Origin of the sequence: Haloarcula sp. R1-2 (assembly GCF_011627385.1) — an archaeon.
Taxonomy (GTDB): Archaea; Halobacteriota; Halobacteria; order Halobacteriales; family Haloarculaceae; genus Haloarcula; species Haloarcula marismortui.
In genome coordinates this window covers 1,060,913-1,115,220 of sequence record NZ_JAANTG010000001.1, presented here as the reverse complement: position 1 = coordinate 1,115,220, position 54,308 = coordinate 1,060,913, and the positions used below count along the sequence as shown (strand labels likewise).

The 54,308-nt window shown below is 63.3% G+C and carries 58 protein-coding genes and 1 tRNA gene (2 of these 59 running past the window's edge); 19 read left to right on the top strand and 40 right to left on the bottom strand.

Annotation, left to right across the window (positions count from 1 at the left end; all coding sequences use genetic code 11):
• Window positions 1-33, top strand: partial view of a hypothetical protein gene (locus tag G9C82_RS05625; RefSeq protein WP_004593663.1) — the final stretch only. Its footprint begins 123 nt before the window's first position; the window shows 33 of its 156 coding nt (coding positions 124-156); its start codon lies beyond the left edge, outside the window; its stop codon occupies window positions 31-33.
• A gap of 38 nt (window positions 34-71) precedes the next feature.
• Here the strand turns inward: G9C82_RS05625 and G9C82_RS05620 are convergent, their stop codons facing one another.
• A complete protein-coding gene (locus tag G9C82_RS05620; RefSeq protein WP_164734740.1) occupies window positions 72-1,325 on the bottom strand; it encodes an NAD(P)/FAD-dependent oxidoreductase in 1,254 nt (417 codons plus the stop codon).
• Between the two features lie 83 nt (window positions 1,326-1,408).
• On the opposite strand from G9C82_RS05620, the gene G9C82_RS05615 reads away from it, so the two are divergent.
• Both G9C82_RS05615 and G9C82_RS05610 read left to right on the top strand, forming a co-directional pair.
• Window positions 1,409-2,581 carry a pyridoxal-phosphate dependent enzyme gene (locus G9C82_RS05615; protein ID WP_004963607.1) on the top strand — a complete coding sequence of 391 codons (1,173 nt, stop codon included), beginning with the start codon at window positions 1,409-1,411 and terminating at the stop codon, window positions 2,579-2,581.
• A 105-nt stretch (window positions 2,582-2,686) separates the two neighbouring features.
• Window positions 2,687-3,700 (top strand): alcohol dehydrogenase catalytic domain-containing protein, encoded by a 1,014-nt coding sequence (locus G9C82_RS05610; protein WP_007189002.1) that lies wholly within the window; start codon window positions 2,687-2,689, stop codon window positions 3,698-3,700.
• 48 nt (window positions 3,701-3,748) lie between these two features.
• Here G9C82_RS05610 and G9C82_RS05605 read toward each other — a convergent pair whose 3' ends face one another.
• The gene (locus G9C82_RS05605; RefSeq protein WP_007189001.1) at window positions 3,749-4,168 is read right to left on the bottom strand and encodes a universal stress protein; all 420 of its coding nucleotides are present in this window, start codon (window positions 4,166-4,168) and stop codon (window positions 3,749-3,751) included.
• Between the two features lie 238 nt (window positions 4,169-4,406).
• On the opposite strand from G9C82_RS05605, the gene G9C82_RS05600 reads away from it, so the two are divergent.
• The gene (locus G9C82_RS05600) at window positions 4,407-5,297 is read left to right on the top strand and encodes a universal stress protein (protein ID WP_127013572.1); all 891 of its coding nucleotides are present in this window, start codon (window positions 4,407-4,409) and stop codon (window positions 5,295-5,297) included.
• An 18-nt stretch (window positions 5,298-5,315) separates the two neighbouring features.
• Here G9C82_RS05600 and G9C82_RS05595 read toward each other — a convergent pair whose 3' ends face one another.
• The 7 genes from G9C82_RS05595 to G9C82_RS05565 all read right to left on the bottom strand — a co-directional run bounded on the left by G9C82_RS05595 (window position 5,316) and on the right by G9C82_RS05565 (window position 8,718).
• Complete coding sequence (locus G9C82_RS05595) at window positions 5,316-5,939, bottom strand: J domain-containing protein (protein ID WP_005535760.1); 624 nt, start codon at window positions 5,937-5,939, stop codon at window positions 5,316-5,318.
• Between the two features lie 142 nt (window positions 5,940-6,081).
• Entirely contained in the window at window positions 6,082-6,840 is a 759-nt protein-coding gene (locus tag G9C82_RS05590; RefSeq protein ID WP_127013571.1) for a proteasome assembly chaperone family protein, read from the bottom strand.
• A gap of 5 nt (window positions 6,841-6,845) precedes the next feature.
• The gene (locus G9C82_RS05585; RefSeq protein WP_004963595.1) at window positions 6,846-7,028 is read right to left on the bottom strand and encodes an RNA-protein complex protein Nop10; all 183 of its coding nucleotides are present in this window, start codon (window positions 7,026-7,028) and stop codon (window positions 6,846-6,848) included.
• 30 nt (window positions 7,029-7,058) lie between these two features.
• A complete protein-coding gene (locus G9C82_RS05580) occupies window positions 7,059-7,859 on the bottom strand; it encodes a translation initiation factor IF-2 subunit alpha (protein WP_004963592.1) in 801 nt (266 codons plus the stop codon).
• Window position 7,860: 1 nt separating this feature from the next.
• Window positions 7,861-8,034 carry a 30S ribosomal protein S27e gene (locus G9C82_RS05575; RefSeq protein WP_004963588.1) on the bottom strand — a complete coding sequence of 58 codons (174 nt, stop codon included), beginning with the start codon at window positions 8,032-8,034 and terminating at the stop codon, window positions 7,861-7,863.
• A gap of 2 nt (window positions 8,035-8,036) precedes the next feature.
• Window positions 8,037-8,315, bottom strand: coding sequence for a 50S ribosomal protein L44e (locus tag G9C82_RS05570; RefSeq protein ID WP_004593654.1), 279 nt, complete (start codon window positions 8,313-8,315; stop codon window positions 8,037-8,039).
• A 139-nt stretch (window positions 8,316-8,454) separates the two neighbouring features.
• Window positions 8,455-8,718: a hypothetical protein gene (locus tag G9C82_RS05565; protein WP_004963586.1), complete on the bottom strand. Its 264-nt coding sequence runs from the start codon at window positions 8,716-8,718 to the stop codon at window positions 8,455-8,457.
• Between the two features lie 185 nt (window positions 8,719-8,903).
• Here G9C82_RS05565 and G9C82_RS05560 point away from each other — a divergent pair, with 185 nt between their 5' ends.
• Window positions 8,904-9,176: an HAH_0734 family protein gene (locus G9C82_RS05560; protein WP_004963583.1), complete on the top strand. Its 273-nt coding sequence runs from the start codon at window positions 8,904-8,906 to the stop codon at window positions 9,174-9,176.
• A 57-nt stretch (window positions 9,177-9,233) separates the two neighbouring features.
• On the opposite strand, the gene G9C82_RS05555 is transcribed toward G9C82_RS05560, so the two are convergent.
• The gene (locus G9C82_RS05555) at window positions 9,234-11,552 is read right to left on the bottom strand and encodes a DUF2298 domain-containing protein (protein ID WP_127013570.1); all 2,319 of its coding nucleotides are present in this window, start codon (window positions 11,550-11,552) and stop codon (window positions 9,234-9,236) included.
• Window positions 11,553-11,669: 117 nt separating this feature from the next.
• Here G9C82_RS05555 and G9C82_RS05550 point away from each other — a divergent pair, with 117 nt between their 5' ends.
• The 3 genes from G9C82_RS05550 (at window position 11,670) to G9C82_RS05540 (ending at window position 13,068) form a co-directional block, all read left to right on the top strand.
• Window positions 11,670-12,437, top strand: a complete 768-nt coding sequence (locus G9C82_RS05550) for a glycosyltransferase (RefSeq protein ID WP_127013569.1) — start codon at window positions 11,670-11,672, stop codon at window positions 12,435-12,437.
• A complete protein-coding gene (locus G9C82_RS05545; RefSeq protein WP_004963574.1) occupies window positions 12,437-12,919 on the top strand; it encodes a GtrA family protein in 483 nt (160 codons plus the stop codon). The genes G9C82_RS05550 and G9C82_RS05545 overlap by 1 nt, the downstream gene beginning before the upstream one ends.
• A 74-nt stretch (window positions 12,920-12,993) precedes the next feature.
• A tRNA-Met gene (locus G9C82_RS05540) sits at window positions 12,994-13,068 on the top strand.
• Window positions 13,069-13,339: 271 nt separating this feature from the next.
• On the opposite strand, the gene G9C82_RS05535 is transcribed toward G9C82_RS05540, so the two are convergent.
• The 21 genes from G9C82_RS05535 to G9C82_RS05435 all read right to left on the bottom strand — a co-directional run bounded on the left by G9C82_RS05535 (window position 13,340) and on the right by G9C82_RS05435 (window position 33,235).
• Window positions 13,340-13,816, bottom strand: coding sequence for a hypothetical protein (locus tag G9C82_RS05535; protein WP_241244083.1), 477 nt, complete (start codon window positions 13,814-13,816; stop codon window positions 13,340-13,342).
• A gap of 93 nt (window positions 13,817-13,909) precedes the next feature.
• Entirely contained in the window at window positions 13,910-14,479 is a 570-nt protein-coding gene (hpt, locus tag G9C82_RS05530; protein WP_004518711.1) for a hypoxanthine/guanine phosphoribosyltransferase, read from the bottom strand.
• 44 nt (window positions 14,480-14,523) lie between these two features.
• Window positions 14,524-16,437 (bottom strand): hypothetical protein, encoded by a 1,914-nt coding sequence (locus G9C82_RS05525; protein ID WP_127013568.1) that lies wholly within the window; start codon window positions 16,435-16,437, stop codon window positions 14,524-14,526.
• Window positions 16,434-16,922, bottom strand: coding sequence for a hypothetical protein (locus tag G9C82_RS05520; RefSeq protein ID WP_127013567.1), 489 nt, complete (start codon window positions 16,920-16,922; stop codon window positions 16,434-16,436). Before G9C82_RS05520 ends, G9C82_RS05525 begins: the two co-directional genes overlap by 4 nt.
• A 151-nt stretch (window positions 16,923-17,073) precedes the next feature.
• Entirely contained in the window at window positions 17,074-17,565 is a 492-nt protein-coding gene (locus G9C82_RS05515) for a type IV pilin (RefSeq protein WP_127013566.1), read from the bottom strand.
• Between the two features lie 262 nt (window positions 17,566-17,827).
• Window positions 17,828-18,406: a hypothetical protein gene (locus G9C82_RS05510; protein ID WP_127013565.1), complete on the bottom strand. Its 579-nt coding sequence runs from the start codon at window positions 18,404-18,406 to the stop codon at window positions 17,828-17,830.
• Window positions 18,407-18,518: 112 nt separating this feature from the next.
• Window positions 18,519-18,980 carry a type IV pilin gene (locus tag G9C82_RS05505; RefSeq protein WP_127013564.1) on the bottom strand — a complete coding sequence of 154 codons (462 nt, stop codon included), beginning with the start codon at window positions 18,978-18,980 and terminating at the stop codon, window positions 18,519-18,521.
• Between the two features lie 194 nt (window positions 18,981-19,174).
• On the bottom strand, window positions 19,175-20,956 hold the full coding sequence (locus G9C82_RS05500; RefSeq protein WP_127013563.1) for a Na(+)/H(+) antiporter subunit D: 1,782 nt from the start codon (window positions 20,954-20,956) through the stop codon (window positions 19,175-19,177).
• Complete coding sequence (locus G9C82_RS05495) at window positions 20,956-22,653, bottom strand: cation:proton antiporter (RefSeq protein WP_127013562.1); 1,698 nt, start codon at window positions 22,651-22,653, stop codon at window positions 20,956-20,958. The genes G9C82_RS05500 and G9C82_RS05495 overlap by 1 nt, the downstream gene beginning before the upstream one ends.
• Window positions 22,650-24,143 (bottom strand): monovalent cation/H+ antiporter subunit D family protein, encoded by a 1,494-nt coding sequence (locus G9C82_RS05490; RefSeq protein WP_004963546.1) that lies wholly within the window; start codon window positions 24,141-24,143, stop codon window positions 22,650-22,652. The genes G9C82_RS05495 and G9C82_RS05490 overlap by 4 nt, the downstream gene beginning before the upstream one ends.
• The gene (locus tag G9C82_RS05485) at window positions 24,136-24,492 is read right to left on the bottom strand and encodes a cation:proton antiporter subunit C (protein ID WP_007188191.1); all 357 of its coding nucleotides are present in this window, start codon (window positions 24,490-24,492) and stop codon (window positions 24,136-24,138) included. Before G9C82_RS05485 ends, G9C82_RS05490 begins: the two co-directional genes overlap by 8 nt.
• Window positions 24,492-24,965, bottom strand: a complete 474-nt coding sequence (locus tag G9C82_RS05480; RefSeq protein WP_004963542.1) for a Na(+)/H(+) antiporter subunit B — start codon at window positions 24,963-24,965, stop codon at window positions 24,492-24,494. Before G9C82_RS05480 ends, G9C82_RS05485 begins: the two co-directional genes overlap by 1 nt.
• Window positions 24,962-25,507: a DUF4040 domain-containing protein gene (locus G9C82_RS05475; protein WP_004963540.1), complete on the bottom strand. Its 546-nt coding sequence runs from the start codon at window positions 25,505-25,507 to the stop codon at window positions 24,962-24,964. Before G9C82_RS05475 ends, G9C82_RS05480 begins: the two co-directional genes overlap by 4 nt.
• Window positions 25,504-25,824 (bottom strand): monovalent cation/H(+) antiporter subunit G, encoded by a 321-nt coding sequence (gene mnhG, locus G9C82_RS05470; protein ID WP_127013561.1) that lies wholly within the window; start codon window positions 25,822-25,824, stop codon window positions 25,504-25,506. Before mnhG ends, G9C82_RS05475 begins: the two co-directional genes overlap by 4 nt.
• Window positions 25,821-26,096 (bottom strand): cation:proton antiporter, encoded by a 276-nt coding sequence (locus tag G9C82_RS05465; RefSeq protein ID WP_004963535.1) that lies wholly within the window; start codon window positions 26,094-26,096, stop codon window positions 25,821-25,823. The genes mnhG and G9C82_RS05465 overlap by 4 nt, the downstream gene beginning before the upstream one ends.
• Window positions 26,089-27,129, bottom strand: a complete 1,041-nt coding sequence (locus tag G9C82_RS05460) for a monovalent cation/H+ antiporter subunit E (RefSeq protein WP_241244091.1) — start codon at window positions 27,127-27,129, stop codon at window positions 26,089-26,091. The genes G9C82_RS05465 and G9C82_RS05460 overlap by 8 nt, the downstream gene beginning before the upstream one ends.
• Window positions 27,130-27,281: 152 nt before the next feature.
• Complete coding sequence (coaBC, locus tag G9C82_RS05455; RefSeq protein WP_127013560.1) at window positions 27,282-28,448, bottom strand: bifunctional phosphopantothenoylcysteine decarboxylase/phosphopantothenate--cysteine ligase CoaBC; 1,167 nt, start codon at window positions 28,446-28,448, stop codon at window positions 27,282-27,284.
• Window positions 28,449-28,498: 50 nt separating this feature from the next.
• Window positions 28,499-30,064: a hypothetical protein gene (locus tag G9C82_RS05450; RefSeq protein ID WP_127013559.1), complete on the bottom strand. Its 1,566-nt coding sequence runs from the start codon at window positions 30,062-30,064 to the stop codon at window positions 28,499-28,501.
• Complete coding sequence (locus G9C82_RS05445) at window positions 30,061-31,386, bottom strand: DUF58 domain-containing protein (protein WP_127013558.1); 1,326 nt, start codon at window positions 31,384-31,386, stop codon at window positions 30,061-30,063. The genes G9C82_RS05450 and G9C82_RS05445 overlap by 4 nt, the downstream gene beginning before the upstream one ends.
• Window positions 31,383-32,126 carry a hypothetical protein gene (locus G9C82_RS05440; protein ID WP_014039697.1) on the bottom strand — a complete coding sequence of 248 codons (744 nt, stop codon included), beginning with the start codon at window positions 32,124-32,126 and terminating at the stop codon, window positions 31,383-31,385. Before G9C82_RS05440 ends, G9C82_RS05445 begins: the two co-directional genes overlap by 4 nt.
• Complete coding sequence (locus G9C82_RS05435) at window positions 32,126-33,235, bottom strand: DUF4129 domain-containing protein (RefSeq protein WP_127013557.1); 1,110 nt, start codon at window positions 33,233-33,235, stop codon at window positions 32,126-32,128. The genes G9C82_RS05440 and G9C82_RS05435 overlap by 1 nt, the downstream gene beginning before the upstream one ends.
• A gap of 101 nt (window positions 33,236-33,336) precedes the next feature.
• Between G9C82_RS05435 and G9C82_RS05430 the strand changes: the two genes are divergently transcribed.
• Window positions 33,337-34,398: a M48 family metalloprotease gene (locus tag G9C82_RS05430; protein ID WP_011224864.1), complete on the top strand. Its 1,062-nt coding sequence runs from the start codon at window positions 33,337-33,339 to the stop codon at window positions 34,396-34,398.
• Here the strand turns inward: G9C82_RS05430 and G9C82_RS05425 are convergent.
• Window positions 34,390-35,130, bottom strand: a complete 741-nt coding sequence (locus tag G9C82_RS05425; protein WP_004963511.1) for an NAD(P)/FAD-dependent oxidoreductase — start codon at window positions 35,128-35,130, stop codon at window positions 34,390-34,392. The genes G9C82_RS05430 and G9C82_RS05425 overlap by 9 nt on opposite strands.
• A gap of 155 nt (window positions 35,131-35,285) precedes the next feature.
• On the opposite strand from G9C82_RS05425, the gene G9C82_RS05420 reads away from it, so the two are divergent.
• From G9C82_RS05420 to G9C82_RS05395, 6 genes are all read left to right on the top strand, one after another.
• Complete coding sequence (locus tag G9C82_RS05420; RefSeq protein WP_127013556.1) at window positions 35,286-36,500, top strand: proteasome-activating nucleotidase; 1,215 nt, start codon at window positions 35,286-35,288, stop codon at window positions 36,498-36,500.
• Between the two features lie 128 nt (window positions 36,501-36,628).
• Window positions 36,629-37,210 (top strand): DUF420 domain-containing protein, encoded by a 582-nt coding sequence (locus tag G9C82_RS05415; protein WP_127013555.1) that lies wholly within the window; start codon window positions 36,629-36,631, stop codon window positions 37,208-37,210.
• Between the two features lie 63 nt (window positions 37,211-37,273).
• The gene (locus tag G9C82_RS05410; RefSeq protein WP_004963505.1) at window positions 37,274-38,497 is read left to right on the top strand and encodes an HD domain-containing protein; all 1,224 of its coding nucleotides are present in this window, start codon (window positions 37,274-37,276) and stop codon (window positions 38,495-38,497) included.
• Between the two features lie 21 nt (window positions 38,498-38,518).
• Complete coding sequence (locus tag G9C82_RS05405; RefSeq protein WP_127013554.1) at window positions 38,519-39,544, top strand: amidohydrolase family protein; 1,026 nt, start codon at window positions 38,519-38,521, stop codon at window positions 39,542-39,544.
• A 33-nt stretch (window positions 39,545-39,577) separates the two neighbouring features.
• On the top strand, window positions 39,578-40,030 hold the full coding sequence (locus tag G9C82_RS05400; RefSeq protein WP_004963500.1) for an SHOCT domain-containing protein: 453 nt from the start codon (window positions 39,578-39,580) through the stop codon (window positions 40,028-40,030).
• A gap of 72 nt (window positions 40,031-40,102) precedes the next feature.
• Entirely contained in the window at window positions 40,103-40,582 is a 480-nt protein-coding gene (locus G9C82_RS05395) for a universal stress protein (protein WP_127013553.1), read from the top strand.
• A gap of 20 nt (window positions 40,583-40,602) precedes the next feature.
• On the opposite strand, the gene G9C82_RS05390 is transcribed toward G9C82_RS05395, so the two are convergent.
• The 4 genes from G9C82_RS05390 to G9C82_RS05375 form a co-directional block, all read right to left on the bottom strand.
• Window positions 40,603-41,550: a biotin--[acetyl-CoA-carboxylase] ligase gene (locus tag G9C82_RS05390; protein ID WP_127013552.1), complete on the bottom strand. Its 948-nt coding sequence runs from the start codon at window positions 41,548-41,550 to the stop codon at window positions 40,603-40,605.
• A 63-nt stretch (window positions 41,551-41,613) separates the two neighbouring features.
• Complete coding sequence (locus G9C82_RS05385; RefSeq protein ID WP_127013551.1) at window positions 41,614-43,464, bottom strand: acetyl-CoA carboxylase biotin carboxylase subunit; 1,851 nt, start codon at window positions 43,462-43,464, stop codon at window positions 41,614-41,616.
• 223 nt (window positions 43,465-43,687) lie between these two features.
• Entirely contained in the window at window positions 43,688-43,993 is a 306-nt protein-coding gene (locus G9C82_RS05380) for a hypothetical protein (RefSeq protein WP_050007831.1), read from the bottom strand.
• Between the two features lie 2 nt (window positions 43,994-43,995).
• Entirely contained in the window at window positions 43,996-45,546 is a 1,551-nt protein-coding gene (locus G9C82_RS05375) for an acyl-CoA carboxylase subunit beta (protein WP_127013550.1), read from the bottom strand.
• A 141-nt stretch (window positions 45,547-45,687) separates the two neighbouring features.
• Here G9C82_RS05375 and G9C82_RS05370 point away from each other — a divergent pair, with 141 nt between their 5' ends.
• Window positions 45,688-46,311: a uracil-DNA glycosylase family protein gene (locus G9C82_RS05370; RefSeq protein WP_127013549.1), complete on the top strand. Its 624-nt coding sequence runs from the start codon at window positions 45,688-45,690 to the stop codon at window positions 46,309-46,311.
• A 53-nt stretch (window positions 46,312-46,364) separates the two neighbouring features.
• Here the strand turns inward: G9C82_RS05370 and G9C82_RS05365 are convergent, their stop codons facing one another.
• On the bottom strand, window positions 46,365-47,156 hold the full coding sequence (locus G9C82_RS05365) for a winged helix-turn-helix domain-containing protein (RefSeq protein ID WP_127013548.1): 792 nt from the start codon (window positions 47,154-47,156) through the stop codon (window positions 46,365-46,367).
• Window positions 47,157-47,380: 224 nt separating this feature from the next.
• On the opposite strand from G9C82_RS05365, the gene G9C82_RS05360 reads away from it, so the two are divergent.
• Together G9C82_RS05360 and G9C82_RS05355 are read left to right on the top strand one after the other, a co-directional pair.
• The gene (locus tag G9C82_RS05360) at window positions 47,381-48,361 is read left to right on the top strand and encodes a DMT family transporter (RefSeq protein WP_127013547.1); all 981 of its coding nucleotides are present in this window, start codon (window positions 47,381-47,383) and stop codon (window positions 48,359-48,361) included.
• A gap of 122 nt (window positions 48,362-48,483) precedes the next feature.
• Window positions 48,484-48,699, top strand: coding sequence for a hypothetical protein (locus G9C82_RS05355; RefSeq protein WP_011222774.1), 216 nt, complete (start codon window positions 48,484-48,486; stop codon window positions 48,697-48,699).
• A gap of 133 nt (window positions 48,700-48,832) precedes the next feature.
• Here G9C82_RS05355 and G9C82_RS05350 read toward each other — a convergent pair whose 3' ends face one another.
• From G9C82_RS05350 to G9C82_RS05340, 3 genes are all read right to left on the bottom strand, one after another.
• Window positions 48,833-50,170, bottom strand: a complete 1,338-nt coding sequence (locus tag G9C82_RS05350) for a sodium-dependent transporter (protein WP_004963472.1) — start codon at window positions 50,168-50,170, stop codon at window positions 48,833-48,835.
• 223 nt (window positions 50,171-50,393) lie between these two features.
• Window positions 50,394-51,104: an SDR family oxidoreductase gene (locus G9C82_RS05345; protein WP_127013546.1), complete on the bottom strand. Its 711-nt coding sequence runs from the start codon at window positions 51,102-51,104 to the stop codon at window positions 50,394-50,396.
• 95 nt (window positions 51,105-51,199) lie between these two features.
• Window positions 51,200-52,156: an NADPH:quinone reductase gene (locus G9C82_RS05340; protein WP_127013545.1), complete on the bottom strand. Its 957-nt coding sequence runs from the start codon at window positions 52,154-52,156 to the stop codon at window positions 51,200-51,202.
• 397 nt (window positions 52,157-52,553) lie between these two features.
• Here G9C82_RS05340 and G9C82_RS05335 point away from each other — a divergent pair, with 397 nt between their 5' ends.
• Window positions 52,554-54,308, top strand: the 5' portion of a protein-coding gene (locus G9C82_RS05335; RefSeq protein ID WP_127013832.1) for a methyl-accepting chemotaxis protein. The gene runs 447 nt beyond the window's last position; the window shows 1,755 of its 2,202 coding nt (coding positions 1-1,755); the start codon lies at window positions 52,554-52,556; the stop codon falls past the right edge of the window.

Sequence of the window (54,308 nt, the reverse complement as noted above, 5' to 3'; positions counted from 1 at the left end):
GGAAACACGAATAGCGGCGGTCCGGCCGCATAGGCCGCCGGTCCTCTTTTGCAGTCGTATCGGCGTTTCTCTTATCGAAGCAGATCGGCGGCGACCTTGCCGCTTTCCAGCGCACCCTGTATCGCCGACCAGCGGGTGTAGTCGCCCGCCAGGACGGCGTTGCCCTCTGGCGCTGTCGGGTCCGGGAGCGCGTCCCGATACCCCGGCAGCTGAGCGAACTGTGAGAGCGGGACGCGGTCGGTCCGGAGCAGTTCCAGCGCCTCGAAGCTCGCGTTCGGATACCACGACTGCAGCGCCGCCCGGACTTCAGCGGCCAGTTCCGCGTCGTCTTCTTCCGGCGTTCCGAGGAACGTGGCGCTGTATAGCTCCATGCCAGCGGGCGCGTACTCGCTGGCGACCGCCGACAGCGGCGCGACGGTGTTCGGTCGGTCGTCCGCCGCGTTGAGGATGATGCGCTGTCCGGTGGCCGGAGCGCGGTTCGTCGGGAGTGCGAAGTACTGGGTGACACAGCCGACGGGCTCGGTCGGAATCGCATCGATATCCGTCAGCTCCGCCGCCGTCTGCGGGTCCGTCGCGACGACGGCACTTTCGGCCGTCACTGTTTCGCTGCCTACCTCGGCAGTAACCTCTCCCTCGTGGGTCTCCAGCTCTGTCACGGGCGCGTCGGTTTCGATGGTCGCGCCCGCCGAGCGAGCGCGGTCGGCGAGCTGTCGCGGCATCGCCTGCATCCCGTCGGCGGGGACGAATATCTCGCCTTCGCTCAGCATCTTGTAGGTGTACTCGAAGATGCTGCTATCCGTGCCCAGTGAGCGGTTGAGCGTGATGCCGCCATAAAAGGGTGCGGCGAACCGCTCGACGAACCGCTTTGAAAATCCGTAGTCAGCGAGGTATTCCCGGATGGTCGTTCCGCCCCGAGAGAGCAATTCGACCGGTTCGACGCCGGCCAGTTCGCGCTGGAGCCGGAACAGCCGGAGCTTGTCGGCCGTGCGCACGTCGGTATTGAGCAGCGTCTGCGGTGCGGCGGAGGGATTCCGGAGCGGGTCCGACAGCACCGAGCGGTGGTTCGGGCTAGCGATAGTGGCCCCCGGCGTGAACGTCCGCGGAGCCAGCGCCTCGATGTCGAGTTCCCGCTTCGCCGCGGGATAGGCGGTGAACATGACCTGAAACCCACGGTCGAACGTGTAGCCGTCCTCGTGGACTGTCCGGACGCGACCGCCCACGTCCGAGCGCTGCTCGAACACTGTCACGTCCCGACCCGACTCCGCCAGGTGGCGGGCGGCGACCAGCCCGGCGAGTCCCCCGCCGGCGACGACGACATCTGTCATACTCTCCAATTCGAGCGCCCGGGACAAGAGGGTGCTGAAGCGGGACCGGACCACACTTGGTTGTCCCGTCCACAGAGAAAGACATGGAGACGACTGCGGCGTTTCGCGGCCTCATCTGCACGGCGTGTGGCGCGGAAACCGACAGCACGGCCGACCGCTGTCCCGACTGTGGCGGGGTTCTCGTCGGTGACTACGACGTTCCGGACCTGACGCCCGAGGCGCTGCCCGATGTGACAGGGCCAGGCCGGTACGAGCCGCTTCGGCCGTTCTCGGGTGACGCAACGGTGACGCTCGACGAAGGGGCGACACCGCTGGTTCCGGTGCCGGAGCTGGCCGACGAACTCGGCGTCGACTCGGTGTATGTCAAAGACGAGGGGCGCAATCCGACGGCGTCGCTGGGCGACCGCAAACTTTCGCTCGCCGTCACCGCTGCCGCTCAGCGCGGAGCTGAGCGCGTCGCGACACCGTCGACGGGGAACGGCGCACAGGCCAACGCCGCCTACGCGGCCCGCGCCGGCATCGAGTCGAAGGGCTTTGTCCCCTCACGCTGTCCGTTCCTCAACAAGGCGATGGTGAACGTCCACGGCGGCGATATGCGCGTCGTCGAGGGCCGGTATGACGACGCCGTCTCGGTGTCTGACGAGGAACTTGCCGACGCGTCCGACGGCTGGGTCTCAGTCGCGCCCGGCCACCCGTTCCGCATCGAGGGTGCCAAATCCGTCGCGTTCGAGACGGCCGACGACCTCGACTGGACGGCCCCCGACGCGGTGGTCCACCCCACCGGCCACGGCGAGACGCTCGTCGGTCTCGAACACGGCTTCCAGGCGGCAGCCGAGAGCGGCCTCACGGACTCGACGCCGCGAATCTACGCCGCACAGCCCGACTCGACGGCCGCCATCGCGGATGCCGCAAACGAAGGTGCGAGCGAACCGGCGACTATCGAGCACCCCGACACCATCGTCGGCCCGCTTGAAGTCCCCGACCCTGCCGCCGGCGCTGCGGCGCTCGACTCGCTCGACCGCTCGGGCGGCGACGGCGTCGCCGTCTCAGATAAGGACATTCTGGCTGGCGCGGTCGACGGCTGCGAGATGGGGCCGGAAACCGGTGCGACCGGCGGGACCGCGATCGCCGGTGCGCGGGCACTGGCTGACGATGGGGCCTTCGACGACGACGATGTCGTCGTTCTAGTGAACCCTGTCGCCGGGAGCAAGGAGGCGGACCTGCTGCGCAGCCACCTCATGAGCCAGGGCATCTGAGAATTCGGGCGGCTGCCCGGGAGAGCGGGTCCGATATTGCCGTCAAGCAGGCAGTATCCCACACTTCGATGTTGTTTATACGGCTCTGACCCATTCACGAACCTAATGCGCGTTGCAGCGTTCAGCGAACTCACCGGCCCGGACGGCGTCTCGGTTATCGACCAAGCAACCCCAGAGCCCGAACACGGCGAGGCAGTGGTCTCCGTCGAAGCGTGTGCGATCAACCGCCACGACCTCTGGGTTCTCGAAGGGGATTCCGCGATGGTCGACACGGATGATTTACCGTTTGTCAGCGGCCTCGATGTCGCCGGGACCGTCGATGCCGTCGGCGACGGGGTTACCGCTGTCGAACCCGGGGACCGCGTGGTCCTCTGTCCGAACGAGACCTGCGGGACGTGTCGCTACTGTCGTGAGGGGCCGGAGAACCTCTGTGAGAACTTCTCGCTGTACCACGGTGGCCTCGCCGAGGCGGCCCGTGTGCAGGCCGACCGCCTCGTCAGACTTCCCGACGGCGTGGAACCGGTCGACGCGGCCGCGCTTCCGACGGCCTACATGACGGCCTTCCACATGCTCCGTCGGGTCGACGCCGGACCGGGCGATCTGGTGTTTATCCCGGGCGTCACCGGCGGTGTCGGCGTCGCAGGCGTGCAACTCGCGTCCGTTCTCGGCGCTCACAGCGTCGGGACCTCGTCTTCAGCGGCGAAGCTAACCCGCGTCGAATCGCTCGGTCTGGACTACGCCATCGAGAGCACCGATCCGGACGAGATTCGGGCAGCGGTCACCGAGATCGGGACGGTTGATGGCGTCCTCAATCATCTCGGTGGTGAGTACACGCAGGTCGGTCTGGATGTTCTCCGTCGCGGTGGCCGGATGGCCGTCTGTGGTCGGACCGCCGGCGGCACATCCGAGATCAATATTCCCGACCTGTTCCTCGGTCACAAGCGCGTTATCGGGAGTACGATGGGGACGCAGGGCGATTTGGAACGACTTGTCGACCTCGTCGCTGACGGCGAACTCACCCCGGAGATAGAGGCGACGTACTCCCTGGAGGAGACCGGTGCGGCGTTTGCGGCGATGCAGGACCGCGATAGCGTTGGAAAGCTCGTCGTGACGCCGTAGTCACTCCTAAGCCCGCGAAGGGTGTTTCTTGCCCTTAGCGACCGCCACTCACCGTGCGATGATGACTGGAACAGGCGAGTTACGGAACACTTTCTGGGCGACGTTCCCGACGACCAGCCGATCGGCCAACGAGCCGCCGTGAGTTCCGAGCACGACCGCATCGAAGTCGCCGGCTCTATTCAGAACCGCTCGCGACGGGTGGCCCAGTTGCACCTCGGTGGTTATTTCGGTATCGTACTCGGCAGCGAGTTCGCGAGCGTCGTCGAACACCTTCTCCGCACGCTCCTCAGCGGCCGCTTCGATGTCATCTGCAAGAGCAAGTGCGGTGGCTGCTCCCCCCAACGGTGAGGGTCCGCCCACGACGTGTAAGACAGTAATCTCCGCGTCGGGATGGTTTTCAAGGGTGTACTTGAGCGCTTGTTGGGCCATCTCCGAGTCGTCCATCGGGACGAGAATCTGTGCGATCATACCGCGACTACGGGCAGACTGTGGATAAAATGGTGGTGCGCTTGCTTCAATAACCCAGTACCACCGGCTGTGAACGACCTTCTATCTCGCCGGCAGTTGCTGGCGGGTACGACATCCGTTGAACGAGGCATGCAAGATACAGTACACGTACGCAGCGCAGGCTGGCCCAAATTCACTCTATAACAGTGTGGTGGGAATCGAACGTAGTGTTAAATCAATAGCCTGTCAAACCGTGACTATGAGTCAAACGATTAACTCGATTCTCGTGCCGACCGATGGCAGTGACGGGGCACGGATAGGGGCCCGGCGAGGCATTGACCTCGCTGCCACAATCGGTGCCGACCTCCACGTACTGTCAGCGGTTGACGCCCGTGACATCGAACCGGATCTGAACGCTGATGGACAGACAGAGCGGGAGCGGCTCCTCGAAACGGAGGCCGAACGAGCGGTGGACTCCATCGCGAGACTCGCCCGGACGCATCTCTCCGGACAGATCATTACCGCTGTCGAGTCGGGGATCCCGTTTCAGGCGATCAACGACTACGTCGATACCCACGATATCGATCTCATCGTTATGGGGACGCAAGGGCAGACAGGGTTCGAACGGGTTGTCCTCGGGAGTGTTGCAGAAAAGACGCTCCGGACTGCAGCTGTCCCGGTCGTCACGGTCACTCCGGATGGGGACATCGTCGAAATCGGCGATCAACGGTACGAAAACATTCTCCTCCCGACTGACGGCAGCGAGGGGGCAGGCCTCGCAATTGAATGGGGGATCACGCTAGCGGAGATGTATGACGCAACCGTACACACGCTCTATTCTGCCGACACGAGCCGATTTGGCGGCGTCGAGGGATCAGCAGAGATTCACGATGCGCTTGAGGAAACCGGACAGGAGGCACTCGAAACGGTCCATGAGCGTGCCAGAGACGCAGACGTCAGCATCGCAGGCAACATCGCAAGCGGCCCGGCTGCACGCGCGATTCTCTCCTACAGCGAGGAACACGATATCGACCTCATCGCGATGGGAACACACGGCCGCTCCGGCCTCACGCGATACCTGACCGGAAGCGTCACCGAGACAGTTGTTCGTAATGCGGCTGTCCCGGTCTGTTGTGTCCCGATGCAGTGACAGGTGTTCAGTCTCTCCCTACGATGCGCGCTGTCTCGACGCACCAGACGCGTGCTGTTTTGCAGTGGTGTACGCTTCCCGGACACGCTTGAACTCGTCCTCGTTGCCACCGTGGTCCGGGTGGACCTCCTTGACGCGCTCGCGGTAGGCCGATTTCACGTCGTCCAGCGACGCGCTCTGGGTCAGGCCCAGTTCGCTGAACGCCTGCACCGTCGGGTGTGGTTCCTCCTCAGGGTCCGGGCCGAGGTCGACTTCGGGCGTCTCGAAGGGCAGGCGCGCGCCGAGGTAGACGCCGGGCATCTCGTGTTCGACCAGTACGGGGATAGTCGGCGACCGCTCGATACGGTAGTACGCCCGGGCGTCAAACGTGATTGCCACGTCCCGCTTGGGGAGATAGAAGGCGACGTGTTGCCCCTCGACGAAGTGGTTCTCGGCGAACTGCTCGTCGATGGCTGTGAGATACTCTCGGAGTTCCGCCCGGCGTCGCATCTCCCCGCCGTCTGTCGCCTGCCGGTTCGGCCGCTTGGCCGGAAACACACGGTTCGCGAGGACGAACAGACCGGCGACGACGAGGCTCCCGACGACACCTAAAACGAGCCCGAGGACCAGCCACTCCGGTAGGACGCCCGGTTGTGTCTGCACGACCCTCCATTAGGCCCCAGTGGTAAAGAAATTCCCGCTCTCCGGTAACACGTGACTGCTCTGGGCGGACTGCTGTCTGTCGCTTCTGGCTGACACAACTCCGTAGTCAGCGAGTACTGTGACCGAGGAATAACAATCCGTCTTAACCGATGTATCTGAGGTCTTCGTCGGCGGGCGACGGGGAGTTTTGCTGCTCCATCTCCTGGATCTTCCGGACGACTTCCTCCATCTCGTCAGCACGGTCCTCCAGCGAACTGTAGTCGACCTCGAACCCGATGACGTCCTGCAGGATTTCGAGGACGGCCTGCGCGCTCTTGGGGTCGACCAGATAGCCCGACGTTTCGCCCATGAGGCAACTGGCCGGCACGTCCCGTCGCCTGCTCAGGCCCAGCAGTAGGCCGGAGACGCCGACAATGCCGCCCGCGGGCTCGTCCTCGCGGAAGGCTACGCCAGACTCCTCCAGCGTCTCCTTGAACTCCTCGGTCGTCGTCGCACCGAGCACGTCGTACTCCTCAATGAGTTCGCCGGTCGGGACGCCGCCGAGAGCGAACACCCGCTGGACGCCAAACTCGTCGGCGATGTCGAGGAACGTATCGGTCAGGCCGTAGTGGCCCTGATTGTTCTGGGCCTGGTGGTCTCCAGAGAGCACGAGCAGGTCCTGTCCCTCTTCGGGGGTGACAGCGTGGAACTCGGCGCAGGCGAGTTGTGCCTGGCCGTCATCGATGCTGACCTGCGGTGGGAAATGTGTCGAGTAGACGCGGCGGACGAGCTCGCTTTCGAGCTCCTCCAGCAGATGCTCTGCGGCGAGCTTCCCGACGTGGCCGACGCCGGGTAAGCCCTCGACCAGTACCGGTTCGTCGAGGTCGGGGTCCGCTACGCGCTCGATGTCGAATTCGTCCATACGGCTTATTCCCGGCTGCGGCGCTTAAGAGAACGTCGATACTCGCCGTAGCTGTCTTCAGGAGAGAACGGCGCGGGTGCGCTGTTGACCGCTTCGGCCCCGCACTCCGGACAGGTGTCGTCCAGCGTGTACACCGGCCGGTCGTGTTCGGACTCCCAGACGGCACAGACGTGGATATCCGATTTCATCGGTGGTGAATCACTGGCGCAGCAACCGACTTACTCGTCGTCTTCGCTGCGTTCGCGGTGGAACTGCCCCGACCCACCGTGTTGCTCAACGACTTTCGCGGCGCGGTCTGCACTCTCTTCGAGTGCGTCCTCGGCGGTCTTGTAGTCAGGCGCTTGCACCTGAATGCGGTACTCGGGCGACCCGACGTAGGTCACTTCGAGTTCGATCTCGTCGGGGACCTCGCCGTTGCCCTCCGCGGCCTGCAGCGCTTCCTTGATGATGTCGACGCCGTCGCTTTCGGGACAGGACAGGTCGACGTAGCCGGTGACCTGCACGTACGGCACGGAGACATTGTTCCGGGCCGTCTGGACGATGGCGTCGATCTCCTCCTCGGAGAGGTCGACGTCTTCGAGGGCGTCCTTCCCGTGGATCGCTGCCGACTCGAACCCATCGTACATCGAGCCGAACTCCGCCAACAGCTCGTTGGCGATGGCGGCGTAGGTCTCGTCGTCCAGATCTTCGCCGAAGGCCAGCTCCATCCAGTTGTCGGCCTTCTGCTCGTTTTTCCACTCCTGAATCTTCTCTTTTCGCTGGTGGTCGTTGACGTCCTTGATCGAGAGGTCGATCTGCTGGGCGCTCTCGTCGACGTCAAGCACCTTGGCAACGACTGTCTGCCCTTCGTTGACGTGGTCGCGGACGTTCTTGATCCATCCGCTGGCGACCTCGGAGATGTGACAGAGGCCGCGCTTGCCTTCGTACTCGTCGAGGTCGACGAAGACGCCGAAGTCCTCGATCTCGTCGATCTTGCCGACGACGAGTTCGCCCGGTTCGGGCCAGCCGCTGTATTTCATCCTATCGGGCCTCGACGACGGCGGTCACTTCGCCTTCGATGTCGGCCTTGCCGCCCGTCGGGCGGGCGATGGTGTGGCCACAGACCGCACACGAAACTTCGCTCGCGGCCTTCTCGAAGAGAGACTGTTCGTTCTCGCAGTCGGGACATTCGACGGTGATGAAGCTTCCTGCCATCGTTACTCCTGGAACTCCAGTCGGCCGGCGCGCCATCCTTCGCGGAGGTGGGCCTTCCCACACTCGCCACAGCGGTACTTGAGGTCCGTCTTCTTGGTGGGCTTGTCGCCACCCGGGACCTTCGAGAACTTCCCGTCGTTCCCGATACCGGAGTTGCGCTCGCGCTGGCGGTCGATCCACTTCATGCCGGTCTGACGGCCGCTACGGACTTTCTCGACCTCGTGTTCCTGGTGCTCGTTACAGTGCGGACAGTACGTGTTGAAGCGTCGTGGCATCTGCATAGATATCGGCCTTACCGAGCGATTTGACGTGGCCGCTTAAAACCCGTTTGGTTCGCACCTGCTGTGTGCCCCACAGTACCGTCCCTGTCACACGACTAACCGCCATATTCAGCCCGTCCGCGTTCCGCCACTGCTCCGGCTACTGGAACCGGGCTGACGGTCCACTAGATTCGATTCGGACTGCCCCGAACACACCTGATTCCGAACCCGAGAGCAGTTCGAGATTCACCGCTTCTCCAGCAGAGAGCGACCGGAGCTTCGTCGCCAGTTCGCTGTCGATGTAGTCCACAACCTCGTAGGTCTCGTCGGCTTCGACGTCCCGGAGTTCCATCCGTCCGTCGTCGTCCATCGGGCTGACGACGACTGAGGCCCGCTCGCACGACCGCTGCTGTTGTTTCAACATACACGACTGTCGCGATTCCGGATATATAAATCTCGGCTATCAGGCTGTTAAGCATCTAGACACGACCGGTAAGAATATAAGGACATTCTAGTTACAGGTAATCCCTCGACGCTCGCTGTCGGTTACTGTGCTGTGTCGCAATCGCCTTCGAAGTCACTAAGTACGCTGTTGGCAAACGAACGGGCATGAAGAAGCTCATTATCCACGGCGACCCGGGGCTGCGAAAGGGCGGCCGCATCGAGTACGAGGACGAGGAGTACGAGGTGTTCTCGGTCTCGCGGCAGGGCGACTGGCACGGCCCGGACCGGCCACAGCTCTGGTGTACTATCGGCTCGGAGGACGAAGAAGAGACGTTCAAGACCCAGGAATACATTCCGATGCATCTGGACACGGACGACATCGAAGCTGAGGCCGTCACCGTGCTCCGCGAGCGCGCGCCGCCGAACGCCGAGTCCTGAGTGGCCCGCATCGTTCCCTGAAAAATCGCCGTTCGCCAAGAATACCCCGCTCCTTTTTCAGAAGTATTCCGGTCGGACCTGGTAGATCGTGACGCCGCCGGCTCGTTTCGCTACGGTCACGCCCTGTAGCTGGTCGACAGTCACGTCACCGTAGCGGGCTCGTTCGGCCGGGCCGACGTAGACGTAGCGCACGTCATATGCTTCGAGGAGGCGGCGTTGCTCGGTCGCGTCGCCGGTGTAAATCGTCTCCACGTCGTCGACGCGGCGGTCGTACACCGTGTCGTTGCGGTACTGGGCCTCGTGGGTCCAGCCCGCGACGGTCGGCAGTCCGGTCAGGCTCGACGGCGCGCTTGCGCCCTTGCCCTCGTTGGCGTCCCACTCATAGTCAGCGGGGGCGGCCGTGACAATGGTTGGCCGGCCCTCCGCTGTCGCATCGAGCCATCGAATCGCTTCGGCTTCTTCTGGATGGTCGTCATCGAGGTATGCCAGCCCGTTTAGTGTGGGCTCTCCCGCGGCGTCGGCGTGATTCGAGAGCGCAAAGACGCCGTACAGCGACGCCGAACAGACCAGCAGGGCGACGAACGCGCGGACGCCGATGGTTACCCACGCTCGCGCGCGGTCGCCGGTCGGCCGCCAACGAGTGAGCAGCCACGCCAGCACGGGGCCGGCGGCGACCCCCCAGAGCACCCACACCTGCATGTACGTCTTGAACACGGTGTTCATCCGGCCGATGTTCTCCCTGACGAAGACGAATTCGACGAGGAAGACCAGACCCGCGCCAGCGAGAATCAGCACGGCTTCGAAGCCAACGGGCCGGTCGCCGCCGTCAGCGAGCGCCGGAACCGCGTCGACGGTACGGTCAAGTGTCGGCGAGCGCGCGAACAGCCACGCGCCGAGCAGTAGCGGGGCGAGCAAGCCGACCGCTGCGATGTCAAGCGTCGCGGCGAGCGCCGCCGTTCCGACGGTCACGAGACCGACGATGCGGGCCGTACTCTGCCCGACAGCACGCCCGGTCTGGGCGTACAGGTACAGCCAGAACGGGGCGACGAACAGGCCGTGGACGGCCAGGAGTTCAAGTAGCGAGGTCCGGTCGGGCAGAACCGCAATCTCGCGGCCGCTCGCCGGGCCAAGCCAGAATGGGAGCGACCAGAGCAGTCCCAGCGCAAGGACGCTGCCAGCGACGGCCAGCCCCATCCCAATCCGAACGCCCTCTTGACCCGGTCCGTTCAGTCGGAGCCGCTGTCCGATATCATCCGGGAGGAGCGTCGTCGGGTCGGCCGGCGCAACGGTGACCGTCAACAGGGCCAGTCCGCCCATCGACGGGAACGACCACGTGTTCGTTACGGCCATGATGCCCGCGACGGCCGGGAGCGCAACGAAAAGCAGTGCGAGCCGTCGCCGGCGTTCGGCGGCCGGCGTCTGGTAGTAACTGAAACAGAGCGCGGCGGCGAGCAACAGGAAGCCCGTGCTCATCATATGGGCGTGCATGTCGCCGTTGAGCCAGGCGAACAGCGGGAACTCGTCGATGACCAGCGCAGCACTGGGCTCGTACGTGCCGAAATCGGCCGTGCTGTCCTCGATGACGCGGCTCGCGTCCCAGTAGCTGAACGAGTCCGGCCCCGCCGCGAGCCCTTCCAGTTCGTAACCCGCCCGTTCGGCGACTGTCTGGCGCAGCCCGTCCGGCAGGAGCCAGACGAGGAACCTCGCGGGCGTCGAGAGATTGCTCGCGATGCCGACACAGAACGCGGTGAGGCCGGCGGCCAGTCGCCGTGGAAGGCCGCGCTCACCCGCGACGGCACCAGCCAGTCCGTACGCCGCCGTGATCAGCGTGGCATAAAATCCAGCGAGCGCGAGATTGTACGCGAACTGGCCGGCGGTTCCCGTGATTCTGGTGAGAATCGCCGCGATGAGGTGCCCACCGTAGTAGTATGCGACCGACTCGCCGGCGAACCACATGTCCTCTAGCGGGAGGCTGTCAGCTCGTACGAGCGACTGTAACAGGCCGAAATCGAGGAACTTCTCGCCGCCAATGGGGACGATTGCAGGGTCGAGCGCCCGGATGCCGACGACGAACAGGAACGCGACTGTGAACACGCCGGCTGTCTCCGCGTACGTTCGGGCGTTCGGTCCATTGTCGCTCCGCCAGACAGCCAGTGTACTCACGGCGAGCACGGCGACGCCGAGCCAGATGCCAAGCGTCAGCGAGAGGCGACCGACGAAATAGGTGACCAGCCACAGTATCGAGACGGCGACTGGGACGCCGAAGGCGAGTCCGCGGTCGGCAAAGCGTGGGAACAATAGTCCGGCGACGGTCCCGCCAGCGTACAGTAACAGGAGGTAGAGGGCGAGCCAGGTGGCGAGGAGCCCGTATTCCATCAGTGAAGGGACCGGTTCGCTGGCCTATACGCTTTTTCGTTGCCTCCGGACTTATCAACTGATTAGGAACCAGTAGCTTCGAACTGTTTTTAGTTCCGCCTGTCCGACTACTCGGCAATGTCGCGTTCCGTCGGGGTTGTCCTTCCAGCCTACCGTCCCGACATGGACCAGCTCGGGACCTATATTGCCGCCATTGACGATGCCCTTGCCCCGCAGACCATTGTTGTTGAGCTTGATTCGCCACGAGACGGCGTTCCTGTACAGCTCCGTTCGCTCCCAATCGAAGTTCACACCGTGCCCTATCGCCGCGGGAAAGGCGCAGCTATCACCGCTGGGTTCGAGCGGCTGGAGACCGACGTGCTGGCCTTTGTCGACGCCGATGGGTCGACACCGGTCAACTCACTCGAACGGATACTGGACCCGGTCATCGACAGCCGAACGGACCTCGCTGTGGGCTCCCGCCGTCACCCGGACGCGACGGTCGCCACCCACCAGACGTTTGCCCGACGGTTCCTCGGCGACGGCTTCGCATGGCTTGCCAGCCAGTTGCTTGACGCACGGTTGTATGACTACCAGTGCGGTGCGAAAGCCATCGACGTGGCCGCGTGGGAGCGCGTTCGCGACCACTTGTACGAGCCCGGCTTCGCGTGGGATGTCGAACTGATCGCCATCGCGGCGGCGCTGGACCTGCGTATCGAAGAGGTGCCGATAGAATGGGAAGACAAGCCCGGCTCGACGGTGTCGCCGATACGAACGTCGATAGACCTACTCGAAGCACTGCTGACGGCTCGCCACCGGTCGAAGCAACTGCGCGATGACCGCCTCCACACGGCCTTGGCCGAACATTTCGACGAGCCAACCGCTCTTATCGAGAAGGACCGATGATGGACATCGAACAGCAGGTTCGACGCATCGTTCCCGACCGGTTCGAGTCGCTCGTATCGGGCGTCCGGTTCGGCCAGTTCGTCTCCGTCGGCGTTGTCGGTGCGATCAGCGACAACACGGTTCTCGCCGTACTCGGCCTGGTTTTCGGTGTCAGCGATATGTGGGCCAAAGCCGCCGGCGTCGAAACGGCGATTCTCGTGATGTTTCTGGTCAACGAACACTGGACGTTCGCCGGCCAGGGTGATGCCGACCGCCGTTCGTTCGCCAAGCGGCTCGGGAAATCCCATCTGGTCCGGTCCGGCGGTGTCGCGGTCCAGCTTGCCATCTACTGGCTGCTCACGCAGTGGTTGACGGTTGAGCTTCTCGTCGCCGGAACTGACCTGTGGTTCATTGCCGCGAGCCCACTCGCCATTGGCGTTGCGATGCTGGTCAACTACGTCGCCGAGAGTATCTTCACCTGGCAGGTCCATGCGGACGGGTGAGCATAGCGCGTTACTAACTCACGGACGGCACTCGAATCACAACCCTTAATGAGGGGACCGGACTACGAGGAAGTAGCGGGATGGGATAGCCAGGAGATTCCGGCGGGCTCATAACCCGCAGATCGGTAGTTCAAATCTACCTCCCGCTATCATTTTGCCGAACTCACTCTTCCAGTGCGGCGTTTTACCGCCAAACAACGCTGAGTGCGGCAATTATAGCTGAGAAGATTTGAACGAGAGAACACCGAGTGATATGAGGTGTTCGCGTTGTTCAACTCTATCTCCCGCTATATTCTGTCGCTCACAAATTCGTGGGTGACTGGCGTATTCAGTAGATTTGAAGAAAGTCACAAGCGATCGAAGAGAGCGGCGTGAATGTGGTTCAAATCTCTCTCGCGTTGTAGACTGCGTTCAGCCTGTTCACCACTGTTGCTCACTGCCGTGGAGATACCCTTCTCTGGCCGCCGTGAGTATCCGGTACAGTGTGGCGACCAGCGCAACAACGAGCAACACGCTAAGGACCTGTGTAGGCGTGTTCTGCGTCTTGAACGCCCATGGGAGCGCCAGCGCTACCAACTGGACGGAAACGATAAGTCCGGCGAGGGTCGTGACGGCGACCGACAGATACCGGGCACCGCGCTGAAATGGGCCGCCGCGGTCCATCGCCTCGAAGCCGTATCGCTGTACCATCGCCCCTTCCAGCGCCAGCCAGAGCGCCAGCAGTACAGCCGCACTGAATCCGACGGTTCCGAGCGGGTCCGAAATCGTGAGCGCCGTTAGTCCAGCGACAATTCTGCTCGCGCCGACGAGCAATGCGAGCGCCAGTGGCCCAAGCAACACAAGCGAACTGAACAGGGCGGCGAAATCCCCTGCAAGGGATCGAATGAAGGGAGACACAACAGCTAGTGTCGGTCCAGAATTTTGTAAGGCTACTGGCAACTACTGGCGGCCAGCTTCCAAATCGCTACAGGAACCGTATTAACAGCCGCCCTAGTCGTCGCCGTGCTCGTCGACGATGGTGACCTCGCCGTCGATGACCTGAACATTGATCAGCGTCTTTGCGTCGTACCCCGCTTCGTCGAGCTTGTTCGTCCCGTCGGCTTTCTTGATGACACAGACGATGTCACGGATGTCCGCGCCGATGTCTTCGAGCGCGCCTGTAAGTCCGGCCAGCGTCCCGCCGGTCGAGAGCACGTCGTCAAGGACGAGGACCTGGTCGCCCTCGTACACGTCGTTGACGTACATTTCGCTCTCGGAATAGCCGGTTACCTGAGACAGTGACACTTCCCCGTCAAGCCCGTACTGACGCTTGCGGACGACGACGAGTGGGATATCGGTCATCAGCGAGACGGCTGTGGAAATATGGATCCCCATCGCCGCCGGTGTGACGATCTTGTCGACGTCGTCAAGCTCTGCCTTCCGGATGATCTTGATGACGATTTCGCGCAGAAGTTCCGGTCGAAGCATCGGGACCCCGTCGCTGATGGGGTGAACGAAGTAGTGATAGCCTTCCTTCTCGATAATTGGCGCTTCGAGTAGGGACTTCTTGAGTCGGTCCATGCTGGCGGTACTACAAGCCCGTACTAAAATTCTCCGTCACCGACTCAGTAGAGCGACAGCAACTCACCGAGCGCTCGCATCATCGGCAGGAGGTGTGCATCCCCCAGCGCGTAGTACTCGACGCTCGTCAGCAGTAGGAACACAGCCGCCACACCTGTTGCGGCACCGAGAAGCACTGCACCGACCTGCCCTGCTCGGCCTTCGGAGCGACCACAAAGTGCCCAGATACCGAGTGGGACAGCGATGCCAACCGCGAGCAGCGCGTGCAACTGGAACGCCTCGCCGATGCCGTTCACCGTCAGCGCAACAAACATCACGGTCACCTGGCCGCCGACCAACACTGTCCCCGCAACTGTCCAGAGGAATGTGTTCCAGTGGTTCGCGAGGCTCTTGCGTACCGCTGGGAGCCGCACGAGCAGATACACGCCGAGCGGATAGAGCGGGAACAAATACCGGGCAGTCACCTGTGCGTGCAGTGGTAAGCGGGTGTTGTACAGGAGGATGACGCCGACGAACGCCGTTATGGCGAACGCGTCCACGACACGGCCGGCGCTGAGTGTCCGGTCAGCCATCGACGATGGCAGACGCAGCCGTCGGACGACTGGGAGTGCACCGACCATGGCGACGAGAACCGGCGCGGATTCGAGCACTGAGAGATTGACGGATTCCTCACCGGCGTTATTGAGCGCGCCGGTCGTACTTCCCGACCGGATGAACGCGTGATACGCGTCGGTTGGCTGCCGCTGGAGTGTTTTAAGCCCTGTCACGAGTTCGCCGCCCAGCAGTAACAGTGGTTGTATCCCGCTTTCGAGGGCACCGAACAGGGGTGCCAGCGATGTAAGCAACCCACCAGAGCCACCACTGCCGCCGCTACCGCCGCTACCGCCGCCACCGCTTGCACTGCTCGCAGTACTGTTGCCCAGAGAGCCACCGCGAGAAATCAACCTCGGGGGTTTCACCGGGGAACCGGAGATGGCGATATTCGTGATCAAGAACGGCAGCAGGGAGAGTCCGAAGACGACACCGATACGAGCCAGTGTTCGGGGGCTGTTGTCCGGGGCCGTCGGGATATCGACCAGTGCCAGGGCAACACAGAGCAGGAGCGCTTCCGGAGCGTGTACCCAGGCGTACAGTCCAACTATCGCGTAGGCGAGCGCGCGAAAGACCCATCGCTGGGAAATAACTGCCCCGTCTGTTGGCCTGCGGCTTCGATAGAGGCAGTACGCGATGCAGACGACCACTGTCCCGGTTATGACGTGGCGCTTCGGCACGGATGCCCAGAACGCGAGCGGTGTCCCGGCCGTGAGCACCACGGTGCTCAGGAGCCCCAGCCGACGTGTTTGCACCCGGCTGAAGAGCCGATAGAGTACCACCGGCGTGAACGCTGCGATGAGGAGATGCGTCAGTTGCAGCGCGTATAGATGGGTCTGGCCGGCGTCGAGCGGCTGCGCCAGCGTCACGTTCAGCCCGAACAGTCCCAGGACAGTGACGGTACCACCGTAGAGGAGCCAGTCACCGTCGGTGTAGTAACTACACTGGACCACCAGCGCTAACAGCGCGAGCGACCAGAGTGCGACCAGCGCAATGCGGAGTTCGACGACGGCGGCAAGCAGGTCAAGGACAAATACCAGCGGCAGCGAGAGGACAATGACGCCGTAGTTTCGCGCGTACCACTTGCCGCCGTAGTTATTTGCCCCCGGCGTCTCTAGTCCGGGGCCGTAGGCCGCTTCAGTCATCGCTAGCTGTCCGTTTGAGAGGCTGTACAGCCCATTCGCCAGCGTGTAGGAATCGTTTATCAGGAACGCCGTCCGCCACACCAGCCCAAACAGCACGACTGTCGCGAGAAACACGCTCAGGCCGAGTCGGTCGCCAAACAGCACCGAATACGCCGTCTCGCGGGTGTTCGACAGCGCGGGCGTCCGCTGTCGGAGACGCCCAACGAACTCCATCGCCGTCATTCGACCACCGCTACCGTGACGTTGCGCGTCGCCACTACGCCGTGGCCCGCTCCGTCGCGCTTGCTCACCGTCATTGTGCCGTTGTACTGTTTGCGTTCTATCTCCCCGTCGGTGAACGTGTCCGACGCCAGCGTCAGGTCGTACGTGTCACCGGTCGAGTCGTCCAGAAAGTGATTCGTCGTCCGCGTGTAGCCCAGTTCCTCGATGGTGAGTTTGTAGACGAGTGTCGGCCGTCCGGTAAGATTCGCGAACTGTATGCGGACCGGCGGCACGTTGAGGTAGTAGCTTGCTGCGCCGTAGGACCCCTTCTCAATCGTTACTTCGTCCGGCATTTCAACTGTGGAAACCGTGACATTGCCAGATTCGAGTGCGACCGACTCTGGCTCGGATGCCAGTGTCACGCCGGGGACCAGCGGGCCGGAAAGCAGTGTGACGCCGAGTATAATGGCTGTCACACTGGTGACAACAGCCCGCGTTCTTTCCATTGTTACCAGTCACTAGATATCTGGCAATAAAAGTATCGTGACGGTTTCTCGGGTTTGATTCTGGTATACACAATACCAGCTAGACTCCGTCTAAAGTCTGGATATGATAGCGCTGCGGCTCGGTGCCTGAAAACAAAGAAATAAAGACCGCTTATGCTTCCGGACCGGTGTCCTGAGCGAGCGTCGCAGAGGTGTCTCCCTCTTGAGTTTCGTACACGACGCGGAGGTCATACGAATCTGACGCAGCAACGTCCATTGAAGTTCCGGCGGACACTTCTGTCTCCCCGACGGTATTACTGTTTGCAAAAGTAGGATCACCGCCAGTGTCAGCATCAAGATCATAAGTACTGACTCCGTGTGTGCCTGAGCTTGGAAGATCTCCACGTATATACAGCTCATTACCATCAATTGTGTCCCCTCCATCATGAGTTACCGTCACTACACCATAGTCGGAATTGCCTACGCTCTCATCGAAATCCCATGAGAAGCTAGCCTGCGGCGTGGCCTGCTGTGCCTGGTCGCCGAGACCGAGCACGAAGGAGGCGATTACTGCGGCCAGAATGACCGTGATTGCGACCATCAGGATGACCCCGATGACCGGCGACACTGCGTCGTCGTCGTGGATGAGTTGTTTGATATCCATGGTTTGTTCGACGCACACCGCGAGTGTGACCCGAGTAGGAACCCCCTATACATCGAAGGATTTCCTTACCGGCTCGCGGGGTGTGCTGACTCAATCACATGAGATGTGCCCACTTATACTCACAACACGTTTTAGCCGTTCAACGTCGCCTTGAAAGCCTTCAAGGCTGGCTGTACCGCCAAAATTCGACATGGCGGTGTGCGGATAGTTCAGTGGTACACAGGACAAACGGAACAGTACAGACCGTGAAATAAACAGGAGTTTAGTTGTCGGACTCCGCTCCCTGCGCTACATACTCCGTCAGTGTCATCTCACGACCGGCGTAGGTGTGATAGCCTGCAGAGACGCTGAGCACAATTGCGATCAGCGTGGCCCAGACCAGCGGCGGAATCACTGTGAACGGGTAGACGCCGACCCAGAGGATCGTCACGATCGCCAGACTGACCGCGCCGAGCGAGAGGTAGTATTCGCGCCAGGGGAACTCGCTTCCCGGCACGATTTCGAGATAGACGGTGAGTTCCTCTGTGTGTGCAGTCTTGGAGATCGTCCCGTTTTCATCGTCGTAGTTAATGATACCCGTCTCATCCATCCGCGGGAGATGAGACTGCTGTAACGTGGTGTAGACGCGCTTCCGTTGCGCGCTCGTGACTTCGGTGTTCGGGCAGTCGTACTCCTGTGCTGCGACGTGTGACGCGAGGTCGCCGAGCTGTACCGGCCCGTCGTGTGCTCGTAGATACTGCAGCGTGTAGCGACGCCGTTCGTTCTGCAGGACGTCGAATATCTCGCCTTTGGAAAGGTCCTCGTCCGTCGTGGAGTCCGACCGTTCTACCTGCTTGCTCATATCATGCTCTCCGATTTCCCCCACCCATCACAGGGAATACAGCGAACATCAGGGTGGCCATCAGTTATAAACTCACGGGTTTCGGTGCCGGAAAAAATGAGATGTCGCGAGTTTATGCGCCCGGTCCGGTGGCAGTGGCGAGTGTTGCGGAGTTATCGCCAGTGGCCGACTGGTAGACTAGGTTGATAGTGAAACTATCCGAGTCAACTCCGACAGTGACGCTATTACCTGCGACAACCTTGCTGTTGCTCCCACTGGCACCCCCCTGCCACGTACCCTCTGAAATCATATCAGGAGTACCTCCCTCAGACCCACTGGCGACATCTCCTCTGAAGTATAAATTACTCGCTTTTATTGAGTCACCACCCTCATGCGTGAACTTAACCCAGTCATTTCCATCATCGTACTCCGTACTAAAGCTAGCCTGTGGAGCCGTGTTACTGACCTGATCGCCCAGACCGAGGACGAATGTTGCGATAACGGCTGCAAGGATGACCGTGATTGCGACCATCAGGATGACCCCGATGACCGGCGACACAGCATCGTCGTCGTTGAAGAATCGTTTGAGTTCCATTGTTGTGTCCGCACGCATCAACAGGTCGCCCTGTTATGCCGTGCTTATCGAATCGTGGCTATGCAGATATATAAGTCTGCACCTGTATTATCAGAACGTGTAATCACCCTGTCTGTTAACAGCTATTCTGGGGTGTTTGAAACCGGATGCAGCCGATCAGGTCTGCAATTATCACAGAATATGTTTTTAGACCTTCACGAAAGGGCCAGCAGTGCCACTGTAACGAATACCGCGAGAATGAGGATGCTGAGTCCGATGCCGGCTCGCATCGGATGCACGAGAGTGCCGTCGTCGCGGAGCCCCGCAATCACGTCGTTCGGGGATGTCACTGCCCGCGTGACGACGCTCGTGGCCTGCACCACTGCGCGGTCCACGGCGGCGTACAGTTCGGTCACACCGACAACGAGCCCGCGGGAGCCATAGAAGACGGCGGGGTTGTACAGCGAATCGATGTCTGGGACGCGGCCGAGTTTCGAGAGGGGCTTCTTTGTCACCGCGAAGCCAAGCAGTCCGAGAACGGCTAGAACGACTCCCTCGATGAGGTGGGGAACAGTGTACGTTTTGTAGACGTGGTCAACGACGGCCTCACTCGTCACGTCGAACGGAAGGATGGTGAAAAGCGCCGTGTCGTACACACCGTAGATGACACAGAGCGCAGCCACGGACACCATTGCCACGCTCTGCAGGCGGTTCGCGTCCGGGACGCTGCTGTCGTACTCGCCGTGGAAGAACGCGTAGTAGCCGAACTTGATGAACGACATGAACGTGCCAACGCCGCCCAGCAGTAGCATCCACTCGAGCGTATAGAACTCACCGAGCGGGAGCGGTCCCTTTCCGAAGGTGTAGTGGCTCCCGGAGATAATGATCCCCTTGCTGACGAACCCGTTGAACCCGGGGAAGCCGGCGATAGACAGCGCAGCGACGGAGAACGCCCCCGCTGTGATCGGCATCTCCCGCCAGAGACCGCCGAGTTTCTTCAGGCTCTCTGTCCCGGTCCGGTAGATGACGACACCGGCGGTCATGAACAACAGGCCCTTGTAGAGGATATGGTTGAACACGTGCGCGAACGCGCCAGCCTGTGAGAGAGCGCTCCCGATACCGACGCCAGCGACCATGTACCCGACCTGCGACTGGATGTGATAAGAGAGGAGCCGCCGCATATCGTTCTGGAACAGCGCGAACAGCGCGCCGAAGATAGCCATTCCGCCGCCCATGTACGCGATGGCCTCGTGGCCGTTGGGGAACGCGCGGTACATCCCGTAGACGCCGGTTTTTGTCGTAAACACACAGAGGAAGACGCTGGCGGCGATGTGCGGCCGCGGGTACGTGTCGGGCAGCCACGCGTGCAGGCCGATGAAACCGACGTTAACGCCGATACCGATGGCGGCCAGCGCGGCGGCCAGTCCGGACGTGATACCGGCCGTTTCTGGACCGCCCGGCACCGACGCGAACAGGAACGTCTCTACCTCGACGTAATGCCGGAGGATAGCGGCCATCAACAGCGTGCCGCCCAGCCCGTGCAGCAGGGCATACCGGAACCCGGCCCGGACCGCCTTACCGCCGTAGTGCCACACTAGGAGCGTGCTCGTGACGGCCATCAGCTCCCAGAAGAAGATGAGTGTCAGCCAGTCGCCGGCGAAGACGGCTCCAAAGCTGGTCGCGACGTACGAGAGCGCGTACCCCGTCTGTGTCGTGTCCGCCTCGCTGGCGTAGGAGTAGAGTACAGCAACCGCGGCGATGAGCCCGAAGATGATGCCCATCAGCCGCGAGAACGGGTCGACGTTCAGTAGCACGGCGTCGAACCCGAGGAACTGGGTCTGGAGATGTGCGCCCTCCGGGACCGAAAGTGCCCATGGCACCGCGAGCGCGGGCACGAGCGCGCCGACCGCGTGTCCGGCACGCCGCGGAAGCCGGGACACGACGATTGCCAGCGCCAGTAGTACGACGACTGGTGGAACCACTGTAAGCATCGACATTACGCCATCACCCCCGGCAGATTACCGACGATAGTGTCGACGATTCGCAGGAAGACAGCCGTGTACGGCACTGTCCCTAGCAGGAGCGACAGCGTGGCCGCGGTGAGGATCGGCCCGAGCATGAACCACGTACTTTCGCCGCCGCGCCAGCCGCGGTCGTCCCAGCCCCCTGCGGGCGGGCCGCCATGGTGTTCGTGTTCCTCATCGTGTTTCCCGAGGTGGTCGACGTGCTCGGGCTCTGGAACGCCGCCCTCGTCGGAGTGGTCGTCGGCATCGTCCGATTCGTGGCCGTCACCGCCGTCGGCCCGAACTTCGTCTCGCCCCCCGAGTGGCCCTTCCAAGAGGGGCTTTTCGTCGTGCCCGTCCGGCGATTCGAAGTACGCCTGATAGACGATTGGCCAGAAGTACGCGATGTTGAGGACGCCGGAGACCAACAACGCGGCGGCGAAGACGAGCCCGCCATTGAGGCTCAGCGCACCGATGACGAGATACCACTTGCTGACGAAGCCAGCGACCAGCGGAATTCCGGCCATCCCAGCCGCAGCGACGGCAAAGGCGGCCATCGTCAGCGGCATCCGTTTCCCGATGCCGGCCATGTCGCTGATGTCGTCGGTGTGGGTCTCGACGTGTATCGCGCCGGCACAGAAGAACAGTGTCAGTTTCATGAATGCGTGTGCAGGGATGTGGAGCAGGCCGCCCGTCAGTGCCTGTCCGTGGAGCAGTCCCAGCCCGAGCACGATATAGGAGAGCTGGCTAATCGTCGAATACGCCAGCCGCCGCTTGAGGTTGTCCTGTCTGAGCGCGATGATACTCGCGGTCAGGAGGGTAAAGGCCGCAATCGCGGCCAGCGGGAGGCCGACGCCGAGTTGCTCCATCGTTCCGGTCCCGTACACGTCGAGAACGACTCTGGCGATGCCAAACACGCCGCTTTTGACGACCGCGACGGCGTGTAGCAGGCCCGACACCGGCGTCGGCGCGACCATCGCATCCGGGAGCCAGGAGTGCACCGGCATCAGTGCGGCCTTGACGCCGAAGCCGGCCGCAAGCAGGGCGAACGCTGCCCGTGCCAGCGTCGGGTCTGCCGTCACGAGGCCTTCGAGCCCGCCGGGCGTAAACGCGGTCGTTCCGGCGAGGACGAACACCAGCACCGTCCCGCCCAGCACGGCGACGCCGCCGCCGAAGGTGTACGCAAGGTACTTCCGCCCGGCGGCGCGGGCCTCGTCTGTCTCGTCGTGGGTGACGAGTGGGTACGTCGACACTGTCAGCAGTTCATAGCAGACGAACAGCGTCAGCAGGTTCGACGCGAACGCGACGCCAACCGCCGACGCGAGGCTGGCCGCAAAGGAGGCGAAATAGCGCGTCTGTGCGTGTTCGTCCAGCCCGCGCATGTAGCCGATGCTGTAGAAACTGGTGACGATCCACAGCAGGCTTGCAAGCAGGCCAAAGAGAAGCCCGAGCGCGTCGACGCGGAACGCCAGTTCGATCCCGGTGGCCAGCTGCCCGAAAGAGAAGACGTACCGCATCCCCGACAGGACGCCGGGGACCATGCTCGCGACGATAGCGAACTTCGCGACTGCCACCGTGATGGTCACCCCCTCCCGCACGTTCGGACGACGTTTGAGCGAGAGAATCACGGGGATGGCCACCGCGGAGACGAGGATTGCAAACAGCGGTCGAAGTGATGTGATATCAGTCATTGGTTTAGCAGGGGTGGAAGCGTCTCTCGAAGCACCTGTTCGAACGCTGGTACGGCTGCGGTCAGCGCGACCGCGAGCGCAGCCGCGATGACGACGACGGCGATCATCCCGAACGAGACTGCCTGTCCGCTCCCATCTGTTACGGGAGCCTCGTCAGGCTTCGAGTGGATGGTCGCCTCGGCGAAGTAGAGCCGCTCGACGAGGCGGGCGAAGTACGCAAGCGTTAGCAACGTACTCGCGAGCAACACGGTCACAACGGCCCAGTTCTCGGTGTTGACTGCGCCGAGGACAATGTACCACTTGCCGACGAAGCCGACCGCCGGTGGAACGCCGACCATCGCCAGCGAGAGCACGGCGAAGGCAAACGCCGAAACCGGGACGCGGCTCCCCATCCCGGCGTAGCCGTTCACCGTCGTCGCGCCCGTCTTGCGCTCGATAATGCCCGTCGCAGCGAACAGCCCGCCCTTCATTACCGCGTGGCCGAGCAGGTGAACGGTCGCGCCGACGACGGCCAGTGGGGTTGCGATGGCGAATCCGGCGATGACGAGGCCGAACTGCGACACCGAGGAGTACGCCAGCATCCGCTGGACGCTGTCCTGCGAGACGGCGAGCGCACTTCCCGCGATGATACTCACGCACGCCAGCCCGACCAGCGCCCAGCGAGCGACGGGCACGGCCGCCAGGAACTCCACGGTGAACACGGAAAACAGCAGGCGAGCGAGCGCGTATGCCGAAACCGTCGAGACAAGCGCTGAAATGAACGCGCTCACCGTATCCGGGGCGTTCGCGTAGGCGTCGGGCTGCCAGGTGTGCAAGGGGAACAGAGCGACTTTCACCGTCAGCCCGCCGACCATCAGCCCGAACGCGGTCAGGACGAGCGTCGAGTCGTAGGCCGCCATCTCTCCGAGTTTGGTCGCCAGGTCAGCCATGTTGAGCGTGCCCGTTGCCGCAAGCAGGTAGCCGATGCCGAGCAAGTACAGCGAGGCCCCGACGGTCCCGATGATGAGGTACTTCAGCGCCGCGACGGCGGCACTGGCGTCCCGGCCACTCGCTACGAGGCCGTACGCCGCAAGCCCCGTGATTTCGAGGAACACGTAGAGATTGAACACGTCACCAGTGACCGTCATGCCCGTCAGGCCGGCAACCAGCAGGAGGTACAGTCCGTAGAAGGGGCCCGAGTGCGGGCCGGCCTGCCGAGCGTACGCGAGCACGCCGAGTGACACGACAGCCACGAGCAGGGCGACGGCACCGGAGAGCCCGTCGACGACGAGTTCGATGCCGTACGGGGCGGCGAAACCACCGACCGCGTAGGACACAGTCCCATTTGTGCCGACGGTCCACGCGAGCAGTCCGGCCAGGCCGGCCTGCCCGAGGAGTGTCACCGTCGCGACGGGCCACCCGGCCCGGTCGCTCACGAGACTCGCGGCCAGCGGTATCGCACCGCCGACGATCGGCAGGACAACCAACAATACGGGGAGTTGTTCAATCATAGTAGAGCTGTTTGAGCTTGTCTTCGTCCAGCGTACCGTACTCGGTGTAGATGCGGATGATCAGCGCCAGCGCCACGGCGGTCAGGCTCACCCCGACAACGATAGCGGTCAGGATGAGGACGTGTGGCAGCGGGCTGACGTAGGGGCTGCCACCCTCCTTGATTATCGGCGGGTTTCCGCCGGTCCGGAACGCGAGCGTAATAAAAAACAGGAAGATGCCCGTCTGGAAGATGTTCATTCCGATGACTTTCTTCACGAGGTTCCGGGACTCGATGAGCATATACAGGCCGATACCGAGCAGGAGCATCACCGCGAAGTAGTTGTAATGTGAGTTCAGCAGTTCAAACATTAGCTCTCATCCTCCGGTTCGTCGACGGCGTGGCCGAACCCCGCCGCAAGCAGGAAAAAGAGGCCGATAGCAACGCTGGCGACGATACCACCGATGGCCAGTTCGACGAGCTCGATGGCGTAGGCGACCACGTGCGAGATGAACTGTTCGTACAGGTGATATTCGAGGAAGTTCCCACCCAGGAGAATCGTTCCCAGCCCGATGGCTGCGAACGTGAGCACGCCGCCGGATGCGAGCGCAGCGACGACACGGACGTCGAGCCACTCCCGCGCCGCGTCAATCCCGTAGGCAAACGCGAGCATCATTACGACCGACCCCGCGATGACCCCTCCCTGGAACCCACCGCCGGGGGAGTTTGCCCCGTGGAACATTACGAACAGGGCGAAGGTGAGCACGAACGGCGCGACAACGCGGACCGTCGTCATGATGATGGTACTCTCGACGTACAGCCCGGTTCGCTCGTCGGCGCTCATGCGAACACCTCCTGTCTGAGGACGGTCAGCGCTGCGACCCCGGCTGAGAAGACCACGACAGCCTCACCCAGCGTGTCGAACCCACGGTATGCCGCGAGCACCGCCGTCACACCGTTTTTCACTTCGGTGTCCGCGTACGCGTTTTCGAGGTAGTACTGTGTTACCTCGCCGCTGACGACGGGGTTTGCCGCGCCATCCGCCCCGACGGCGGGCAGCGCTGGAACGGTCGCAATCATAACGACGACGAACCCGCCGACCAGTACGACGGTCCGGGCGCTGATCGACTCGAACAGGCCGTTTTCCTGTGGCCGAACAGTGTTTGCCAGCGCCAGAATGAACAGTATCGTCATGATGCCGGCCCCGACAGCCGCTTCGGTCAGCCCCACGTCGGGGGCCTCAAGCATCACCCAGATAATGGAGATACCGAGGCTGTAGGCGGCAAACGCCATCAGTGACGCCAGCACGTCACGGAGTACGGCCGCGCCGATAGCACAGCCCAGCACGAACACCAGCAACACTGCCTCGATGAGTGAGAGGCTCATGATTTGTCCTCCTCATCGCCGGCAGTCCACGGCTCGATGCCCTGATCCTGTGCCGCCCGGGCGATGGCGTGGGCGGCGGTGGGGTTGGTCAGAAACATAAACACCAGCAGGAAGACAGCCTTGATCGTCGCGAGGTCGGTCTGAATCGCGAGTGCGGCGGCCCCGATAGCGAGGACGGCCCCCAGCGTATCACTTTTCGATGCCGCGTGAGCGCGTGTGTAAACGTCAGGAAGCCGGACAATGCCGATCGAGGCGACGCCGCCGAAGAACGCGCCGATCAACGCGAGCGCGACAATCGCCCACTCTGTTGGCGTCATAGCACACCCCCGTGCTCGACGTTGAACTTCGAGAATGCTATCGAGAGCAGGAAGTTCAGCAGGGCGTACACGAGCGCGATGTCGAGGAACAGCGGCTTATCGAGCGCGCCGGAGACGAGCGCGATCGCGATAACGGTGTTCGTCCCCATCACGTTGACCGCGATAACTCTGTCGTGGTCCGTCGGTCCCGCAAACACGCGGTACAGCGACACGATGGCGAACAGGACGAACGCGCTCGCGATTGCCAGCAGCGCCACCTCGAACTCAATCATCGTCGGCCACCTCCGGGTCGCCAATGTCACTCTCGACTGTGTTGTCGTCCCCCTGTCCGCGCTCGCGCGGCGAGGGAATGGCTGCCGCCTCCCGGCCGTAGAAAACGAACCGGACCGCTCGTTCGAGGCCGCCGTCAAACAGGTCCTCGCGCGAACTACCGGTGAGCGAGTGGATGTCGAACGCCTGCTGGGAGACACTGACGGTGAGCGTCCCGGGCGTCAGCGTGATGCTGTTTGCCAGCGTCGTCACCGCTCCGTCACCCCAGATCGCGGCCTCCAACTCGACCATTTTGGGGTCAATAGGCAGCGACGGGTGCAAAACGACGTACGCGATTTCGAGATTGGCGACGGCGATTTCCTTGAGCAGGTACGGGACGTAAATCGCGAACCGGGCGAGTTGCCTCGGAATCCGGGTCAGCGACGGCTGGCGACTGAATGCGATCGGCGCAAGCAACGCAGTGACGATCGTCGCTGTTATCGCACCAGTGAGGAAATCCAGCGGTTTGTACGAACTCAACAGCAGGTAAAACAGATACGACGCTCCGAAAATGGTGAGATACTTCGGGAGCGTCGCGGCGCGGGCGAGTGCGGTCGACCGTGCCGGTCGCTCGACGGGTGCGGTCTCGACCTCGATATCGCCCCGGACGAGTTCGACTTCGAGCGGCCGAAGCATCGGCGTCGTGCCGCCCGGGTTGAACTCCGGATCGAGGACGACCCGTTCGATGCTGTGTTCGTCGGCGTAGGCCAGAATCGCGTCGGCGTAATCGCCGGGACTGAACAGGTAGCGGTCAGCACCGATGACGCCCAGTTCAACCTCGAGGTTCGACGGTGGGGAAGTACCCAAGTCTTCGTCGAGCCAGACATCGATGCGGTCAAGCAGGTCCTTGGCTTGGCCGAGCTCCGTCTGTGCGTCGGGGTCAACGGCGCGTGTGCTTGCGACGGCGACGAGGTGCAGCGATATCTGTTGTTGCCCCTCTCTGGCCGCCGATTCGGCCTGTTCAACGGCGTAGGCGACGGTGTTCCGGACCGTCACTGAATCGGCTACTGGCACGAGCAGGCGACGGGGTGGTGGTACAGTCACAGTCTCTGTTTAGAAACTCCAAATAGGCGGTTCGTCGGGCAGTACTGTCGTTATCGGACCGGAGCAACGGAACACGCAAAACTATTTCGTAATCGGTTACGCGCTCAGTCACGACTGGACAGATGGTCACCGAGTTCGTTGGCGACACGGGCACCCAGACCCTGTTTTTCCCCAACGTACTCCGTGGCCGCGTCTGCGTCGACAAGCAGGGCGCGCGTCTCGTCGTCGCCCATCACGCTCGCGTCGTTGGCGACCACGAAGGCCAGCCCGGCCCGCTCGCGTATCTCGCGGGCGCGCTCGACCAGGGTTTCGTCGTCGCCTTCGGTTTCGACTTTGAAGCCGACCATGGGAAGGTCCGGGTGGTCTGCCCGAACAGTGTCGATGAGCTTCGGCGTTGGTTCGAGCGTCAGCGTCAGTTCTGCCTGTCCGCTCTTGATCTTCTCGGGAGCCTGCTCAACGGTGTAATCTGAGATAGCGGCTGCCGAGATCAGCGCGTCAGCGGAGTCGGCGACCCGCCGGGTAGCCGCTGTCATCTCCGCGGCGGACTCGACCCGCTCGACAGTCGCGTAAGGAACGTCCGGTCCGTCGTGGACCAGCGTCACGTCGGCCCCGCGGACGTAACAGGCCCGCGCGACCGCCCGTCCGGTCCGCCCCGAGGATCGGTTCGAGAGCGTCCGAACGGGGTCGACTGATTCCGTGGTCGCGCCCGCGGTCACAACGACGTGCTCGTCGGCCAGCGGCCGGTCGCCCGCGGCCCGGGCGGTCGCTGTGACGATGGCCTCCTCAGTTGCGATCTTGGCTTTCCCCTCCTCGATTCGCGGATCGACGAACTCGACGCCCCAGGACTCGACGCGGTCAATAGCGTCCAATACACCGGGGTGGTCGTACATCGGTTCGTGCATCGCCGGCGCGACGACGACAGGCACGTCAGCACCGAGTGCGGTCGTCACACACGTCGTCACGGGCGTATCATCGATTGCCGCGGCGACCTTGCCGACGGTGTTTGCCGTCGTCGGTGCGAGCAAGAGCACATCCCCCCAGCCCGAGCGCCCGCAGAGGTCGACGTGCTCGACACTGCCTGTGATTTCGGTAACGACCTCGTTGTCCGTCGCGAACTCAAGTGCCCACGGGTGGACGATGCCCGTCGCGCTGTCGGTCATCACGGCCCGGACGGACGCCCCCTGTCGTCGGAGTTCGTGTGCGAGTTCCACCGTCTTGACGGCCGCGATAGACCCCGAAACCCCCAGAACGACGTTGACTCCGGTCAGCATACCTGCGGGTTCGCGGTGCGGGGGTAAAAGCCCCTGTCTCTCCGGCGGCGCTAATCGCTGTCGTCGGCAGTCCGCTCGCCCCGGCTGCCGCTCCTGTCACCGCTGGTGTGTGGTCCCTCCTCATGTGCGTTCAGTGCGAGGGCGAACGCAGCTATCGCCAGCAGGACCAGTCCGAGCGCGAGTACCGAACTGAATGAGAGCCCGGCCGACGTGGTTGGAACCGCGACCGGGATGAGCACGTATCGAACGAACAGCACGAGGAGGATAGCCCCGGCGAGGACGGCCGCAGTTCCGGTGACGTGGACGAACTCGCTGTCCGTCGTTTCGGCGTCCCGGCCCAGTTGCTGCCCGATACTGCTGGCGTGCGCGCCGGCGTCCCAGACCAGTAGCGCCGCCGCGCTTCCGACGAGGACGAGTATCGGTGCGAGTCCGCGCTCAGCCCCGAGCAAGGTCATGACGAACAGCAGCCCGCTTCCGGTCGCGAATCCCGCCACCCGTCGCGACAGTACCTCTGCGCCGACTAGTTCGGCCAGCAGCGTGATGAGACCGCGGAGGACGGCGACCGAAATCAAGACGCCGAGCAGCAATACGGTAGCCGAGCCATAATGGCCGCCTCCGGTAAACGTGGGCGCTACTCGCCGGGTCACGCCGGCGGCAGTAAGGGCCAGTGCGCCCAGCAACAGTCCCACAGCGGCCACGATACTGCCGGTCTGCCGTGCCAGTGACTGTCCGGGGTCGTCCCCGAGCCACTGTAGTAGCCACTGCCGGAGCCGTTCGACGATGAGGATAGCCAGTAACGCCAGAATCCCGGCTGCAAGGGGGAGATGGAGCGGGCCACTGAAGACGACCCGAAGGGCCGATCCGAGCACCGGGAGACTGTCGAGGAAGCGGTCAAACAGCATCTGCGCCGTCGGAACAAACGCCACGAGCAACTGCAGGCCGACAGCGGCCTTGAGCGGGGTGTCGATGTCCCACCAGTTTGTCCCCAGCAAGTCCAGTCGTTCGAGCGCCCGGTCGGTCGTCGCTGTGGGTGCCGGAACCCACGACTCCAGCGTCTCCGTGGCCCGGTCCAGCAACAACAGGGCAAGCAGGACCCCGGCCTGTAGCGTCACGAAGCCCACGAGCGGGTGGAGAGAGAAGCCAGTGACAACGCGAACAAGCACCCAGGGGAGCCTGACGGCAGCGGCGACGGCACAGACAATTGTGACGATGACGCCAACCACCAGTACCACGAAACTCTCATCAAGCATTGCCGAGAGTTCGTCCGTCGCATCGGCCGGCGGCACCAGCCCGCTACTCGCGTCGATGACGACGAGTGTGGCGGCCAGCGGGAACCCAAGCGCCACAACGAGCGACCAGTAGTCAGTCGCCAGTAGCGCGGTCCCACAGAACACGCCTGCGCCGATGATGATGAGGATACTGCCGCCAGCGATGCGCTCGCGGGCCTCGCTGCGGAGCGCCCAGACCCCGGCGGCGATACAGAGCCCGCCGCCGAAGCCGGCCAGCACTGGTATCGGGTCCACGACAGCGAGGCCGAGGACGAGCGAGACGAGCACTGCGACCGTTCCGGTCAGCGCCGCGCTCGACGCCGCCGGTCGATTGTCGAGTGCCGTCATGCCCACCGCTCCGTTGCACGAATGAGGGCTTTCGCGAGCGGTTCCGTGGGCGTCCAGTCGACAACTCGAACTGTTCCTCGAAGGGTGTCGAGGCGGGCCGTTCGGTCGATTCGCTCGACGGTACGTCCCGGACTGTCACCGCCCGTCATGTCTGGGCTGACGACCGTGACTGCGTGTCCGTACGCCGCGAGTCGTTTTGCCGCATCGGCCGCCCGGTCGTCGAGCAGGGGCGTACAGAACACGACCTGTGACTCGCTCGGAATCGAGCGGTCGAGTGTCGCCACCGCATCGCCGCCGTCGGCGATTCCGTAGCGGTCTGCCATTTCAGTCGACGACTCCGCCGGCCGGGTTCGGGTGTTGGTGTCGAACAGCCACGAATCGCGGGTCCCAGAGGGCCCGGTGGCCGACCCGCTCACAACACCCTTCAGGAACCTTTCCAATCGCTGTTCCTGTGCCCGGTTGGCCGATGGCTGTAGTGTCTCGCCACTGTCGTAGACGGCGGCACCGACGCGGTTGTCCATCCCTAGAAGCGCCGAGCCGACCTGCTGGGCCGCGTAGGCACAGAACTGGACAGCCGTGGGCGCATTTGCCTCGCCCGCAACGGAGTGTCGGGAATCGACGAGCGTGATGACGGTGGCTGCTCGCGTCTCCTTGAACTCGATTGTCGCGAGCTCGTTCGTCTTCGCGAGGCGGTTCCAGTCGACCCGGCTCATCGGGTCCGAGGACTGGTGCTCGCGGATAGCGTAGAAGGCAAGCCCGTTCCCGCCGGCGTCTGTCGGGATACGCCCGGACTGGGAAAGCGTCTGGCCCGAGAGCGGAACGGTGTCCACACTGGCACTACACGAGAGTCCCGTCTCGACGGTGACCTGCTCGGCGAACTCGACGGTCCCGGTCAGGTTCCGGCAGACGACCGCCACGTCGGTGAACGCGTGGTCACCGCGCCGGGCGTCGACCGTGTAGGTGACTGAATCTGACGCCCCGGCTTCGAGATGGGTTCCGAACCGCGGGGAGCCGTCGACGACCTCCAGCCGCTCCGGGACGCCGTCGAGAACGCGAACGTCAGGCAGCGTCGCGTCCCCGTCGTTCGTGAGCGTCAGCGTCACTGTCACCTCTGAGCCGGGGAGCGGGTCAATCGGTTCGACGTGGCGCTCGATTGTGAGCGTCGGTTCGGGGTCACCGATGGCCGCCTGATAGGCCGCGTACACCAGCGCCACCGCTGCGACCATGAAAATCACCGGGTTCCCGGTGACGATACCGGCCCCGCCGGCCACCAGCGCGGCCGAGACGCCGACGTTGCGCTGTGTGGTCTCTCGGGTGCTCATGCACCCTCACCTCGCTGGAGCCGTCGTATCTCGGTCGCCGCCGCTTCGACTTTCCGGTCGAACCCCTCGCCGCTGGCCCAGTCACGTAGTTGCATCTCGATTGGCGGGTCGGGTGCGTCCGGGCCGCCGAGGAAGGCGGCCGCCCGGCGGTCGTCCGTCCACGAGCCAGTACGGACGTCCCGGGCCGCCGCCTCCGTCGACATGTCCGCCGTTTCGACCAGCACCTGTCTCGCGGCCTCGCGGAGCCTGTTCCTGACTTCGGACGCATAGCTCGCTTCGAGGCCGTTGTAGGGGTCGACACGTCCGTCGATCTTCGCGAGTAGCTCGTCGATATCATCGCCGACCATATCGCCGGATTTCGCCTGTGTCGCCTCGGGTTCCAGCAGTTCGTCGAGCAGTTCTGCCGGCTCGTCGTCTGTACCGTCGTCACGATACGGGTCACGCGGCTGGCTCCCTTTCACTGGCGGGAGGTCCGACTCCTGTGTCAACACGACAGTATACAGACCGAAGAGGCCGATTACGACGGCTCCGATACTTGCACCGAGCCGGAGCCGTCTAGCCGTCCCGCTGCCGACATCTGGGAGGACTGAGGGAAAAGTAACGACGAACACCGCCCCGGCAAGTGCGACGAGTCCCAACAGCGTGTGCCGGACGAACTTGCGCCCCGGCGTCGGGCGTTCGACGCTGACGTCGATGGTTGCGCTGGCGGTCTCACCTTGTCGTGACTCTGAATCGCTCATCAGTCGTCACCTCCGCCGAGGAGCTGTCTGAGGGCGTTCCGGGCCGATTCGGCTCGGGCACCGGTCGCCGACCGCCCGCCGTACTCGACCTCGCGGAAGAGGGTTGTTAGCCGTCGAACGGGCTCTGCCGGAAGTCCGCTGTCGATAGCCCGGCGGGCGTACTCGCCGGGCGTCGCCGTCTCGGGGTCCGACACGGAGACGCGGTCGGCCAGTAGTGCCCAGGCCTCTTGGATGGACAGGCTATCGATGTCCGGGCCGTCGTCCGCCTCTGCCGTCGATTCGGTGGCCGTCGACTGCCGCTGCTCCGAGTCCGACGAACCAAACAGCGGCGGGCTATCGACGCCACTTCGGACTGAGGCGAGGAAGCCGCCGGTCCCACCGAAGCCCCTGAGGGCTCTGAACGGCGCGACCGAGAGCGACCCGAGCGTACTCGGCAGGCCGGCGACCCCTCGCAGTGACATCGTGCCGACCGACCCGATTCCCGTCGCCAATCCGGTCAGGACACCGCCGGAGACGGCGCTGATACCGGCCCCGACTCGTGAGAGCGCCGACGACCCCGAGAGCAGCGCGGCGGTCGTTACCTTCGGAATCCGGCCGATGGTCCGCCCAACCGCGCCGTTCGAAACCGCCGAGACGACTGTCCCGGCCAATCTGTCGAGGAGCGGGTGCAGGAGGAATCCGGCGTCTGTCGACCCGTCGCGTTCCGGGTCTGATGCCGCCCGGATGACACCGACCGCGACGGCGCCGAACCCGCCGATAAGCGCCAGCCCGATCAGTTTCACCAGAACTGGGGACCCGCTGTCTTCGCCTTCACCGGCTACCGGCGTCGCTGTCGCCGTCTCCGTCGGTGTTGGCGTCGCTGTCGCTGCCGGCTCGTCGCTCGTCCTCGGCGTCGTCTCTGCCCCATCGCTCGTCGCTACCGGCGTCGGCCCACTGTCGACTTCGTCGGGTGCTGTTCCGTCGGGCGTGACCGGCTCGCTCGCTCGGCTGTCGAGGGGACCGCTCGACTCGAACTCGACACCGAGCGCGCCGGGAAACAGCGCCGTGCCGAACAGGACAGCGACCGCACAGAGGAGGGCGAGGGCGGCACGAACCAGCTTTGTTGACACTGTAGCACCGTTTCCGGTGACAGGATAAATATTTTCCCTCACTGTGTGACTGTCCGAACAGAAAACCTTTCATTCGCTGTGGATATAGCAGAACTACCCCTATGCGGACACTGACTCGCCGTATGCTGTGGACCCTCTTGCTCCTCGTCGCTGTCGATATCGCTGTGGTTGCGACCGCGGCGGTGCTCCTGACACCCTGGCTTGTGCCGGTGCGGAATGCCGTCGCGGCTCACCTCCCGTTCGGTGGTGCATCGGCACGCATCGCCTGGTGGATAGCCATTCTCACCCCTGCTCTTGTGGCGTTTGTCTGGGCACAGCTCCGGTACACCAGCGCCCAGACGATGGCCGAGGTTGACGCTCGCATCGTCGGCCCCGATGAGTACCCTGCCCTCCACGAACGGGTGCAACGGCTCGCGCAACTGGCCGACCTCACGCCGCCACGGATTGCCGTCGCGGACGCCGACGTACCGAACAGTTTCGCTATCGGGACGCTTGGCGGCGCGACGGTGGTCGTCAGCGAGGGGCTCCTCTCGGCGCTCGACGGCGACGAACTTGATGCCGTGCTGGCCCACGAACTCATGCACGTCGCCAACCGCGACGCGACCGTCATGACACTGGCCAGCTTCCTTCCGTCGCTGACCAACGGCGAGTACGACCCGCTTGCGGACCTGCTTCCCGGCGGGAGTCGCTACGCGCTCGGGCTGGTCGCGCTCGGTTTCGCGTACGTGTTCAGTGCCCGGGTGCTTGCGGCCCCCTTCGGAAGCCTCTCGTTCACGCTGGGGTTTCTGTTTCTGTTTGCGGTGACAGTCCTGTTGGGTAGCGTCGCGCTGGGTGTGTTCACTGCTCCCGTCGTTGTCCTCGGGCGGTCGCTCTCACGCGCTCGGGAGTTTGCTGCCGACCGGAGCGCGGCCCAGCTGACCGGCGACCCCGCCGCGCTCGTCGGGGCGTTAGAGACGCTCGACAGCGGGGTCGACGACCGGCCGGGGACGGACAAACGCTCCGCGTACGCGGGCGTCCGCGGACTGTGCTTCCTTCCCTACGGGTTCGATACGGCGGCGTCGAGCGATTCCCTGGCTACCGAAACACGGTCCCATCCACCGACGACGGAGCGGGTCGAACGACTGCAGTCAGTCGCACGCTCGCTCGAAACAGGGTCAGTCTGAATCCTGCTCGACGCTCGGATGCATCGTCGGCTCGCCCGGCATCGGCTCTTCAAAGTACCGTCGCATAACCTCCAGAGACTCCTGTTCGCGCTTCTTGCGCTCCGCCTCGTCGATCTCCTCACAGCCCGGCGGAACCGGTCGGTCGCGGCCAGTGAAATATCCCTCCGGCGCGGTCCAGTCGTGATAGAAGTCGATGTCGGAGTCCTCTAGCAGTGTGAGCCCGACCTGTGCGCCGTGGCCCGCGGCGACGATGGTCTGGTGGTGCTGCTCGGCCAGCCGGCCGGCCGCGTACAGCCCCTCAATATCGGTCCGGCCCTGCTCGTCGGTCGAGATGAACTGCTTCGACCCACGGTCGATGAGTGAGAGGTCCAGCCCCTCCAGATACGACGGGTCCGACCAGGACGCGGCGATGAGGTAGGTCGCGTCGTATGACTCGCCGTCGGTACAGGTTACCTCGAAGCCCTCCGCAGTTTCCGTCACCTGTTCGGCTTCGCCGTCGATGAACCAGACACCGGCGCGACGCGCCTGTGCCCGCATGAGTTCGAGCAAGAGCCGGGGGTTGATTCCCGCCGGGAATCCGGGGTAGTTCTCTAGGTGGGCATTGCGGTTCAGTATCGACTCACCGGTCGAGATGATCCGTGTCGACAGGTCGGCGCGAGCGGTGTAGATCGCCGCCGACAGTCCGGCGACGCCGCCGCCCACGATGATGACTTCTTCGCGGTCGGTTGGCATGGACGGATGTTTCCAGCGGGGGCCAAGAAACATGCCGGTTTGAGACCTATAGACGGAGAGCGGTCAGTAACGGCCCCGTCAAGGCACACACCGGGCGATACAGTTTCTGAGACTACCCGAAGCCTCATAACGATACACCTACTAAAGGCGTCGTAATGACCGACACCGTCGACGAGGTCGATATGCCGTACGACGATGACGCGTCTCAGCAACAGAAGATCGAGGCGCTGCAGGAGCGGCTAGAGGTGCTCGAATCGCAGAACGAGGAGATGCGCGACAAGCTGCTGGACGCGAACGCGGAAAACAACAAGTACCAGCAGAAGCTCGAACGGCTTACGCACGAGAACAAGAAGCTCAAGCAGTCACCGCTGTTTGTCGCGACCGTTCAGGAACTCTCCAGCGATGGCGTGATTATCAAACAGCACGGCAACAATCAGGAGGCCCTGACGGAGGTCACCGACGAGATGCGCGAGGACCTCGAACCCGACGACCGCGTCGCCGTCAACAACTCCCTCTCTATCGTCAAACAGCTCGACGACGAGACCGACGTGCGCGCTCGCGTCATGCAGGTCGACCAGTCACCGGACGTCACCTTCGCCGACATCGGCGGCATCGAAGAGCAGATGGAAGAGGTCCGCGAGACCGTCGAGATGCCGCTGAAGAGCCCCGAGATGTTCGAAGACGTCGGCATCGACCCGCCGAGCGGCGTCCTGCTGCACGGCCCGCCCGGCACCGGGAAGACGATGCTGGCGAAGGCTGTCGCCAACGAGACCGACGCGACCTTCATCAAGATGGCCGGCTCCGAGCTGGTCCACAAGTTCATCGGCGAGGGCGCAAAGCTCGTTCGCGACCTGTTCGAGCTGGCCCGTCAGGAGGAGCCCGCTGTCGTCTTCATCGACGAAATCGACGCCATCGCGGCCAAGCGAACGGAGTCGAAGACCTCCGGCGACGCCGAGGTCCAGCGGACGATGATGCAACTGCTCTCGGAGATGGACGGCTTCGACGACCGCGGCGACATCCGAATCATCGCGGCGACGAACCGCTTCGACATGCTCGACCGCGCCATCCTCCGCCCCGGCCGCTTCGACCGTCTCATCGAAGTCCCGAACCCCGACCTCGAAGGTCGCAAGCAGATCTTCCAGATTCACACCCGCAGCATGAACGTCTCCGACGACGTGGACTTCGAGGCATTGGCCGAGGAGATAACGGACGCCTCTGGTGCTGACGTGAAAGCCATCTGTACCGAGGCCGGGATGTTCGCCATCCGCGACGACCGGACCGAGGTCACGATGGCCGACTTCCACAACGCCTGGGAGAAGATTCAGCAGGAAGAGACCGACGACGAGGACGTCTCCCGGACGTTCGCCTGATTTCGGCAGCGTTTCCATCCGGTTCTCCACGCTTTTGCAGGTCTGTAGTCACCGCTGTGACCCGCAACTGCGCTGTCGTACTCGCCCGTTTCAGAACACAGTTACCACTCCGGGCCTGAATTGGGGGTATGGCCGTCGCAGATACACTCCAGTCGCGTGCCCGCGCTCGTCCGCGGCTCGTCACTGCCGTCGTCTCGGTCGTTGGCTACGCGCTCGTGTTCGGCGCGTTCGGCGGTGTGTTGCCGCTCCCCGAGTTCTCGCGGGACGTCGTCATCCTGCTGGGTGACGCAATCGCCGTCGTCAACAGTATCGCCCTGCTCGCAATCATCGCTGGCGTCTACTTCATCAAGAACAATGAGGTCCAGAAACACCGCGCGGCGATGCTGACCGCGTTCACGCTCATCATGGTGTTTCTGGCGCTGTATATCCTCAAAGTCGGCGGCGGCTTCGAGAAGGAGATCGTCGCCGAAGGGTTCGTCTGGACCGCGTACATCGTGATGCTGGCTATCCACATCCTGCTGTCTGCGGTGTCCGTGCCCGTCGTCGTTCACGCCGTCGTCCTCGGACTGACCCACTCCCCTGCTGAACTCAGAGAGACGATTCATGCCCGCGTGGGTCGCATCGCCGTCTCCGCTTGGGGACTGAGCCTATTTCTCGGGCTCGTCACCTACGTCATGCTGAACCACATCTACGGCTGGGTCCCCCGGTAGGCGACCCCTCCCGGTGCGTTCGGTGGCGAACGATTTTGCCGGCCGCCGCCGTAGGCCACGGCAATGACTACAATCAAGGACAGCGTCCACGACCATATCGAGGTTCAGGGCGTCGCGGCGGCATTGCTCGACACGCCGCCGGTCCAGCGGCTCCGGCACATCTCCCAGCTCGGCACGGTGACGCTCGTCTATCCTTCGGCGAACCACACCCGATTCGAGCACTCGCTGGGCGTCTATCACCTCGCAGACCGAGTGCTGTCCCACCTGGGTATCGAGGGCCAGCAGGCCGAGCGAGTCCGAGCCGCGGCATTACTCCACGATGTGGGGCATTCACCGTACAGCCACAACGTCGAGGCGCTCATCCACCGCCGAACGGGCAAGTACCACGACGACGTGGACGAATTACTCGGTGACGGCCCTGTCGCACGCGTGCTCACCGAACACGGCCTCAATCCGGACCGCGTGGCCGGCCTCGTTGCCGGCGAGGGCGAACTGGGCCAGCTCGTCTCCGGCGAACTGGATGTCGACCGGATGGACTATCTGGTCCGCGACGCCCACCACACGGGCGTTCCATACGGGACTATCGACCACGAGCGGTTGGTCCGGGAGCTGTGTTTTGTCGACGGTGAACTCGTCCTCGATGAGGGGAACGTCCAGACGGCCGAGTCGCTCCTGCTCGCACGGGCGCTGATGAACCCCACTGTCTACCAGCACCACGTCGCCCGCATCGCCAAGTCGATGCTGCGGCGCGGGACCGAAGAACTACTCGCCGCGACTGATACAACGGCCGAGACGCTTCGCCGGTGGGACGATAACGACCTGCTCGTGGCGCTCAGACAGTGCGACGCGACGGCGGCGTACGCACGGCGGCTGAGCCAGCGGGACCTCTACAAACGCGCCGTCTGGGCGGAGTGGCAGGCCGTGCCCGACGAGGTGCTGGCGGCCGACCACGACGCGGTCGGCGCGATGGAGCAGGCTATCGCCGACGAAGCGAACGTCGACAGCGACGCCGTTGTGCTCGACATTCCGCCCGAACCGTCGATGACCGAGTCCAGCAGCCGTGTCCTCGTCAACGGTGGGGTCCGTCGACTCGGTGAACAGTCGACGCTGGTCAACGCCATCCGCGCCGCCCAGCGCGACCAGTGGCGGCTCGGCGTCTATGCGCCGGAAGCCGAGAGTGAGCGGGTCGGCGCGGCGGCCATCCGCGAATTGGGACTCGACCTCGACGGGGCTCGGGTTCGGGACGTACGGACGGGTATCCATGCGACCCTCGATGAGTTTAACTGAGAGAACGGGCGAACAGGGAGTGTGATTCTGGAAGGGACGATTCTGACGGGGCGGTCGTTCGAGGCCGTCGAGGGCCGTGTCGTCATCGAAGACGGGGAGATAACCGCTGTCGAGGAAACCGCGGTCGACAGCGACGACATCGTAGCGCCGGCGTTCGTCAACGCCCACACGCATATCGGCGATTCCATCGCCAAGGAGGCCGGCGAGGGGCTCTCGCTGGAGGAACTGGTCGCGCCCCCGGACGGCCTGAAACATCGACTCCTCCACGATGCCAGCCGGGACGAACTGGTGGCCGCGATGGCGCGGTCACTGTCGTTCATGGCGCAGTCGGGAACCGGCGCGTTCATCGAGTTCCGGGAGGGCGGTGTCGAGGGTGTCCGCGCGATACAGGATGCGCTGGCGGGCTCAGACCTCGAAAGCGTAATTCTCGGGCGCGAGACGACCGACGCGATGGAACTGGGCGACGGGTTCGGCGCAAGCGGGGCCAACGACAGTGAGTTCGGGGCGGACCGGCGCGCGACCCGACAGGCTGGGAAGCTGTTCGGCATCCACGCGGGGGAAGTCGACAGCTCCGACATCAACCCTGCGCTCGGCCTCAACCCGGACTTCCTCGTCCACATGGTTCACGCCAAGTCGCTGCATCTCGAACGGGTCGCCGACAGCGAAATCCCCGTTGTGGTCTGTCCCCGGTCGAACATCGTCACCGGCGTTGGCCGTCCGTCGGTCGAAGCACTGGCTGACCGGACGACGGTCGCGCTCGGGACGGACAACGTCATGCTCAACAGTCCGTCGATGTTCCGCGAGATGGAGTTCACCGCGAAGCTGTACGACCTCTCAGCCCGTGAGGTGTTGCGGATGGCCACAGTCAACGGAGCCGAAATCGCGGGGCTTGGCGGCGGACTCATCAAGACCGGACAACCGGCACGCCTGCTGGTGCTCGACGGGGATTCGGACAATCTCTGCGGCGCACAGAACCCCGTTCGTGCAGTCGTTCGTCGGGCAGGGACGGCCGACGTTCGACGAGTCGTCCATCCGATGACGGAATAATTCTTATCACTGCGGGAATAGTATCTTCGGGCAATGCCCTCCACCACCGACCGCGCCCTGAGTACACCACTGAAAATACTCCTGTATGGCCTGTTAGGGCTGGTCTCGTTGTTTGTCGTCATCGCGGCTGTGAGAGTTGCGTTCGGACTGTTCTTCGGTCTCATCGGTCTCATACTGGGACTCCTCTCTCTGGCTGCCACCATCGGGTTCATACTGGCCATCGGCTACGCCGTGTACTGGGTCGTGTCAGAGGTTTTCGGTCAGGACGAGGCAACGGCGTCGGCGACTGACGCGTCACGGGCACAGGCCGCACACACGACTGGCGAGGCCAACGAAACAGACCCCGTCGATCGGCTCTCTGAGCGCTACGCTAACGGGGAGATAACCGAGGCAGAACTGGAACGCCGACTCGAACAGGCCCTTGACGGCCCGTCCGTGGATGACTCCGGGACAGCGGAGTTCGAACGAGACCGAGAGTTGAACTGAACACTACCCTGCTTGGCTGTTTCATGTTATCTCTTACCAAACTATATCCGTTCAGCCAGTCAATAGTACAGTATGTACGACAGGATACTGGTACCGACTGACGGATCATCGGGGTCGAGAGATATACTCACACACGCTGAGGCGCTTGCAACGGCTCACGACAGCGAGATTCACGCGCTGTACGTCGTCGACGTCGGTCGGTTCTCCACGCTCCCGCACGAGCCGACGTGGGAGGGCATCACCGACTCGCTTCACCGCGAAGGTGAGATGGCGCTGGACATGGTGGAACGTCTCGTTGCCGACGACGTGACTGTCACGCGAGCCACGGCCGAGGGAAGCCCAAGCCGGGAAATCGTCGAGTACGCGAGCCAGCACGGCTGTGACCTCATCGTGATGGGGACCCACGGTCGCGGCGGCATCGACCGCCTGTTGCTGGGCAGCGTCGCCGAACGGGTCGTCCGGTCAGCCCACGTCCCAGTCGTCACCGTTCCGGTGGAGACAGCGATGCAAGACCTCCCGGAGGATGAGCAGCCTGCCGGCGTCCCACAGTGACGTGTCCCCTGTCGTTGCGCTCACTCCGAAACCGGGCGGAGATGCTCACAGTCCCCCGCTGAAACGACCTCTGTACCGGATGCTGTCTCGATAACGAGCGCGCCTGGGAACTGTACGTCCACGGCTTCGCCCTCGATAGGGCCTCCCGGTGTCTCGACCCGGACCCGTTTGCCCAGCGTCGTCGCGTACTCCCGCCACGCCTCGACGACGCGCCCCGTATCCTGTCGCAACGCGTCGAATTCTTCTAGCAGTCGCTGCGTGAACAGTCGCCTGTCGATCGGCTCGCCCCGTTCGGTCGAGAGACTCGTCGGGTTTGCTTCATCGGGCAGGTCTGCTGGGTCGACGTTCGCGTTGACCCCGATGCCCACGACGACCCAGGAGACGCGGTCGGCCTCCCCCTCCATCTCGGTGAGGATGCCGACCAGTTTGCGCTCCTCGTCGCCGTGGCGGACGAGTACGTCGTTGGGCCACTTGATGCCGGCCTCGACGCCGGCCTCACGTGCCGCCCGTGTCACCGCGACAGCGGCCGCAAGCGTGAACACCGGCGCGTGGGCCATCGGCACGTCGGGACGGAACAGTACCGAGAGCCAGATTCCGCCGCTCGGCGAGTGCCAATCACGGTCGAGGCGCCCCCGGCCGCCGGTCTGTTCGTCGGCCAGCACCACAATGTCTGACTCCCCTTCTGCTGCAAGGTCTCTGGCGCGTGCGTTCGTGCTGGGAATGCTGTCGTGGTACTCGACAGAAAACGGCGCATCGAGGCCGTATTCGACCGCGCTCGCCCCGAACTCCGGTACCGAATCGAGGGCGTAGCCCGCGTCGTCGCTACGGATCTCGAACCCCTCGTCACGGAGCGCTTCAACGTGCTTCCAGACCGCGGAGCGAGAGATATCCAGTTCGTCGGCGAGAGTCGGCCCCGAAACAGGACCGTCGGCCAGTGCATCGAGCACCCGGTGGCGTGTGTCGTTCATATCCGGGGCTTCGACCGGCCGGGATAAAAGGTGTCTGCAGCGCGCGGCGGGCAGGCCGCTCGCTCACCCGATCACAAAGAGCAAGTCGCCCATGTCGACGGATTCGCCCTCGTTGACGGCTACGTCGTTGACAGTGCCGCCGCGTTCGGCGACAATGTCGTTTTCCATCTTCATCGCTTCGAGCACACAGAGGATGTCGCCGGCCTCCACCTCGTCGCCTTCCTCGACGTTGACCTCCAGAATCGTCCCCTGCATCTCAGCGGCAACCTCCTGACCCTCGGCGGTGGTGGCACTGCCGCCTCCGCTGTCAGAGCTACTGCCACCCTGTGGCCGCTGTGGCTGGCTCCCACCGTCGGCGTCTACGTTGCCGACGTTGATTGGGGGTGCGCCGCGCTCTTCGAGGTCGACCTGGAAGCGCTTGCCGTTGACCTCAACGGTAAATTCGCGTTCGACGACTTCCTCGTCCTCGTCGCCTTCGCCGTCGGATTCGGTGACCGTGCCCCACTGCTCTTGCGCTTCTTCGATGCGCGTCCGGTCGAGGTGCTCGTCGAGGTACTTCGTGGTGTGTGTCCCGGTGACGAACTTCTCGTCGGTGAGCATCAGGCGGTGGAACGGAATGACAGTCGGGATGCCTTCGATGTCGAAGTCCTTGAGCGCCCGTTTCCCGCGCTCGATACACTCCTCGCGGTCCCCGCCGTAGGTAATGAGCTTCGCGATCATCGAGTCGTAGTCGGTGACGAGGTCGTCGCCCTGTCTGAGCGCGTCGTCGAGCCGGACCCCGATACCGCCCGGCGGGTCGTAGGTGTCGAGGCTGCCGCCAGTCGCGGGCGCGAAATCGTCGGCGGCGTTCTCGGCGTTGATGCGGAACTCCATCGCGTGCCCCTCGATCTCCACGTCGTCCTGATCGAAGGTAATCTCCTCGTCCATCGCCACCCGCAGTTGCCACTTGACGATGTCGATGTCGGTGATCTCCTCGGTGACGCAGTGCTCGACCTGAATACGGGTGTTGACCTCGAGGAAGTAGAAGTTCGCGTCCTCGCCGAGCAGTTCTCCCTGTTCGCGGTCGGTGTCCTCCTCAACGAGGAACTCGACGGTCCCGGCGTTGTAGTAGTCCGATTCGCGGACGCCGCGTCGGGCAGCGTCGCCGATCTTCTCGCGGAGGGCGTCGTTCAGGGCCGGCGAGGGTCCTTCCTCGATGACCTTCTGGTGGCGGCGCTGGAGCGAACAGTCACGCTCGCCCAGATGCCGGACGTTGCCGTGATGGTCGGCGATGATCTGGACCTCGATGTGGCGCGGGTTCTCCAGATAGCGTTCAAGATAGACAGAGTCGTTCGAGAAGTACGCTTCACCCTCCCGCTTTGCGCTTTCGAGTTGCTCCTCGGCCTCTTCGGGATCGTGGACGATTTTCATCCCGCGGCCGCCACCGCCGCCCTCGGCCTTGATAGCCACCGGGAAACCATTCTCCTCGCCGAACTCGACGACTTCCTCGGGGTCCTCGACCGGGTCGGTCGTTCCCGGGACGATGGGCACGTCGGCCGACTGCATGATCTTGCGGGCCTTCGTCTTCTCGCCCAGTGCCTCCATCGACTCGCTTTCGGGACCGACCCAGGTGACGCCGTCCGCCTCCTGGACGCGTTCCGCGAAGTCGGCGTTCTCCGCGAGGAAGCCGTACCCCGGGTGGATGGCGTCGGCGTCGGCCTGCTTGGCCGCGTCGATAATCGCTTCCTGGTCGAGATAGGAGTCGGCGGCACGGGCCGGGCCGACGTTGTACGCCTCGTCGGCGTACCGGACGTGGCCGGCGTGCTTGTCGGCGTCAGAGTAGACGGCCACTGTGCCGATGCCCAACTCCTCACATGCGCGCATCACGCGCACCGCTATCTCCCCGCGATTAGCGACGAGCACCTTATCGAACATACGCCCTCATACTGAGAGTCGGCCCATAAAACTATGCGCAGATAGCGGCCAATCTTACACATATAATCATGTTAGTATGGAACATACCCGCAAATCCAGCCAGGGCGTCGCCAATCAACTGATACGGATTGTTGTAGATTATTTCCGGATAGCTCCGATACCGGGGTCGGAGCAGACCGGGACATCGCTCCAACAATCCGTATGACAGAAGAGCTGTCCGCGGTCAGAACCGCTCGGCGCGGCCGGCGGCGCTCCAGGGGTCGGTCGGCGCGTCCGAGCGGACCCGAACGGACCGCTTCTGCGTGGCCTCGACGCGCCCGGAGAACGACCACTGTTTGCCGTCCCAGGAGTCCCCGTCGTCTGCCGCCGCAGCCGCCGCGGCCGCTGCTGCCGCGCGCTGGCGGTCGGTGAGGTGTGCGCCGACAGCGACGGCAATGGCGGCCGCTTCGTCCGTCGACGCGTCGTCGAGTTGGGCAGCGATCTCCGCGACCAGTTCGGCGTCGACAGCCGAGTCAGTATCAGCCGCCATCGTTACAGTGGGATGTTGCCGTGCTTGCGGTCGGGCTGGTCCTTGCGTTTTCCCCGGAGGAGGTCCAGATCGTCGATGAGTCGCGGGCGAGTCTCCTGTGGTTCGATGACGTCGTCGACGAACCCGCGCTTGGCTGCGGTGTAGGGGTTCGCGAAGGCGTCGCGGTACTCGTCGATGAGTTGCTGGCGGCGGGCTTCCACGTCGTCGGCGTCCTCCAGTTCGTCGTCGTAGAGGACGTTGACCGCGCCCTGTGGCCCCATCACGGCGATCTCGGCGGTCGGCCAGGCGTAGTTCATGTCCGCGCCGATGTGCTTCGACGCCATCACGTCGTAGGCCCCGCCGTACGCCTTCCGCGTAATGACGGTCACCAGCGGCACGGTGGCCTCGGAGTAGGCGTACAGGAGCTTCGCGCCGTGGTTGATGATGGCGTTGCGCTCCTGATCCTTGCCGGGCATGAACCCGGGCACGTCGACGAACGTGAGAATCGGGATGTTGAACGCGTCACAGAACCGGACAAAGCGAGCGCCCTTCCGCGAGGCGTTGATGTCGAGCGTGCCGGCGTTGACTCGTGGCTGATTGCCGACGACGCCGACGCTGTGGCCGTCCATGCGGGCGAACCCGATGACGATGTTGCGCGCGAAGTCCTCCGCGACCTCGAAAAAGGAGTCCTCGTCGACGATGCGTCCAACGACATCCGTCATGTCGTAGGGTTTCTGTGGCGCGTCGGGAACAGCCGTCTTCAGCGCCTCGTCCCGGCGCTCGGGGTCGTCCCAGGGCTCGACCCGTGGCGGGTCCTCGACGTTGTTCTGGGGGAGATACGAGAGGAGGTAGCGGATGTCGTCCATCGCCTCTTTCTCGTCGGCGGCCGTGAAGTGGGCCACCCCGGACTCGGAGGCGTGGGTCTTCGCGCCGCCGAGTTCGTCGAAGCCGACCTCCTCGCCGGTCACCGTCTCGATGACGTCCGGCCCGGTGATGAACATGTGGCTGGTCTCCTCGACCATGTAGACGAAGTCCGTAATGGACGGGGAGTACACTGCACCGCCGGCGCACGGCCCCATGATGGCCGAAATCTGTGGCACGACACCGCTAGCTTGCTGATTGCGGTGGAAGATATCGGCGTAGCCCGCCAGCGAGTCGATCCCTTCCTGAATCCGCGCACCGGCGGAATCGTTCAGCCCGATAATGGGTGCGCCCGTCTCGATGGCCTTGTCCATCACCTTACAGACCTTCTGGGCGAACGCCTCGCCCAGCGACCCGCCGAAGACGGTGAAGTCGTGGGCGAAGACGTACACCCGGCGGCCGTCGACTTTGCCGTAGCCGACGACGACGCCGTCTCCCGGTACTTTCTTGTCGGCCATGTCGAAGTTCGTCGAGCGATGTTCACGGAGCGAGTCGATCTCGACGAAGGTGCCGTCGTCGAGGAAGTAATCGATGCGCTCACGCGCGGTGAGTTTCCCACGGTCGTGTTGCGCCTCGATTCGTTCCTCGCCACCACCTCGTTCGGCCTCGGCTTTTCGTTCCCGAAGGTCCTCGACACGGTCATCGTGGCTCACGCGATATCACTTCTCCCGGACCGGAGCATATCCGACTCCTTGCGGGCATCCGAGAAAAGCGTTATCAAACTTAACCATTATTTCTCGTATTCGACAACCGAAACCGGCGGAGTTTTGGGCGATGGGTCGCTGCTTTCGCGCGTGAAGAACGTCACGGCCCGCCAGCACAATCCCTTCGGCTTCGACGCACCGTGTGAGCCGTTTGTGCCGGGGTACGGCGACGCCAACGCCCACTTCCACGTCATCGGTGATCACCCCGGCGTCCACGGTGGCGCGACCTCAGGCATCCCATTTACCGACAGCGCTGCGGGCGAACGCCTCCAGCGGGCGCTTGTCGAGGCCGGACTGCTCGCAGAGAGTGGCACGCCGCCGACTGTCGAGAAGACGTACCTCTCGTATCTGTACATGTGCGGCGGCGACCCGCCGACAGACGCGGACTACGAGACTCTGGAGCCGCTGTTCGATACGGAACTCCGGGCCATCACCGCCCACGTCCTCCTGCCCGTCGGCGAGCGCGCCACGCGACATGTGTTTGCGAACACGACATCGGAGCCGACCGAGTCGATCGATATGGATGTGCGCCACGCCACGGAGGTCCTCGGCAGCGGCTGGCTCGTCTATCCGATCAAAGAGCCGACAGCGTGGACCGACGACGAGGAGAGTGCCCTCATTGACGCGCTGACTGCGCTACTGGAAACGGACTATCGCCGTGAGGCAGACCTCGGTCGGTTCATGCCGGGCGAGGACCCGTATCTGGTCCGGTAGCTGCGCCGCAGCTGAGTTTCGGGCAATAATGGTCCAGTGACTCGAAACAGCGGTTACAGCGCCCACTCGTCAGAGAGCGGGTCCGCGGACGCCCAGTAGGTGTCAAACGTCTCGATGGCCCACTCACGGACGGCTGGCGCGGTCGTATCGATCGACGCCTGCAGAACGCCGTTGTCGTCCCGCAACAGCAGATGGACCACGTCGTCGGCAATCATTACGGCCAGCGGCACACCGTCGTTCTGTACCCGGACTGACGCGTCCGGTTCGGCACGCAGCGATTCGAGCCGATTCCGGAGCCGGTCGTCCGCTGCCAGCGCGTCTATCGCGCCGGGCGAGAACACGCCCGAGAACCGCTGTTCGCCGGCGGTGACCCGCTCCTGAACGACCCGAATTGCCTGATCGTTGAACGCATGGGAGAACGTCCGGACCGCCTCGGCGTCCCGAAGCAGGTCGAGCAGTCGCTGGACCGGCGCGTTCGGGCGCGTCTGGCTCGGGACGGTTATGGTCGCGTCGCCCAGATGTTGCAGGTCGAAGTCCATTGCATCGGTGGGGAGATACTGGACGATGTCGCGCAGTCGCCGCTCGGTTTCGAGGCTGTCGAGCAGGTCGGTGAACCCGTCAGCGACGATACGGCCCGTCGCCGTTGCGACGTACTCGCCCTCTGTTCGGCGAATCCACGACCGCTCCTCGAAGTCAGCGATGATACGCCCGAGCGTCGCCTGTGACGCACCGGTTTCGGCCGCCAGTTCCCCGCGTGAGTGTGGCTCCGTGGCCAGAAGCCGCAACACCTCGACCCGGTTTGACGAGAGCGCGAGGAACTCGATCTCTTCGAGCGCCGATTCCATACCGCCACGTTAGGGAGTCCGTCCTAAATCGCTTTCGCAGTGTGAAATTATTTCACACCTTGCAGTACCGCCACGGGTGTTCGGCTGTTTCGCGTTATGTAAGATTTTCTAAACGGACCTATACGTCTCGATATCATACTGTAGAGTACGATGACTCAGGTTTCCCCACGTGATCTCTCTGTCGGCTGTGCGGTCGTATCAGAAACAATATACGAGGTGGCACCATGATTTCGCGTCGGACGTTCGCCCTCGCTGCCGTTGCCAGTGTCCTGCTTGGCGGGACCTTCGTCGGCGCGAAGGCCGGACTGTCGTACCTCCCGCCGCTTCTGTTCGTCGCCCTGCGCTTCGACATCGCCGCCGTCGTGCTCCTCGGCTACGTTGTCGTGACGCGGTCCCGGGACGAACTGCTCCCACGGACCCGCGGCGACGTGCTGGGGATTCTCTCGACGGGCCTGTTCGCGCTCGGCCTCGCGAACGCGCTGATATTCGTGGGCCAGCAGTCCGCCACCAGCGCGGTTGCCGCTATCATCTTCAGCCTCAACCCGATACTGACGCCAGTATTCGCCGCTCTCCTGCTCTCCGACGAACGCCTCTCTGCCCGCGGCGGTCTCGGCATGGTTATCGGCCTGCTCGGCGTCGGTCTCGTCGTCAGTCCCGACCCGGCGATGCTCCTGAGCGGGGGCATCGGCAAGCTCATCCTGTTCGCTGGCGCGACCAGCGCGGCGCTGGGCAGCGTGCTCATCCGGTGGTCCGGCGGCGGCCTGTCGAGTACGGTCCGAACCGCATGGGCGCTCCCTGTCGCCGCCGCGCTCTGCCATGCGCTGAGCATCGGTATGGGCGAATCCGCGGCCACGGCGGTCTGGTCGCCGACCGCGATTGCGGCCCTGCTGTACGTCGGCATCTTCGCCGGCGCAATCGCCTACATCGCCTACTTCGGCCTACTGGCTGTCACCGGTGCAATTCAGGCCAACCTCATCTTCTACGTGGTTCCCGTCGTGTCGACGCTCGGCGGGTGGGCCTTGCTCGGTGAGGCGATCACCCCGACCGCAGTGGCGGGCTTCCTGACTATCTTCACGGGCTTCGTGGTACTCGGCAGCGAGTCGGTCGACATCCGGGCACTGCTCCCGGGTACTACTGACGAGACTGACACTGTGTCCGAAAGTCTCGGCATTGCGGACGAACAGCGCGGGTTCGAGTCCGACTGAGACAGGCCGTTAGGGTGTCATATGTCTGCTGTCTCCCTCATCCAGAGTGTGTAGTACACTGTGCCCGCCGACCACAGAGATTCAGCAAAGTATTCACTCCACCGTCATGTATCCCTACGGGTATGACTGTCGGTGAAAATACACGCAGTCGACAACTGTTGATACCGATAGGCGGACTGGCGCTAGTGTTTCAGTCGATAGCGTTTGAGGGCACCTTCGGACTTATCGAGCATCCCGGTGTTTCCGGGGTCCTCAGAGACGTGCTGAGCGGTGGTCTATTGCTGGTGGCAACGGTCTGTCTCTTCGGTGGCGTGTATCTACGCCTGCGCAGTTCGTGAGCGACATGCCGCCCTTCTGCACGTGGCTAGGCTGCTACGGCTGGAAAAAACATCTCGCGACGACCGGATACACCGGGCGGTCACTACAAACCGTCGCGAAGAAGGTCCGCGGGAAACCGAGGCTGTGCGTCGGTTATATTGGCGGGATAATCGCGGGGTCCTCAGCGAGGAACAGCGTCTGCAGGCCGAGCGCCAGCGTCAGGAGCACGCCGAGGATAACCACCGTTCGGACCATCCAGAGCCAGGTCGGACCGAATGCCCGGAGCCCACCCGTCCCCTGTCGGAGCTCGGCAACTGCGTTGGAGGAGAGCACCCAGCCGACGAACACTAGGATGAGCAGCACTGACAGCGGGAGGAACAGCTTGTACGCGAGCGTGTCGAACCAGCCGAACCACGCCAGGTCCCAGGCTGACGGGAATCCGAGAACGAACAGCACAACTCCGAGCATCGCCGCCAGAGACACTCGTGAGTATGACGTGTTGTCGACGCCGTAGGAGACTGCAACCTCGAGGAGGCTGATGGCGGAGGAAATTGCAGCGATGAGGACAACGCCGAAGAACACGACACCGAGGAGTCGACCTCCGGGGAGCTGTGGGAACGCCGACGCCATCGCGACGAAGATGGCCGACGGACCGCTGGTGTCGGGGCTGACGTTGATGGCGAAGAGAATCGGGAACACGACCAGCCCGGCCAGCACACCAACGAGCGTGTTCGTCACGACGATGATGCCACCATCCACCGGGAGGCTCTCGTCGTCACCGATGTACGAGGAGTAGGTAATCATGGCTGCCATCCCCAGCGAGAGGGTGAAAAACGCCTGTCCAACTGCGAACGGAATCAGGTCGCCAGCGTTCGCCGCCAGCGTGGAGAAGTCCGGTGAGAGGAAGTAGCTGTAGCCAGCCCCTGCTCCCTCAAGCGTGGTAACCCAGGCCGCCATCCCGATCATGAGGAGAACGATGCTGGGGACCATCACCTTCGTCGCCTTCTCGATACCGTCCTCGACACCCACTGCGACGATACCGACACAGATCAGCAGGAACAGTGCCTGTCCGACGACAGCTTCCGGCCCACTGGCGATGGCTCCGAAGTACTCCGCGGAGTTTCCGAAGTATGCGCCCGTTGCGCTACCGAGGATATATCGCATGACCCACCCGCCGACGACGTTGTAATACGAGAGGATCCAGAAGCCCGTAAAGACGCCCAGGCCACCGACGACCCGCCACTGCTTGAATCCGAGTTCTGCAAACGCGTCGACGGCATTACGGTTCGTTCGCCGTCCGATGATGAACTCTGCCAGCATTGCCGGAAAGCCGATGAGCAACACGGCGACGAGGTAAAAGACGAGGAACACTGCGCCGCCGTTTGTCGCGGTCTTGAACGGGAACTGCCAGATGTTTCCGAGACCGACTGCGCTACCAATTGCTGCGAGAAGGAACCCGAGCCGTGAGGCCCACGTTTCTCTGTCACTCATTGTGATGCGGCATATTCTTTTGGGGTATAAAAACCACCGTGATTCCGATTCGCAATACTCCGCCGTAATATCAGGATAAAGACATAATTCCCGAAGCCAAACAACAGCCGAGACGTCAGCACTGATACCCCCTTGCCGCCGGTTCCTGACAGTGCGGATACGTGACGACGAGAAACGTGGGGCTAAGGCCGGGCGGCAGGCAGGCCAGATACAGCCACCAACGTCAGACCTCGCCGTACACCGGTACTGCCGCCCCGCTGGTCACGGCTGCGGCGTCAGAACAGAGGAACAACAGTACGTCGGCGATGTCTTTCGGGTCGACCCACGTCTCGAAATCAGCGTCGGGCATCATCTCCCGGTTCATCGGAGTGTCGATGACGCTGGGCATGACGGCGTTGGCTCGCACGGACCCGAGGTTCTCCGCCGCGATGGTCTCCGTTAGCAGTCGGACGCCGGCTTTCGACGCTCGGTAGAGGCCGTCGCCTGCACCGCCCTCCAGCGACGACCGCGCGGAGACGGAAACGATTGCGCCCTCGCTAGCCCGCAGGTGTGGAATCGCGTGTTTCGACGCCAGAAACATCGTCTTCAGGTTCACGTCGAACAGGAAATCGAACGTGGCCGCATCCGTCTCGTGGATCGGTGTGTCGCCGCGCCACGTTCCGGCGATGTTCAGCAAGTAGTCCAGTCGCCCGTGCTCGTCGACGACCGCGTCGATGGTCTCGGCGACGTCGTTCTCGTCGCTGAAGTCCGCCCGGTAGAAGTCCACGCGTTCGGGGTCGGAAAGCAGGAAATCCTCGGTGTTCGGTTCGATGATGTCACTACCACAGACGGTCGCCCCGGCCTTGAGAAAGGCGTTTGCGACCGCACTGCCCAGCGCCCCGCCGACGCCCGTGATCAGTACTATCTTACCGTCGAAATTATACCCGGTTGACATACAACTGTCAATGGATAGTAGTAATATAAAAGCCCATCTCAAGAAACCCGAGGGTCGAGTCTGTGGACCGACGATAGACGGTAGCGCCGGTCGGACTACGGCGTGACGACGAGTTTGCCGAGGAAGCTGTCGTTGCGCACGTCGTCGTGAGCGGCCGGGACTTCCGCGAAGTCGTAACGGCGGGCGACGACCGGCGTCAGTTCGTCGTCGGCCATGAGCGTCGCCAGTCGGGAAAGCACCGCGCCGAACTCGGGCGTGTTGAACATCGAGACGTGGTGGACGCTGAGGGCCTTAGCCCGGCAGCGCGGGACGTTCTCGAACGTCGCCGCGAGGTCGGTGTTCCCGATGGCGGCGATTCGCGCGCCCTGTGCGGCCACCTCGGCGTCGAACGCGAGGTAGTCGTCGAGCCGGTGGTCGAGAACCACGTCCGGTGCGCCGGCGTCGACCACCGCGTCGGCGAGGTCGTCCCGACTGTAGTCGAACACGTCGTCCGCACCGAGGTCGGCCAGTTGGTTGTGGTAGGCCGGTGACGCCGTCGTCGTCACCCGCGCTCCGTTCGCCGCAGCCAACTGGACCGCAACGTGGCCAACACCGCCGCTCCCGCCGTGAATCAGCGCCCGCTCGGCCGGCTCCAGTGAGCAGGCGTCGACGAGCGTCTGCCAGGCGGTGACGCCGACGAGCGCGACGGCCGCGCCCGCCTCGGCGGACACCCCGTCGGGGAGCCGCGCCAGATGTGATTCGGGAACAGTGACGTACTCCGCGCAGGTTCCCTGGAGCCAGTTGCCCAGCCCGGTTGCGAACGCCCGGTCGCCTTCGGTGACGGAAGCCACGCGCTCGCCGGTCGCGGCGACGGTCCCGGCACAGTCGGAGCCGGGTATCCAGGGCAGTTCGCCCGGTTCGTAGTCGCCGGTCCGGAAGTACGTATCGACCGGATTGACCGCCGCTGCCTCGACTTCGAGCAGGACCTCCTCTGGACCTGGCGTTGGTCGTTCGATGTCGTCGACGCGGAGCACGTCCGTCCCGCCGTATTCGTGGAATCGTACAGCACGCATTGCAATATTCGTCAGGCGGTATCGGCAAAACCTTTCCCCACAGTCTGATCGGCTTCTGATATGGTTTTCATATCGCGGTACGTGCAGCGAAATCGCCGGCAGCGAACGGGTGGGGCCGGTGCCCATCTCTGCGACTGTAAGGTATGTCAGTAGAGCAATAGAACGTTCCACCGGTAGCCGTTCCGAGGCGACGGATTTCTACAGTCGGTTGTGGTGCTTATCATCGGTGAGAATTGCGTAGCAACCCTTTATTAGCAGGTTTGTGTAGAATTGCGTGATGGATTCAAATAGGGACTCGCCGCTCCCGAGCTTTATTGCTGGCAGTTACGCTGCCAGGCTCGGGGTGGCGCTTTCATTCGCGATACTTGTTATTATCGCTGCTGGAGTCCTGACAAGCGTGCAGGCGTCCGCCACTCTCGAAGAAGACGTGGCGGACGACATCACCGCGCTGTCAGAGACACAGGCAGTACAGTTAGACGACTGGCTGACGACATCGCGTCGGAACGTCCGGTCGACGTCGCGACTTCCCGTGTTCACCGACGGAACGGACACGGAGAAACAGCAACGACTGGAGGAGTTACGGTCCAACGAGGAACTACCGCCCAGTGTCGTCGCAGTACACTACTTTGACACCGAGACAAGCGAGATTCGCGCCAGTTCGAATCAGGACTTCATCGGGGTCAACGCTGCCGAGCAAGGGGCACCGTTCGCTACGGACCCGCCACAGTTCGACGGCCCCCACGACACGCACGTGACGGAGCCGTTCTCCGTCTCAGTCGTTGACCACCCGATAGTTGCCGTCGTTTCGCCGGTCCCCGGTGACGAAGACAGAGCGCTCGTGTATATGATCGATCTCCGGGAGAAGGCCGACCAGATATCGAGCCACCGCGAAGGGTCATTTACCACGGTTGTCAACACCGACGGGGAGTTCGTCTCACACCCCAACCACTCGATGATCGGGTCGACAGCACCGATTTCCCAGATGGAATCGGACCCGCTGGGCACGCTCGAACCCGGACAGAGAATGTTCCACGAAACAGACAGTATGTTGATGGGGCTGACCCGTCTCGAATCACACGACTGGGTCGTTATGGTCCACTCCGACCGGGAGGCCGCATACGCCCTGAGCGATCAGATCAACTCTGACCTCATTGGTCTCATCCTGCTTGCCGTCGTCAACCTTGGACTCATCGGGGTCACGATCGGCGGAAACACGATTGCTTCGCTGCGGCGGCTTTCGGTAAAGGCTGAAGCGATGGCCGACGGTGAGCTGGATGTCGACCTCGATACGTCCCGGGAAGACGAGTTTGGAACACTGTACGCTGCCTTCGATAATATGCGGGCAAACCTCCGGACACAGATATCTGAAGCCGAAACTGCCAAGCAGGAAGCCGAGGCGGCCAAAGAGCAGGCACAGGCTGCCCGTGAGGATGTCGAATCCGAACGCAACGAGATGGAGGCGCTGACCGGCCACCTCGAACTCAAGGCACAGCAGTACAGCGACGCCCTCGACGCAGCCGCCAACGGCGACCTCACCGCACGGGTGGACACGGACAGCATGAACGACGCAATGGCGGAGGTCGGCGAGGACATCAACACGACGCTCGATGCGCTCGAAGACACAATCGCCGATATGAAAGCGTTCGCGACGAACGTCATCCAGTCCAGCGACCGTGTCAACTCGAACGCGGAGCGGGTCGACCGGGCTAGCAAGCAGGTGTCGAAGTCGATCAACGAGATCTTCGAGGGGACGACCGAGCAAAACGAAGGCCTTGAATCGGCGGCCGCAGAGATGCAGAACCTTTCGGCGACCGCACAGCAAGTCGCCTCCTCCGCCCAGCAGGTCGCCGACACGTCCCAGTCGGCCGCTAAAGTTGGCGAGGACGGCCGCGAAGCCGCACAGGAAGCTATTGCGGAGATGAGCGCTATCGAGGCCGAGACCGGCGAGACCGTCGAAGAGATCAACGCGCTCGACGACGAACTCGACGAAATCGGTGAGATTGTCGGCGTCATTACGAGTATCGTCGAGCAGACGAATATGCTGGCGCTGAACGCCTCTATCGAGGCCGCCCACGCTGACGGTGACGGTGAAGGGTTCGCTGTCGTCGCAGACGAGATCAAGGGCCTCGCAGAGGAGACCAAAGAGGCCGCC

What these genes read in the sequence shown, in the direction of transcription:
- G9C82_RS05620 (WP_164734740.1), bottom strand. Translation starts at nt 1,325, where the DNA reads ATGACAGATGTCGTCGTCGCCGGCGGGGGACTCGCCGGGCTGGTCGCC.
- G9C82_RS05615 (WP_004963607.1), top strand. Translation starts at nt 1,409, where the DNA reads ATGGAGACGACTGCGGCGTTTCGCGGCCTCATCTGCACGGCGTGTGGC.
- G9C82_RS05610 (WP_007189002.1), top strand. Translation starts at nt 2,687, where the DNA reads ATGCGCGTTGCAGCGTTCAGCGAACTCACCGGCCCGGACGGCGTCTCG.
- G9C82_RS05605 (WP_007189001.1), bottom strand. Translation starts at nt 4,168, where the DNA reads ATGATCGCACAGATTCTCGTCCCGATGGACGACTCGGAGATGGCCCAA.
- G9C82_RS05600 (WP_127013572.1), top strand. Translation starts at nt 4,407, where the DNA reads ATGAGTCAAACGATTAACTCGATTCTCGTGCCGACCGATGGCAGTGAC.
- G9C82_RS05590 (WP_127013571.1), bottom strand. Translation starts at nt 6,840, where the DNA reads ATGGACGAATTCGACATCGAGCGCGTAGCGGACCCCGACCTCGACGAA.
- G9C82_RS05585 (WP_004963595.1), bottom strand. Translation starts at nt 7,028, where the DNA reads ATGAAATCGGATATCCACGTCTGTGCCGTCTGGGAGTCCGAACACGAC.
- G9C82_RS05580 (WP_004963592.1), bottom strand. Translation starts at nt 7,859, where the DNA reads ATGAAATACAGCGGCTGGCCCGAACCGGGCGAACTCGTCGTCGGCAAG.
- G9C82_RS05575 (WP_004963588.1), bottom strand. Translation starts at nt 8,034, where the DNA reads ATGGCAGGAAGCTTCATCACCGTCGAATGTCCCGACTGCGAGAACGAA.
- G9C82_RS05570 (WP_004593654.1), bottom strand. Translation starts at nt 8,315, where the DNA reads ATGCAGATGCCACGACGCTTCAACACGTACTGTCCGCACTGTAACGAG.
- G9C82_RS05565 (WP_004963586.1), bottom strand. Translation starts at nt 8,718, where the DNA reads ATGTTGAAACAACAGCAGCGGTCGTGCGAGCGGGCCTCAGTCGTCGTC.
- G9C82_RS05560 (WP_004963583.1), top strand. Translation starts at nt 8,904, where the DNA reads ATGAAGAAGCTCATTATCCACGGCGACCCGGGGCTGCGAAAGGGCGGC.
- G9C82_RS05555 (WP_127013570.1), bottom strand. Translation starts at nt 11,552, where the DNA reads ATGGAATACGGGCTCCTCGCCACCTGGCTCGCCCTCTACCTCCTGTTA.
- G9C82_RS05550 (WP_127013569.1), top strand. Translation starts at nt 11,670, where the DNA reads ATGTCGCGTTCCGTCGGGGTTGTCCTTCCAGCCTACCGTCCCGACATG.
- G9C82_RS05545 (WP_004963574.1), top strand. Translation starts at nt 12,437, where the DNA reads ATGGACATCGAACAGCAGGTTCGACGCATCGTTCCCGACCGGTTCGAG.
- hpt (WP_004518711.1), bottom strand. Translation starts at nt 14,479, where the DNA reads ATGGACCGACTCAAGAAGTCCCTACTCGAAGCGCCAATTATCGAGAAG.
- G9C82_RS05525 (WP_127013568.1), bottom strand. Translation starts at nt 16,437, where the DNA reads ATGACGGCGATGGAGTTCGTTGGGCGTCTCCGACAGCGGACGCCCGCG.
- G9C82_RS05520 (WP_127013567.1), bottom strand. Translation starts at nt 16,922, where the DNA reads ATGGAAAGAACGCGGGCTGTTGTCACCAGTGTGACAGCCATTATACTC.
- G9C82_RS05515 (WP_127013566.1), bottom strand. Translation starts at nt 17,565, where the DNA reads ATGGATATCAAACAACTCATCCACGACGACGACGCAGTGTCGCCGGTC.
- G9C82_RS05510 (WP_127013565.1), bottom strand. Translation starts at nt 18,406, where the DNA reads ATGAGCAAGCAGGTAGAACGGTCGGACTCCACGACGGACGAGGACCTT.
- G9C82_RS05505 (WP_127013564.1), bottom strand. Translation starts at nt 18,980, where the DNA reads ATGGAACTCAAACGATTCTTCAACGACGACGATGCTGTGTCGCCGGTC.
- G9C82_RS05500 (WP_127013563.1), bottom strand. Translation starts at nt 20,956, where the DNA reads ATGTCGATGCTTACAGTGGTTCCACCAGTCGTCGTACTACTGGCGCTG.
- G9C82_RS05495 (WP_127013562.1), bottom strand. Translation starts at nt 22,653, where the DNA reads ATGACTGATATCACATCACTTCGACCGCTGTTTGCAATCCTCGTCTCC.
- G9C82_RS05490 (WP_004963546.1), bottom strand. Translation starts at nt 24,143, where the DNA reads ATGATTGAACAACTCCCCGTATTGTTGGTTGTCCTGCCGATCGTCGGC.
- G9C82_RS05485 (WP_007188191.1), bottom strand. Translation starts at nt 24,492, where the DNA reads ATGTTTGAACTGCTGAACTCACATTACAACTACTTCGCGGTGATGCTC.
- G9C82_RS05480 (WP_004963542.1), bottom strand. Translation starts at nt 24,965, where the DNA reads ATGAGCGCCGACGAGCGAACCGGGCTGTACGTCGAGAGTACCATCATC.
- G9C82_RS05475 (WP_004963540.1), bottom strand. Translation starts at nt 25,507, where the DNA reads ATGAGCCTCTCACTCATCGAGGCAGTGTTGCTGGTGTTCGTGCTGGGC.
- mnhG (WP_127013561.1), bottom strand. Translation starts at nt 25,824, where the DNA reads ATGACGCCAACAGAGTGGGCGATTGTCGCGCTCGCGTTGATCGGCGCG.
- G9C82_RS05465 (WP_004963535.1), bottom strand. Translation starts at nt 26,096, where the DNA reads ATGATTGAGTTCGAGGTGGCGCTGCTGGCAATCGCGAGCGCGTTCGTC.
- coaBC (WP_127013560.1), bottom strand. Translation starts at nt 28,448, where the DNA reads ATGCTGACCGGAGTCAACGTCGTTCTGGGGGTTTCGGGGTCTATCGCG.
- G9C82_RS05450 (WP_127013559.1), bottom strand. Translation starts at nt 30,064, where the DNA reads ATGACGGCACTCGACAATCGACCGGCGGCGTCGAGCGCGGCGCTGACC.
- G9C82_RS05445 (WP_127013558.1), bottom strand. Translation starts at nt 31,386, where the DNA reads ATGAGCACCCGAGAGACCACACAGCGCAACGTCGGCGTCTCGGCCGCG.
- G9C82_RS05440 (WP_014039697.1), bottom strand. Translation starts at nt 32,126, where the DNA reads ATGAGCGATTCAGAGTCACGACAAGGTGAGACCGCCAGCGCAACCATC.
- G9C82_RS05430 (WP_011224864.1), top strand. Translation starts at nt 33,337, where the DNA reads ATGCGGACACTGACTCGCCGTATGCTGTGGACCCTCTTGCTCCTCGTC.
- G9C82_RS05425 (WP_004963511.1), bottom strand. Translation starts at nt 35,130, where the DNA reads ATGCCAACCGACCGCGAAGAAGTCATCATCGTGGGCGGCGGCGTCGCC.
- G9C82_RS05420 (WP_127013556.1), top strand. Translation starts at nt 35,286, where the DNA reads ATGACCGACACCGTCGACGAGGTCGATATGCCGTACGACGATGACGCG.
- G9C82_RS05415 (WP_127013555.1), top strand. Translation starts at nt 36,629, where the DNA reads ATGGCCGTCGCAGATACACTCCAGTCGCGTGCCCGCGCTCGTCCGCGG.
- G9C82_RS05410 (WP_004963505.1), top strand. Translation starts at nt 37,274, where the DNA reads ATGACTACAATCAAGGACAGCGTCCACGACCATATCGAGGTTCAGGGC.
- G9C82_RS05400 (WP_004963500.1), top strand. Translation starts at nt 39,578, where the DNA reads ATGCCCTCCACCACCGACCGCGCCCTGAGTACACCACTGAAAATACTC.
- G9C82_RS05395 (WP_127013553.1), top strand. Translation starts at nt 40,103, where the DNA reads ATGTACGACAGGATACTGGTACCGACTGACGGATCATCGGGGTCGAGA.
- G9C82_RS05390 (WP_127013552.1), bottom strand. Translation starts at nt 41,550, where the DNA reads ATGAACGACACACGCCACCGGGTGCTCGATGCACTGGCCGACGGTCCT.
- G9C82_RS05385 (WP_127013551.1), bottom strand. Translation starts at nt 43,464, where the DNA reads ATGTTCGATAAGGTGCTCGTCGCTAATCGCGGGGAGATAGCGGTGCGC.
- G9C82_RS05380 (WP_050007831.1), bottom strand. Translation starts at nt 43,993, where the DNA reads ATGGCGGCTGATACTGACTCGGCTGTCGACGCCGAACTGGTCGCGGAG.
- G9C82_RS05365 (WP_127013548.1), bottom strand. Translation starts at nt 47,156, where the DNA reads ATGGAATCGGCGCTCGAAGAGATCGAGTTCCTCGCGCTCTCGTCAAAC.
- G9C82_RS05360 (WP_127013547.1), top strand. Translation starts at nt 47,381, where the DNA reads ATGATTTCGCGTCGGACGTTCGCCCTCGCTGCCGTTGCCAGTGTCCTG.
- G9C82_RS05355 (WP_011222774.1), top strand. Translation starts at nt 48,484, where the DNA reads ATGACTGTCGGTGAAAATACACGCAGTCGACAACTGTTGATACCGATA.
- G9C82_RS05350 (WP_004963472.1), bottom strand. Translation starts at nt 50,170, where the DNA reads ATGAGTGACAGAGAAACGTGGGCCTCACGGCTCGGGTTCCTTCTCGCA.
- G9C82_RS05345 (WP_127013546.1), bottom strand. Translation starts at nt 51,104, where the DNA reads ATGTCAACCGGGTATAATTTCGACGGTAAGATAGTACTGATCACGGGC.
- G9C82_RS05340 (WP_127013545.1), bottom strand. Translation starts at nt 52,156, where the DNA reads ATGCGTGCTGTACGATTCCACGAATACGGCGGGACGGACGTGCTCCGC.